The organism is Thalassobacter sp. HA4-2, from assembly GCF_055693705.1.
Window position 1 is genome coordinate 1 of the sequence record NZ_JBVFUK010000001.1, and the last position, 57671, is coordinate 57671.

44 protein-coding genes, 2 tRNA genes, 3 rRNA genes and 10 pseudogenes (1 of these 59 running past the window's edge) are annotated in these 57671 nt (G+C 62.4%); 26 read left to right on the forward strand and 33 right to left on the reverse strand.

Annotated features, from left to right (window positions below; translation table 11 throughout):
- Positions 1-26: 26 nt before the first annotated feature.
- From rrf to ACZ1G0_RS00060, 12 genes and pseudogenes are all read right to left on the reverse strand, one after another.
- Positions 27-141: ribosomal RNA gene (gene rrf / locus ACZ1G0_RS00005) — 5S ribosomal RNA — on the reverse strand.
- 79 nt (positions 142-220) lie between these two features.
- Positions 221-3160: ribosomal RNA gene (locus ACZ1G0_RS00010) — 23S ribosomal RNA — on the reverse strand.
- A 336-nt stretch (positions 3161-3496) separates the two neighbouring features.
- Positions 3497-3573: transfer RNA gene (locus tag ACZ1G0_RS00015), tRNA-Ile, on the reverse strand.
- 230 nt (positions 3574-3803) lie between these two features.
- Positions 3804-3879 (reverse strand) — tRNA-Ala (locus ACZ1G0_RS00020).
- Positions 3880-4013: 134 nt separating this feature from the next.
- Positions 4014-5481, reverse strand: a 16S ribosomal RNA gene (locus ACZ1G0_RS00025).
- The 16S, 23S and 5S rRNA genes sit together here with 2 tRNA genes alongside, the layout of an rRNA operon.
- A gap of 649 nt (positions 5482-6130) precedes the next feature.
- Positions 6131-6745 carry a protein-methionine-sulfoxide reductase heme-binding subunit MsrQ gene (msrQ, locus tag ACZ1G0_RS00030; protein WP_472735067.1) on the reverse strand — a complete coding sequence of 205 codons (615 nt, stop codon included), beginning with the start codon at positions 6743-6745 and terminating at the stop codon, positions 6131-6133.
- Entirely contained in the window at positions 6742-7638 is an 897-nt protein-coding gene (gene msrP / locus ACZ1G0_RS00035; RefSeq protein ID WP_472735068.1) for a protein-methionine-sulfoxide reductase catalytic subunit MsrP, read from the reverse strand. Before msrP ends, msrQ begins: the two co-directional genes overlap by 4 nt.
- Before the next feature lie 99 nt (positions 7639-7737).
- Positions 7738-8333, reverse strand: a pseudogene (locus tag ACZ1G0_RS00040) (LolA family protein).
- A 90-nt stretch (positions 8334-8423) separates the two neighbouring features.
- The gene (locus tag ACZ1G0_RS00045) at positions 8424-9803 is read right to left on the reverse strand and encodes a cytochrome P450 (RefSeq protein WP_472735069.1); all 1380 of its coding nucleotides are present in this window, start codon (positions 9801-9803) and stop codon (positions 8424-8426) included.
- 68 nt (positions 9804-9871) lie between these two features.
- Positions 9872-12847, reverse strand: a pseudogene (locus tag ACZ1G0_RS00050) (DNA translocase FtsK).
- Positions 12848-12855: 8 nt separating this feature from the next.
- On the reverse strand, positions 12856-14037 hold the full coding sequence (locus ACZ1G0_RS00055; RefSeq protein WP_472735070.1) for an aminotransferase class I/II-fold pyridoxal phosphate-dependent enzyme: 1182 nt from the start codon (positions 14035-14037) through the stop codon (positions 12856-12858).
- A gap of 81 nt (positions 14038-14118) precedes the next feature.
- A pseudogene (locus ACZ1G0_RS00060) lies at positions 14119-15442 on the reverse strand (amidase).
- Between the two features lie 83 nt (positions 15443-15525).
- Between ACZ1G0_RS00060 and ACZ1G0_RS00065 the strand changes: the two are divergent.
- A complete protein-coding gene (locus tag ACZ1G0_RS00065) occupies positions 15526-16731 on the forward strand; it encodes an FAD-dependent monooxygenase (RefSeq protein ID WP_472735071.1) in 1206 nt (401 codons plus the stop codon).
- 65 nt (positions 16732-16796) lie between these two features.
- On the opposite strand, the pseudogene ACZ1G0_RS00070 reads toward ACZ1G0_RS00065, so the two are convergent.
- The 8 genes and pseudogenes from ACZ1G0_RS00070 to ACZ1G0_RS00105 form a co-directional block, all read right to left on the reverse strand.
- Positions 16797-16971, reverse strand: a pseudogene (locus tag ACZ1G0_RS00070) (Trm112 family protein).
- Positions 16968-17603 (reverse strand): LON peptidase substrate-binding domain-containing protein, encoded by a 636-nt coding sequence (locus tag ACZ1G0_RS00075; protein ID WP_472735072.1) that lies wholly within the window; start codon positions 17601-17603, stop codon positions 16968-16970. Before ACZ1G0_RS00075 ends, ACZ1G0_RS00070 begins: the two are co-directional and overlap by 4 nt.
- A 26-nt stretch (positions 17604-17629) precedes the next feature.
- A complete protein-coding gene (locus tag ACZ1G0_RS00080; RefSeq protein ID WP_472735073.1) occupies positions 17630-18547 on the reverse strand; it encodes a tetratricopeptide repeat protein in 918 nt (305 codons plus the stop codon).
- Positions 18548-18608: 61 nt separating this feature from the next.
- The gene (locus ACZ1G0_RS00085; RefSeq protein WP_472735074.1) at positions 18609-19397 is read right to left on the reverse strand and encodes an exodeoxyribonuclease III; all 789 of its coding nucleotides are present in this window, start codon (positions 19395-19397) and stop codon (positions 18609-18611) included.
- 95 nt (positions 19398-19492) lie between these two features.
- Complete coding sequence (locus tag ACZ1G0_RS00090) at positions 19493-19909, reverse strand: hypothetical protein (RefSeq protein WP_472735075.1); 417 nt, start codon at positions 19907-19909, stop codon at positions 19493-19495.
- A 377-nt stretch (positions 19910-20286) separates the two neighbouring features.
- A complete protein-coding gene (locus tag ACZ1G0_RS00095; protein WP_472735076.1) occupies positions 20287-20937 on the reverse strand; it encodes a DUF2461 domain-containing protein in 651 nt (216 codons plus the stop codon).
- Between the two features lie 51 nt (positions 20938-20988).
- Entirely contained in the window at positions 20989-21510 is a 522-nt protein-coding gene (locus ACZ1G0_RS00100) for a hypothetical protein (RefSeq protein WP_472735077.1), read from the reverse strand.
- A 288-nt stretch (positions 21511-21798) separates the two neighbouring features.
- On the reverse strand, positions 21799-22485 hold the full coding sequence (locus ACZ1G0_RS00105; protein ID WP_472735078.1) for a response regulator transcription factor: 687 nt from the start codon (positions 22483-22485) through the stop codon (positions 21799-21801).
- 146 nt (positions 22486-22631) lie between these two features.
- Here ACZ1G0_RS00105 and ribA point away from each other — a divergent pair, with 146 nt between their 5' ends.
- Together ribA and ACZ1G0_RS00115 are read left to right on the forward strand one after the other, a co-directional pair.
- Entirely contained in the window at positions 22632-23699 is a 1068-nt protein-coding gene (gene ribA, locus ACZ1G0_RS00110; RefSeq protein ID WP_472735079.1) for a GTP cyclohydrolase II, read from the forward strand.
- Between the two features lie 41 nt (positions 23700-23740).
- Complete coding sequence (locus ACZ1G0_RS00115; RefSeq protein ID WP_472735080.1) at positions 23741-24202, forward strand: L,D-transpeptidase family protein; 462 nt, start codon at positions 23741-23743, stop codon at positions 24200-24202.
- 112 nt (positions 24203-24314) lie between these two features.
- Here ACZ1G0_RS00115 and ACZ1G0_RS00120 read toward each other — a convergent pair whose 3' ends face one another.
- Positions 24315-24962, reverse strand: coding sequence for a YggS family pyridoxal phosphate-dependent enzyme (locus ACZ1G0_RS00120; protein ID WP_472735081.1), 648 nt, complete (start codon positions 24960-24962; stop codon positions 24315-24317).
- 83 nt (positions 24963-25045) lie between these two features.
- Positions 25046-25939 carry a porin gene (locus ACZ1G0_RS00125; RefSeq protein WP_472735082.1) on the reverse strand — a complete coding sequence of 298 codons (894 nt, stop codon included), beginning with the start codon at positions 25937-25939 and terminating at the stop codon, positions 25046-25048.
- A 265-nt stretch (positions 25940-26204) separates the two neighbouring features.
- On the opposite strand from ACZ1G0_RS00125, the pseudogene ACZ1G0_RS00130 reads away from it, so the two are divergent.
- The 5 genes and pseudogenes from ACZ1G0_RS00130 (at position 26205) to ACZ1G0_RS00150 (ending at position 31360) form a co-directional block, all read left to right on the forward strand.
- A pseudogene (locus ACZ1G0_RS00130) lies at positions 26205-26697 on the forward strand (DUF3576 domain-containing protein).
- A gap of 69 nt (positions 26698-26766) precedes the next feature.
- A pseudogene (leuS, locus tag ACZ1G0_RS00135) lies at positions 26767-29297 on the forward strand (leucine--tRNA ligase).
- Complete coding sequence (gene lptE / locus ACZ1G0_RS00140) at positions 29284-29751, forward strand: LPS assembly lipoprotein LptE (protein ID WP_472735083.1); 468 nt, start codon at positions 29284-29286, stop codon at positions 29749-29751. The pseudogene leuS and the gene lptE overlap by 14 nt, the downstream one beginning before the upstream one ends.
- Positions 29748-30760, forward strand: a pseudogene (holA, locus tag ACZ1G0_RS00145) (DNA polymerase III subunit delta). The gene lptE and the pseudogene holA overlap by 4 nt, the downstream one beginning before the upstream one ends.
- Before the next feature lie 9 nt (positions 30761-30769).
- Positions 30770-31360 carry a glutathione S-transferase family protein gene (locus ACZ1G0_RS00150; RefSeq protein ID WP_472735084.1) on the forward strand — a complete coding sequence of 197 codons (591 nt, stop codon included), beginning with the start codon at positions 30770-30772 and terminating at the stop codon, positions 31358-31360.
- 90 nt (positions 31361-31450) lie between these two features.
- Here ACZ1G0_RS00150 and ACZ1G0_RS00155 read toward each other — a convergent pair whose 3' ends face one another.
- Positions 31451-33091 (reverse strand): Y-family DNA polymerase, encoded by a 1641-nt coding sequence (locus ACZ1G0_RS00155; RefSeq protein WP_472735085.1) that lies wholly within the window; start codon positions 33089-33091, stop codon positions 31451-31453.
- Positions 33092-33190: 99 nt separating this feature from the next.
- Between ACZ1G0_RS00155 and ACZ1G0_RS00160 the strand changes: the two genes are divergently transcribed.
- From ACZ1G0_RS00160 to ACZ1G0_RS00170, 3 genes are all read left to right on the forward strand, one after another.
- Positions 33191-33655 (forward strand): MOSC domain-containing protein, encoded by a 465-nt coding sequence (locus ACZ1G0_RS00160; protein ID WP_472735086.1) that lies wholly within the window; start codon positions 33191-33193, stop codon positions 33653-33655.
- The gene (locus ACZ1G0_RS00165; protein ID WP_472735087.1) at positions 33652-34113 is read left to right on the forward strand and encodes a GNAT family N-acetyltransferase; all 462 of its coding nucleotides are present in this window, start codon (positions 33652-33654) and stop codon (positions 34111-34113) included. Before ACZ1G0_RS00160 ends, ACZ1G0_RS00165 begins: the two co-directional genes overlap by 4 nt.
- 64 nt (positions 34114-34177) lie before the next feature.
- Entirely contained in the window at positions 34178-34618 is a 441-nt protein-coding gene (locus ACZ1G0_RS00170) for a universal stress protein (RefSeq protein ID WP_472735088.1), read from the forward strand.
- 63 nt (positions 34619-34681) lie between these two features.
- Here ACZ1G0_RS00170 and ACZ1G0_RS00175 read toward each other — a convergent pair whose 3' ends face one another.
- The 3 genes and pseudogenes from ACZ1G0_RS00175 to ACZ1G0_RS00185 all read right to left on the reverse strand — a co-directional run bounded on the left by ACZ1G0_RS00175 (position 34682) and on the right by ACZ1G0_RS00185 (position 38894).
- Positions 34682-35998, reverse strand: coding sequence for a lytic murein transglycosylase (locus ACZ1G0_RS00175; RefSeq protein ID WP_472735089.1), 1317 nt, complete (start codon positions 35996-35998; stop codon positions 34682-34684).
- Between the two features lie 117 nt (positions 35999-36115).
- Positions 36116-38349 (reverse strand): annotated as a pseudogene (gene rnr / locus ACZ1G0_RS00180) (ribonuclease R).
- Positions 38350-38435: 86 nt separating this feature from the next.
- On the reverse strand, positions 38436-38894 hold the full coding sequence (locus ACZ1G0_RS00185; RefSeq protein ID WP_472735090.1) for a GAF domain-containing protein: 459 nt from the start codon (positions 38892-38894) through the stop codon (positions 38436-38438).
- A 187-nt stretch (positions 38895-39081) separates the two neighbouring features.
- Here ACZ1G0_RS00185 and ACZ1G0_RS00190 point away from each other — a divergent pair, with 187 nt between their 5' ends.
- The 3 genes and pseudogenes from ACZ1G0_RS00190 (at position 39082) to ACZ1G0_RS00200 (ending at position 41710) form a co-directional block, all read left to right on the forward strand.
- Complete coding sequence (locus tag ACZ1G0_RS00190; RefSeq protein WP_472735091.1) at positions 39082-39423, forward strand: STAS domain-containing protein; 342 nt, start codon at positions 39082-39084, stop codon at positions 39421-39423.
- Between the two features lie 12 nt (positions 39424-39435).
- Positions 39436-39873: an ATP-binding protein gene (locus ACZ1G0_RS00195; protein WP_472735092.1), complete on the forward strand. Its 438-nt coding sequence runs from the start codon at positions 39436-39438 to the stop codon at positions 39871-39873.
- A gap of 260 nt (positions 39874-40133) precedes the next feature.
- Positions 40134-41710, forward strand: a pseudogene (locus tag ACZ1G0_RS00200) (gamma-glutamyltransferase family protein).
- 106 nt (positions 41711-41816) lie between these two features.
- Here the strand turns inward: ACZ1G0_RS00200 and ACZ1G0_RS00205 are convergent.
- The 3 genes from ACZ1G0_RS00205 to ACZ1G0_RS00215 all read right to left on the reverse strand — a co-directional run bounded on the left by ACZ1G0_RS00205 (position 41817) and on the right by ACZ1G0_RS00215 (position 45930).
- Positions 41817-42992: an acetyl-CoA C-acyltransferase family protein gene (locus tag ACZ1G0_RS00205; RefSeq protein ID WP_472735093.1), complete on the reverse strand. Its 1176-nt coding sequence runs from the start codon at positions 42990-42992 to the stop codon at positions 41817-41819.
- A 123-nt stretch (positions 42993-43115) separates the two neighbouring features.
- Entirely contained in the window at positions 43116-44708 is a 1593-nt protein-coding gene (serA, locus tag ACZ1G0_RS00210) for a phosphoglycerate dehydrogenase (protein ID WP_472735094.1), read from the reverse strand.
- A 79-nt stretch (positions 44709-44787) separates the two neighbouring features.
- Positions 44788-45930 (reverse strand): phosphoserine transaminase, encoded by a 1143-nt coding sequence (locus ACZ1G0_RS00215; RefSeq protein ID WP_472735095.1) that lies wholly within the window; start codon positions 45928-45930, stop codon positions 44788-44790.
- Between the two features lie 156 nt (positions 45931-46086).
- Here ACZ1G0_RS00215 and serB point away from each other — a divergent pair.
- From serB to lpxK, 8 genes and pseudogenes are all read left to right on the forward strand, one after another.
- Positions 46087-46952 (forward strand): annotated as a pseudogene (serB, locus tag ACZ1G0_RS00220) (phosphoserine phosphatase SerB).
- A 61-nt stretch (positions 46953-47013) separates the two neighbouring features.
- Positions 47014-47634 (forward strand): class I SAM-dependent DNA methyltransferase, encoded by a 621-nt coding sequence (locus ACZ1G0_RS00225; protein ID WP_472735096.1) that lies wholly within the window; start codon positions 47014-47016, stop codon positions 47632-47634.
- Between the two features lie 61 nt (positions 47635-47695).
- Positions 47696-49042 carry a TldD/PmbA family protein gene (locus ACZ1G0_RS00230; RefSeq protein WP_472735097.1) on the forward strand — a complete coding sequence of 449 codons (1347 nt, stop codon included), beginning with the start codon at positions 47696-47698 and terminating at the stop codon, positions 49040-49042.
- The gene (locus ACZ1G0_RS00235) at positions 49029-49820 is read left to right on the forward strand and encodes a 3'(2'),5'-bisphosphate nucleotidase CysQ (protein ID WP_472735098.1); all 792 of its coding nucleotides are present in this window, start codon (positions 49029-49031) and stop codon (positions 49818-49820) included. Before ACZ1G0_RS00230 ends, ACZ1G0_RS00235 begins: the two co-directional genes overlap by 14 nt.
- Positions 49821-49838: 18 nt before the next feature.
- Positions 49839-50084, forward strand: coding sequence for a DUF4170 domain-containing protein (locus ACZ1G0_RS00240; protein ID WP_472735099.1), 246 nt, complete (start codon positions 49839-49841; stop codon positions 50082-50084).
- Between the two features lie 3 nt (positions 50085-50087).
- Entirely contained in the window at positions 50088-50891 is an 804-nt protein-coding gene (locus ACZ1G0_RS00245; RefSeq protein WP_472735100.1) for a 3-deoxy-D-manno-octulosonic acid transferase, read from the forward strand.
- Positions 50837-51373: a 3-deoxy-D-manno-octulosonic acid transferase gene (locus tag ACZ1G0_RS00250; protein WP_472735101.1), complete on the forward strand. Its 537-nt coding sequence runs from the start codon at positions 50837-50839 to the stop codon at positions 51371-51373. Before ACZ1G0_RS00245 ends, ACZ1G0_RS00250 begins: the two co-directional genes overlap by 55 nt.
- Positions 51360-52349, forward strand: coding sequence for a tetraacyldisaccharide 4'-kinase (lpxK, locus tag ACZ1G0_RS00255; protein ID WP_472735102.1), 990 nt, complete (start codon positions 51360-51362; stop codon positions 52347-52349). The genes ACZ1G0_RS00250 and lpxK overlap by 14 nt, the downstream gene beginning before the upstream one ends.
- Positions 52350-52426: 77 nt before the next feature.
- On the opposite strand, the gene ACZ1G0_RS00260 is transcribed toward lpxK, so the two are convergent.
- Both ACZ1G0_RS00260 and ACZ1G0_RS00265 read right to left on the reverse strand, forming a co-directional pair.
- Complete coding sequence (locus tag ACZ1G0_RS00260) at positions 52427-53089, reverse strand: DsbA family protein (RefSeq protein ID WP_472735103.1); 663 nt, start codon at positions 53087-53089, stop codon at positions 52427-52429.
- Between the two features lie 25 nt (positions 53090-53114).
- On the reverse strand, positions 53115-53609 hold the full coding sequence (locus ACZ1G0_RS00265) for a DUF721 domain-containing protein (RefSeq protein ID WP_472735104.1): 495 nt from the start codon (positions 53607-53609) through the stop codon (positions 53115-53117).
- Between the two features lie 71 nt (positions 53610-53680).
- Between ACZ1G0_RS00265 and mutY the strand changes: the two genes are divergently transcribed.
- Both mutY and ACZ1G0_RS00275 read left to right on the forward strand, forming a co-directional pair.
- Positions 53681-54697, forward strand: coding sequence for an A/G-specific adenine glycosylase (gene mutY, locus ACZ1G0_RS00270; RefSeq protein WP_472735105.1), 1017 nt, complete (start codon positions 53681-53683; stop codon positions 54695-54697).
- 63 nt (positions 54698-54760) lie between these two features.
- The gene (locus ACZ1G0_RS00275) at positions 54761-55876 is read left to right on the forward strand and encodes an alkane 1-monooxygenase (RefSeq protein ID WP_472735106.1); all 1116 of its coding nucleotides are present in this window, start codon (positions 54761-54763) and stop codon (positions 55874-55876) included.
- Here the strand turns inward: ACZ1G0_RS00275 and ACZ1G0_RS00280 are convergent.
- Positions 55873-56028, reverse strand: a complete 156-nt coding sequence (locus ACZ1G0_RS00280; RefSeq protein ID WP_472735107.1) for a hypothetical protein — start codon at positions 56026-56028, stop codon at positions 55873-55875. The genes ACZ1G0_RS00275 and ACZ1G0_RS00280 overlap by 4 nt on opposite strands.
- Between ACZ1G0_RS00280 and ACZ1G0_RS00285 the strand changes: the two genes are divergently transcribed.
- The gene (locus ACZ1G0_RS00285) at positions 56020-56526 is read left to right on the forward strand and encodes an exopolysaccharide biosynthesis protein (protein ID WP_472735108.1); all 507 of its coding nucleotides are present in this window, start codon (positions 56020-56022) and stop codon (positions 56524-56526) included. The two genes, ACZ1G0_RS00280 and ACZ1G0_RS00285, sit on opposite strands and share 9 nt — an antisense overlap.
- A 78-nt stretch (positions 56527-56604) precedes the next feature.
- Here ACZ1G0_RS00285 and ACZ1G0_RS00290 read toward each other — a convergent pair whose 3' ends face one another.
- Entirely contained in the window at positions 56605-56826 is a 222-nt protein-coding gene (locus ACZ1G0_RS00290) for a hypothetical protein (protein WP_472735109.1), read from the reverse strand.
- Positions 56827-56961: 135 nt separating this feature from the next.
- Between ACZ1G0_RS00290 and ACZ1G0_RS00295 the strand changes: the two genes are divergently transcribed.
- A protein-coding gene (locus ACZ1G0_RS00295; protein ID WP_472735110.1) for an ATP-grasp domain-containing protein crosses the window boundary here: on the forward strand, positions 56962-57671 show its 5' portion. 445 nt of this gene lie beyond the right edge of the window; only the first 710 of its 1155 coding nucleotides appear in the window; its start codon is at positions 56962-56964; the stop codon falls past the right edge of the window.

Consider the following 57671-nt stretch of genomic DNA (forward strand, 5'->3'; position numbering starts at 1 on the left):
GATACTGATTGTGTGTGGCTTACTAGGATTGGCGGTGACCTACTCTCCCACGTCTTAAGACGCAGTACCATTGGCGCAACGGTGCTTAACGGCCAGGTTCGGAATGGGACTGGGTGTTTCACTCGCGCTATGACCACCAATCCGAGAAAGCCACACGATTATTCCAAGTATTTTGGTGTATGCGTTTGATTTGTTTTTTGAAGTCTATCTTCTACTGGATCAAATCAAGCCTATTGAACAATTAGTACCAGTCAACTGAACGTGTTACCACGCTTACATCTCTGGCCTATCGACGAAGTGGTCTTCTTCGGTTCTCAGGGATACCTTGTTTTGAGGGGGCTTCCCGCTTAGATGCCTTCAGCGGTTATCCTTTCCGATCATAGCTACCCAGCACTGCCATTGGCATGACAACTGGTCCACCAGTGGATCGTTCACCCCGGTCCTCTCGTACTAGGGGCAACTCCTCTCAAGTATCCTACACCCACGGCAGATAGGGACCGAACTGTCTCACGACGTTCTAAACCCAGCTCACGTACCTCTTTAAACGGCGAACAGCCGTACCCTTGGGACCTGCTCCAGCCCCAGGATGAGATGAGCCGACATCGAGGTGCCAAACAATGCCGTCGATATGGACTCTTGGGCATTATCAGCCTGTTATCCCCGGCGTACCTTTTATCCGTTGAGCGATGGCCCTTCCACTCGGGACCACCGGATCACTATGGCCGTCTTTCGACTCTGCTCGACTTGTCAGTCTCGCAGTCAGGCTGGCTTCTGCCATTGCACTCAACGAGCGATGTCCGACCGCTCTGAGCCAACCTTCGCGCGCCTCCGTTACGCTTTAGGAGGCGACCGCCCCAGTCAAACTACCCGCCACACAGGGTCCCGGATCCGGATAACGGACCGCGGTTAGACATCAAGCAGAACAAGGGTGGTATCTCAAGGATGACTCCACAGGAACTGGCGTCCCTGCTTCGAAGTCTACCACCTATCCTGCACATGTTGTGCCTGATGCCAGTGTGAAGCTGTAGTAAAGGTGCACGGGGTCTTTCCGTCTAACCGCGGGAAGCCTGCATCTTGACAGGCAATTCAATTTCGCTGAGTCGATGTTGGAGACAGCGGGGAAGTCGTTACGCCATTCGTGCAGGTCGGAACTTACCCGACAAGGAATTTCGCTACCTTAGGACCGTTATAGTTACGGCCGCCGTTTACCTGGGCTTCAATTCGGAGCTTGCACTCCTCCTTTTAACCTTCAGGCACCGGGCAGGCGTCAGACCCTATACGTCGTCTTACGACTTCGCAGAGCCCTGTGTTTTTAGTAAACAGTCGCCACCCCCTGGTTTGTGCCCCCAGTCAATACTTGCGTAGAAACTGGGCCTCCTTCTCGCGAACTTACGGAGGTATTTTGCCGAGTTCCTTCAACATCGTTCTCTCAAGCGCCTTGGTATTCTCTACCAGTCCACCTGTGTCGGTTTAGGGTACGATCTTATGTTAGAGCTATTTCCAGGAACCGATGAGCGGCCCACCCAATCCAATAAGGGTGAACAACCTTCACGATCCGTCACTTCTAACTGGCCCAGGAATATTAACCTGGTTCCCATCGACTACGCCTTTCGGCCTCGCCTTAGGGGTCGGCTTACCCTGCTCAGATTAACTTTAAGCAGGAACCCTTGGACTTTCGGCGACAGGGTCTCTCACCCTGTTTGTCGCTACTCATGTCATCATTCTCGCTAGTGATCTCTCCACCGGATGGCTCACGCCCCGGCTTCATCGAAAGCTCCGAGCCTACGACTTTCTACGCGCTACCGCTTACGCTGCTTGAGCGCAAAGGTCCGCATCTTAGAAAGAATAGGCGTGGAGCTATTTCACACTACGCTCTGCTACCATGCACTATGTGCATCCTCAGCTTCGGCTCATGGCTTGAGCCCCGTTACATCTTCGCCGCAGGACAACTTGTTTAGACCAGTGAGCTGTTACGCTATCTTTAAAGGATGGCTGCTTCTAAGCCAACCTCCTGGTTGTTTTGGTCGTCCCACCTGCTTTCCCACTTAGCCATGAATTAGGGGCCTTAGCTGGAGGTCAGGGTTGTTTCCCTCTTCACTACGGACGTTAGCATCCGCAGTGTGTCTGCCGTGATTGTACTCCCGGGTATTCGGAGTTTGGTTAGGATCAGTAAGCCTGTGGGGCCCCATTACCCATCCAGTGCTCTACCCCCCGGGGTAAGACACGACGCTCTACCTAAATAGATTTCGCAGAGAACCAGCTATCTCCGAGTTTGATTGGCCTTTCACCCCTAGGCACAACTCATCCCGACCTTTTTCAACAGGTGTGGGTTCGGACCTCCAGTTAGTGTTACCTAACCTTCATCCTGGTCATGCCTAGATCACTCGGTTTCGGGTCTGATCCCACGAACTCATGCGCCCTATTAAGACTCGCTTTCGCTGCGCCTACACCTATCGGCTTAAGCTTGCTCGTGAGACCAAGTCGATGACCCATTATACAAAAGGTACGCCGTCACCCCTCAAGGAGGCTCCGACTGTTTGTAGGCGTTCGGTTTCAGGTACTGTTTCACTCCCCTCGTCGGGGTGCTTTTCACCTTTCCCTCACGGTACTGGTTCGCTATCGGTCAGTAAGGAGTACTTAGCCTTCGAAGGTGGTCCTCCGATGTTCAGACAGAATTTCACGTGTTCCGCCCTACTTAATACGTCCAATCATGCTTCTTATACGGGGCTATCACCCGCTATGGCTGCGCTTCCCAACGCATTCTAATCACACTCATGGCTCGGCTGGTCCCCGTTCGCTCGCCGCTACTAGGGGAGTATCTGTTGATTTCCTTTCCTCCGGGTACTTAGATGTTTCAGTTCCCCGGGTTTGCCTTTTTAACCCTATGTATTCAGGTTAAAAATCCCTGGTTCATCTCACTATTGAGTACACCGCACCGACCACCCAGTGTTTTGATCAAAGATCAAAATGTACCGACCAAAGGTCGACACGGAGTGTCCGTTACGAAGTAACAATAGTAAGATGTCAGGTGGGTTGCCCCATTCGGAGATCGTTGGATCAAAGCCTATTCTCGGCTAACCAACGCTTATCGCAGAGTATCACGTCCTTCATCGCCTCTTACTGCCAAGGCATCCACCAAACGCCCTTCTCGCGCTTGATTTGATCCAGAAGAAGTTAGACCTCTTCCGCGCCAAGTCCGTCTTTTGTAACCGGACCGGCATTAATCAAATGCATACTTTTCCCGCACCACGCGCTGGTTCGCAACGTGGATACGTTGACAAGGGTCCGTGCGAACCCTCATCGGTTAGTGTATTTACTTGGAATAATATCATGATTTTCCGGGCAACCGAAGCCGCCGTTCCGAACATCCCTCACGCGGGCGTTCTCATGATACTGATGTGTATCTCTATATACGATATCAATTCATCCAAACTGGATGGCAAAGCCAAAGGCTCAACGATCTAGTCTGTCTGTAAAAGGGCCACTTCAAATGAAGTGGTGGGTCGAGGAGGACTTGAACCTCCGACCTCACGCTTATCAGGCGTGCGCTCTAACCACCTGAGCTACCGACCCAGCAGCTTCCGCTTGCGGAAGCGCGTCGCCCTGGCAGGGTATTCGCAAAGCGAATGTCCCGAGAAGGGCCAATCGGCAAAGCGCTGCGATCCAGGCTGGTTCACGCGATGACCGCAACGGGATCAAATCCCCGATCATACGCAATCGGCAAATGCTCTCGGGACATCAGCTGCGCTGATACCCTGCCGCATTCACCTTACCTTGACACCTTTGCATCGCAAAAGTGCAAGTGGTGGAGCGTATCGGGATCGAACCGATGACCCCCTGCTTGCAAAGCAGGTGCTCTCCCAGCTGAGCTAACGCCCCGGTAAGTAAGGGCTGCTTTCGCAACCACGATCTGAAGAGATATGAGGACGGCTCGGTCCGATGTTTGTCACTTAAAGTGACTGCTAAGTGTTCCACGAGTAAGAACAAGTTCTTGCTGCTAGGAACATCCTTAGAAAGGAGGTGATCCAGCCGCAGGTTCCCCTACGGCTACCTTGTTACGACTTCACCCCAGTCGCTGAGCTCACCGTGGTCCGCTGCCTCCATTGCTGGTTGGCGCACGGCCTTCGGGTGGACCCAACTCCCATGGTGTGACGGGCGGTGTGTACAAGGCCCGGGAACGTATTCACCGCGTCATGCTGTTACGCGATTACTAGCGATTCCGACTTCATGGGGTCGAGTTGCAGACCCCAATCCGAACTGAGATGCCTTTTGGAGATTAACTCACTGTAGGCACCATTGTAGCACGTGTGTAGCCCAACCCGTAAGGGCCATGAGGACTTGACGTCATCCACACCTTCCTCCGGCTTATCACCGGCAGTTTCCCTAGAGTGCCCAGCCGAACTGCTGGCAACTAAGGACGTGGGTTGCGCTCGTTGCCGGACTTAACCGAACATCTCACGACACGAGCTGACGACAGCCATGCAGCACCTGTCACCTATCCAGCCGAGCTGAAGGAAACCATCTCTGGTAACCGCGATAGGGATGTCAAGGGTTGGTAAGGTTCTGCGCGTTGCTTCGAATTAAACCACATGCTCCACCGCTTGTGCGGGCCCCCGTCAATTCCTTTGAGTTTTAATCTTGCGACCGTACTCCCCAGGCGGAATGCTTAATCCGTTAGGTGTGTCACCGACAAGCATGCTTGCCGACGACTGGCATTCATCGTTTACGGTGTGGACTACCAGGGTATCTAATCCTGTTTGCTCCCCACACTTTCGTACCTCAGCGTCAGTATCGAGCCAGTGAGCCGCCTTCGCCACTGGTGTTCCTCCGAATATCTACGAATTTCACCTCTACACTCGGAATTCCACTCACCTCTCTCGAACTCAAGACTAGCAGTATCAAAGGCAGTTCCAGGGTTGAGCCCTGGGATTTCACCTCTGACTGACTAATCCGCCTACGTACGCTTTACGCCCAGTAATTCCGAACAACGCTAACCCCCTCCGTATTACCGCGGCTGCTGGCACGGAGTTAGCCGGGGTTTCTTTACCAGATACTGTCATTATCATCTCTGGCGAAAGTGCTTTACGATCCTAAGACCTTCATCACACACGCGGCATGGCTAGATCAGGCTTGCGCCCATTGTCTAAGATTCCCTACTGCTGCCTCCCGTAGGAGTCTGGGCCGTGTCTCAGTCCCAGTGTGGCTGATCATCCTCTCAAACCAGCTATAGATCGTAGACTTGGTAGGCCATTACCCCACCAACTATCTAATCTAACGCGGGCCAATCCTTCTCCGATAAATCTTTCCCCCGAAGGGCGTATGCGGTATTACTCACCGTTTCCAGTGGCTATTCCGCAGAAAAGGGTATGTTCCCACGCGTTACTCACCCGTCCGCCGCTCCCTCCGAAGAGAGCGCTCGACTTGCATGTATAAGGCCTGCCGCCAGCGTTCGTTCTGAGCCAGGATCAAACTCTCAAGTTGAAAAGCTGTTTCCAGCTTATCCTTGACGTTCGAACCTCTGCACATCAACTCCACGGCCATTACTGTAAACCGTGAAGCCTTTCTCTGTTTAGTGCTTCAGCTACCAAAGTAACCGAAAACCCTCAAACAGTGAAGCTGACCTCTATCATCGGACCCCAGCCAAAAAGCCAAAACCCTAAGAGACGATATGTACAGACGTTGATCCATCGAATGAACCAAACCGCCCACATATCTCTTCAGATACTATCAATTTCAAAGAGCAAAGGACAAAAATCAACAAGAAGCACCAAATTCCCTTGGCGCAACCCGCGTCATCCATCCCAGTAGTGTCTGCCAAACTTCCCTCAGGACCGTGTCCCTCGCTCCGTCCAGCGCCCCGACCCGCGCCGCAGCGCCGCCGGTGAAAGGGGGTTTAAGCCGAGGGGCTGAGACCCGCAACCCCTTTTTGCAAACTTCCTATCTTTTTCGCACTTTCTTGGAATATCTTTTTATTACAATAATTTAGCGCGCAGTCTTGTTTTTACTTTGGCCTGAACAACGCGGCGCCAACTATACCTTAGAGTGTATCAGGGCGCTGTCCCCACGGGGACAGACACAACATGCCCGGTTATCCACAGACTTAACCCCAGACTGGAGCCAAACGCCCGAGTCACCCGTGAATCAGCCGCCGTCCCCGCAGGGCCAAAAGGCCGATCACGATGCCAAGGTACAGGACTGCATCCGGGGTCCACACCTTTTCCTGCATCGCAAAGTGTACGGCCCCCAACAGCGCCACGGGATAGGCCAGCTTGTGCAACTGCCGCCATGCCGTCCCCCCCATGCGCCGCACCGCGCCGTTCCACGATGTCAGGGCCAAGGGGATGGCCAGGGCAAAGGCCGCCATGCCGATGGTGATGTACCAGCGTTTGTAAATATCGGCCCAGATCTCGCCCCAGCGGAATTGCAGGTCCAGCGCCAGCCAGACCGTCAGGTGCAACGCCATATAGAAGAAGGCCAGCAAGCCCAGGGCACGGCGGAACTTCATCAGGTTGATGCGGCCGTATTTCATCAGGGGCGATATGCACAGGGATGCGATCAGCGCCTGCAGCGCCCACAGGCCCAGCTGATGTTCCATCGCCTTGACCGGGTCCACGCCCAGCGCCCCGGTGACCGCCTGATAAAACAGCCAGACCGGCAGGGCCGCGCCTGCACTATATACAACCCACGTCGGCACCCGACGCGCGGCCCCCGAGACGCGGGGGCCCATCTGCAAGGCAAGGGTCATATGAACTTGGCCAGATCCATGCCTTCGTACATGTCGGCGACCTGATCCTCGTATCCGTTGAACATCAGCGTATCGATGCGCGGGGCAAAGATGCCGCCGCCGATGCGCCGCTCGCTGGCTTGGGACCACCGGGGGTGATCCACGTTGGGGTTCACGTTGGAATAGAACCCATACTCCCGCGGGTTGGCCATGTTCCAGCTGGTGGCGGGTTCCTTGTCCGTCAGGGTGATCCGCACGATGGATTTGATGGATTTGAAGCCATACTTCCACGGCACCACCAGACGGATAGGCGCACCGTTCTGGTTCGGCATGGGTTTGCCATAGATCCCCGTGGCCATGATCGTCAGGGGGTGCATCGCCTCGTCCAGACGCAACCCCTCGCGGTAGGGCCAATCCAGCGACGCGCGCTGCTGGCCGGGCATTTCTTCGGGACGGACGAGGGTTTCAAAGCCCACGTATTTCGCCCCATCCTGCACGCCGGCCTTGGCCAGCACCTTGTTCAACTCGAACCCGTTCCATGGGATCACCATGGACCACGCCTCGACACAGCGGAACCGGTAGATGCGTTCCTCGGTGGGGATGTCGCCAATCAGATCGGTCAGGTCATAGGTGCCGGGGTTGTCCACCATGCCGTCGATCTTGATCGACCACGGCTGGGTCGTCAGCATATGGGCGTATTTGGCCGGATCGCCCTTGCCCGTGCCGAATTCGTAAAAGTTGTTGTAGGTCGTGATCTCTTCAAACGTGTTGGGTTTCAGATCATCGGTGTTGGCATGGGCGCTGCCTGCCATCAGGGCCGCCGCACTGCCCCCGGCCAAAATCTGGCGGCGGTTCAGAAAGACCGCCTCGGGGGTGACATCGGCGCGGGTCAGATCGGGCACAAAGCGTTTCATTGGGGGCGTCTCCGGTTCATTGGGCTTTCCTACTTGTCGCCCAAGATAGGGATTTGCCCAAACCGTTTCCGCCCTCCTCACGGGGTTGTCAGGGGTGTGTCAGTTCAGGCCCCGGGCCTCGACCTCTTGCGGGATCGAGAAAAAGCGCGCCGGAATCCGCACTCCGGTGCGGAAATCCCCAAGGATCACGGTGGTTTCGTCGCCGGATTCGTTGGTGATGATCCACTGGCGCAGGGTCACGGGGGCGTCCGTGAACACCAGCCGAATGTTACCGTATTCGGGATGTTCGGGGTCTTGCAGCACGACAGAGGTGGCCTGACCGTCGTAATCATGGGCCATCAACATGCCCGATCGTGCCAGATCCACGTTGCGCGCCAGCACATGGGTCAGGGGGTGCGGCGCAGGGGGTATTGTTCGGGGGGCGTGTTGGACACCGGATCAAAGATCGCCACCTGCCCGCCGCCCGCGATCACCAGCCCGGCGTCCCCGGCATAATCGAACCGCGCACGCCCGGGGCGGCGCATGGACAACTCTCCGGTCGAGATGGAGCCGTCGCCGTTGACCTGCGTAAAGGCGGCCTGGGCGGTGGCAAAGCTGTTGAGGTAGCCGCTGATCGCAGCGACAGACAGTTTCTCGGCCCAAGCGGGGGCGGCAAAGGTCAGGGCGGTCAGGGCCGTGGCAATCAGTGTTTTCATGGAACACAGATAGTCACGCCCACCCCGCCGCGCCAAGGGGGAACCGCGCCCGGTCCAAACCCTGCGCGAACCCTTGCCCAGCCAAGGGGCCTAGCGCGCCATGGTCCGCAGGGGCATGCCGCCCAAGGGGCGCAGTGTGATCCGCGCGTGGGGCGTGGGTATATGGCCGGGCACGGGCGCAAAGGTCACGGCGCGGGTCATATGGGCCAACAGGGCCACAGCCTCCAACATGGCAAAGCGCAGGCCGATGCACACACGGGGGCCGCCGGAAAAGGGGATGTACTGGAACCGGTGCTGCGCCGCCGCGCGGTCCGGGGCGAACCGCCCCGGGTCAAACAGCGCGGGCGCGTCCCACAGGCGGGTGTGCCGGTGCATCGGATAAATGGCCACGGATACATAGTCCCCCTTGCGAAACCCCACCCCCGCCACGGTGATGTCCTGCGCCGCCACCCGGTCCAAGGCGGGTCCGGGCGGATACAGGCGCATCGCCTCTTTCAACACCCACTCATGTTCCACCAGCTGGGCGATATGCTCGGGCGCCATGGGGCCGTCACCGCACACCCGTGTCACTTCTGCGTGCAGGCGGTCCTGCCACTCCGGATGATGGGCCAGCAGGTACAGCGACCACGTCAGCGCCAGCGAGGTCGTCTCGAACCCCGCCCCCAGAAACGTCACGAAGTTATCGCGCAAGGTGACATCATTCATCCCCTGCCCCGACGCAGGATCCACCGCCTGCATCAACAGCGACAGCAGATCCGCGCCGAACCGATCCGTGGCCCGGCGGTGGGTGATGGCATCGACGGCAGCGGCCCGCAGACGGCCCATGGCCCGGTTCCGCGTCACCTGCCACGGCTTGGGCAGGCCGCGCGTGGGCCGGAACAGATCGAACAGATCAATCTTGCCCACGGTTTCCAACAACACATCCGCATCCGCCGCAATCTGCGCCCGGTCCAGCACGCCCGCGTCATCGGACAGGATGGTGTCGATCATCACCCGCAGGGTCGCATCGGCAATGTCGGGCATGATATCCGCACAGCGCCTGTCGGCCCCGGCCCGCCCGCGCAGCCGCGCCGCCAACCCCTGCCCCGAGGCGATCATCAGCGGCGCTAGCGCCATCAGCTTTTCATGGCGAAACACCGGAGCCGCCGCGCGCCGCTGCACGCGCCAGTCGTGTCCCGAGACCGTCAGCATCCCGCGTCCCGTGGCCCGTTCCAACAAGACCTGTTCCAGATCGGACTTGGGGAACTGGTCAACATGGGTTTGCAGCACCCCCTGCACCACGTCCGGGTCCGACACCAAAACGACGTTCTGCCCGGCAAACCGGTCCCGGGTGATAAAGTCGTCATAGGTGGACTGTGGAAACAACTCGACCGTGTTGCGCGCCGCCACCCGCACGCGCCGCACGAAAGACGCCCCGGGATCAATGGGCGTGACAGAGGCGGGAACAAAGGGCGGGCGGGCAGTGTCCATGACACAGCCTAGACCGCCCGTAATGGCAAAACCACTGCCGACTTCGTCCGTTCGCCGTCAGACGCGCCCTATTCCTCGGGCAACAGGATATCCCGTTTGCCCACGTGGTTCGCCGGGGACACCACGTGATTGTCTTCCATCTGTTCCACCAGACGGGCGGCCTTGTTGTAGCCGATCCCCAGCTTGCGCTGGATGTAGGAGGTGGAGCATTTGCGGTCCTTGGCCACGATCGCAACCGCCTGATCGTACAGCGCATCTTCGCCGCCGGTGTTTCCGCCAAGGCCCAGCACCGCGTCGATGTCGCTGGATTTCTCGTCGTCGGGACCATCCAGCACGCTGCTGGCGTATTCCGGCGGGCCGAAGGATTTCAGGTGGTTGACGATTTCCTCGACCTCTTCGTCCGAACAGAAGGGACCGTGGACCCGGGTGATCTTGGACCCGCCCGCCATATACAGCATGTCGCCCATGCCCAGCAGTTGCTCGGCCCCCATTTCGCCAAGGATCGTGCGGCTGTCGATTTTCGACGTCACGTGGAACGATATCCGCGTGGGGAAGTTGGCCTTGATCGTGCCGGTGATCACATCGACCGAAGGGCGCTGCGTGGCCATGATCAGGTGGATGCCGGACGCCCGCGCCATCTGCGCCAGACGCTGGATGCAGGCCTCGATTTCCTTGCCGGCGACCATCATCAGGTCGGCCATCTCGTCCACGATCACGACGATATAGGGGATCTTCTCTGGCTTGTTTTCCTCGGTCTCGAACACGGGTTCCCCGGTCTCGTCATCGAACCCGGTCTGGACCGTGCGGGTGAACATCTCGCCCTTGGACAGGGCATCCTCGACCCGGCCGTTGTAGCCGTCGATGTTCCGCACACCCATCTTGGACATCTTGCGATAGCGTTCCTCCATCTCGCCCACGACCCATTTCAGGGCGACGACCGCCTTTTTCGGGTCGGTGACAACGGGGGACAACAGGTGCGGGATGCCGTCATAGACGCTGAGTTCCAGCATCTTGGGGTCGATCATGATCATCCGACACTCTTCGGGGGATAGCCGGTACAGCAGCGACAGGATCATCGTGTTGATCGCCACGGATTTACCGGAACCGGTGGTCCCCGCGATCAAAAGGTGGGGCATCTTGGCCAGGTTGGCCACCACAGGCGCGCCGCCGATATCCTTGCCCAAGGCCAGCGGTAGCTTCATGGTGTTGTCGCCAAAGTCCTTGCCCGCGAGGATTTCGCGCAAAGCCACCGTTTCGCGTTGGTCGTTGGGCAGTTCGATCCCGATCACACTGCGCCCGGGCACGGTGCTGACCCGCGCGGACAGGGCGGACATGGACCGGGCGATGTCGTCGGCCAGACCGATCACGCGGCTGGCCTTGAGGCCCGGGGCGGGTTCGAGTTCGTACATCGTGACCACGGGGCCGGGGCGGACGCTGACGATCTCGCCCTTGATGCCGTAATCCTCCAGCACGGTTTCCAACATGGATGCGTTTTGTTCCAGCGCCTCGTCGGACAGCTGCACCCGCTCGATCTTGGCGGGGTTGGCCAACAGCGACAGGGGGGCGGCTCATAGGCGGCGGGCGGCTCGTCTTCCAGCGACAGGCTGGGCTGCGCCTCGGCCATGGCCCGGCGCGAGGGCTGCGCGGTTTTCTTGGGCGGATGCTGTACGACCTTGCGGTTCAGGGCGACCCCGGGTCCGCGCGCGGGCTGCGGCACGGGCACGACCGTGGGGGTCGGGATCACCGGGGCCGGTGCGTCATCATAGGGATCCTCGATCATCTCTTCGAAGGGAGCGTCCCCTTCCAGGGCGAAGGGGGCTGTTTCGCGGGCTGACGGGGCGACCTGCTCCGGGGTGTGCACGGGTTGGTGGGGGACTCGTGCGGATTCGTGCACGGGTGCGGTCGGCGTCGGGGCGGCCGTCAAAACCGGTTCGTGGCGGGTTTGGGGCGCGGCCCGGCGCGCGCTGGCGAAGGCGCCCAGCAGGGGTTCTGCCCGGGTTGGCGCAGGTTCGGGTGGCCGCATCGCCGCCGCCTCGGCCCCCGTGGGCGGGGGGCCACAGGTTGGCCGCGCTTGACGCGGGACGAAATTGCGCTGGCGATCCGGGCCTTGACCCGGTCGTCCGTGGGGGCGGTCGCATCCTCGGGCAGGTGGGACGGGGGCACGTAGTATTCGGGTTCCAGCTCCGGCTCCGGCTTGCGGGTCAGCAGGGGAACGCGAGCCAGTAGACTGGGTTTTTTGGTGCAGGTTCAGGGGCATAGTCGAATGCGGGCGGAGCCGCGTAGGCCGCCGCTTCGTCCAGGGGTTGGTCATAATCGTCGTAGCCCGTGGCCTGCGGATGCACCACCCGGGCCGCGCGCCGATCCTTGTAGACAGCCGCCGCACGGGCCGCGCCCTTGCCCGCACCTTGGCCCACAGCGGTCAACCCGGCAAAGCTGGTGCCCAGCCCCCCGATCAGGAAGGCGCGCATCCAGTCCAATTCCTCTCGGTCCGCACCAAGGACGAACAGGCCCAAGGCGATGGCCGCGCCGAACCAGAGTGCAGACAATAGTTTCAGCCCGAACGCCGCCCCGATGGGCAGAACGCTCAGCAGAAATCCAAGCACCGTATCGCCAAACAATCCCCCCAAACCAAAGCTATGGACCCAGTTTTCGCCGGGCACATGGGTGGACATGTAGATCGCGCAGACCACCACCCAGATGGGCACAAAGATCGCGCGGCTCAGGCCCCGCTCTGCCCCTTTGTGTAAGGTCAAACGCAGGCCCCAGACCAGACAAGCGATTGAAATCGCCCAAGAAGCCCAGCCCAGACCCATGATGAACAGGGCAGCCAGCAAGGCGCCGACACCGCCCATCAGGTTGCGCGGCTCGACCTCGGTGGCGGCGAACAGGTTGGGGTCGTCGGGGGAGTAGGACGCCAGCATCAGTGCCAAACACACCGAAGCGAGGATCAAGGCCGCGCCCAACCCTTCCTTGCCCCGCCTGCGCAAGATGGCTTGCAGGCCGTGGTCCAGAAGGGGGTCTTTCGTGCGGGTTTGATATGCCATGTCTCTGCTCACTCGTACAAACACGCGCGCAGGCGGGTCAGGCCGTCGCGGGTTTCATCAATGGGGGCCACAAGGGCCACGCGGATAAATTGTTTTCCGGGATTGCCGGTTTCGGTGTCGCGGGCGAGGTAGCTGCCGGGCAAGACCTTGACCCCCGCCTGTGTCCACAGCTTCACCGTCGCCGCCTCGTCGTCATCCACGGGCAACCACAGGAAAAAGCCGCCCTCAGGGATGTGCACGCCGGGGATGTTGCCAAGGATTTCCTCTGCTAAATCAAACTTTTGCTGGTACAGGGACCGGCTATCGGCCACATGGGCCTCGTCGTTCCATGCCGCTGCCGCCGCCATTTGCAGCGGGGTTGGCAAAGGCGCACCGGAGTACGCCCGCAACTGCCGCAGCCGCGCGATGCTGTGCGCCCCGCCCGCGGCAAAGCCAGACCGCAACCCCGCAAGGTTTGACCGTTTTGACAGGGAATGAAACGCCACAACCCGTTCCGGGTCTGCCCCCACCTCTGCCACCGCTTGCAATATGCCGGGGGGCGGGGTGTCGCGGTAGACCTCGGAGTAACACTCATCTGCAAGGATGCGGAAATCGTGCTTTTCCGCCAAGGCCAACAGGTCTTTCCAGTAGCCCATGCTGGCCACCGCCCCTTGCGGGTTAGCGGGCGAACAGATGTAAGCGATGGCCGTCTGGTCGAGGATGTCGCCGGGCAGGCCCGCGTAGTCCGGCAGGTGCCCCGTATCCGCCGTGGCATTCACGTAGACAGGCTTGGCGTCTACGCTAAGCGCCGCCACCGCATAGACCTGATAGAAGGGGTTAGGCGTCAGAACCACCGGCTGCGCCCCGTTCTTGGTTTCCGGGCACAGGGCCATGCAGGCGTTGTACAACCCCTCGCGCGTGCCGTTCAGGGCGATGATCTGGTTGGTATCGACGCCCACGGCGTAGCGCCGTTTAATCCAGCCCGTGATGGCCTGCAACAACTCTGGCACCCCTTCGTTCGTGGGATAATTGGCAAAGCGCGCCGCATGTTCTGCGACGACGTCAGACACAAAGGCAGGGGGCGCATGGCGCGGATCGCCAATGGTCATCTGGATCGGTGCACTATGGCCCGGTTCCAAATGGTCCAGTAACGCGCGCAGCCGCGGCCACGCGTATTCCGGCAGTTGTGAAAACCGCTTGGGAAAATCCATACTCTTGCCTCTGCTCGCGGGTGCTCTGACGGCCCCGTTTGGGACAGAGTAGCCGCCAAAGACGCTCGGGTCCAGAAAAAGTCAGTTAACGATGGGTTCTATCGCGGACCCGAGGCGCAAAAGACGCGCCTCTGCCATGGGCGCGGCCAGAACCATCATCCCGCAACACGCTGTGCGTGTTGGCAGGGACAACCCGCACAGACCCATCAGATTGCCCACCCGCGTGTTGCGCAGGGACAGCAGGTTTTCCGTGACGTAGTAATCCGGGTCGGTCATTAGCCGCTCGCGGTCTGGGGGTAGGATCGGGGCCGTGGGCAGGATCACCGCGTCATAGCCCGCCGTGGCCTGCGCATACTCGGCCCTTGCGGTGTGCAGGGTGCGCCACGCCGCCATAACCTGCGGCGCGGTGAAATCCGCGCCGGAGCGGAAGCGGTCCAGGATACGGTCAAACATCTTGTCCGGCGCGGCCTCGATCGTGTCGGCCCATGTCCCGTAAGCCTCCGGTGTGAACAGCACGGCGGACAGGTCCATCGCGCGCTCTACCATCGGCAGGGCGCCGCGGGTGATGATCGCGCCTGCGTCCGCCAACCGGTCCACCGCATCGTTGAAGGCCGCGCGTGGGGCGTCGCGGCTGTCTTCGGTGTAGGTTTCCAGCACGAACAGACGCGTGCCGCGCACACTGGCCCCGCGCAGATCCGGGGCGGTCGTCCCCTCCAACGCGGCCAGCATCAGGGCGCAATCCCCGACCGTCCGGGCCAAGGGGCCAACGGTGTCAAAACTGGCCACCAGCGGGACGGTACCCTTGGCAGACACGCGCCCTTCGGTGGTCTTTAGCCCCACCAGATCGTTCCATGCAGAAGGGATACGGACGGAGCCGCCGGTGTCCGACCCGACCGCACTGGCCGCCAACCCATGGGCCACCGATGCCGCAGCGCCAGAGCTTGACCCCCGGGCACCGCCCCCGGATCATGGCGCCCGGGGGCGTGGCCGTGACGGGGTTCAGGCCAAGGCCCGAGAACGCCAGTTCCGACATATGCGTCTTGCCCAAACAGACGAGGCCCGCGTGGGTGGCGTTGCGCAGGACCTCGGCATCCGTGTCGGGCGTTCGGGCCGCAAGCAAGGCCGACCCAGCCTCGGTCGCCACGCCCGCCGTGTCGAACAGGTCTTTCCAACTGACCGGTACACCGTCCAATGGCCCCGCGCGCAGGCCCAGCTTGGCCCGCCGCGCGGCTGCTGCAGCCTCGGCCCGGGCGCGGGCCTCTGTGGTGCGGGCGTAGATGCGCGCGGTGTCCGGGTGGGCGGCAATCGCGGCTAGATAGGTGTCGCACAGCGCCTCCGCGTCGATGTCCCCGCGCCCGATCCCACGGCCCAAATCCGCCGCACTCATCCATAGCCAGTCTTGCATCGGACCCTCCAAATCGTCGCAGTCCACGCTAACCGCCGCACCTGCCTTGGACAATCGCTTTCACGCAGCCCATATTCCACAGTATGAACAGTGATATCCTTATCGTCGGGGGCGGCCTGAACGGCCCCACCCTTGCCCTCGCCCTTGCCCAATCCGGGTTCACCGTCACCGTGGTCGATGCACAACCGCGTGCGACCTTTGACGACGGGTTTGACGGGCGGTCCTACGCGCTGGCGCTGGCCTCGACCCGGCTATTGTCGGCCCTTGGCCTGTGGGATGACATCAAGGACCGCTGTCAACCGATGCTGGACATCAAGGCCACCGATGGCCGCCCGGGCGAAGGGCCCGCGCCCTACTTCCTGCATTTCGACCATACGGAGATCGAGGAAGGCCCCATGGGCTACATGGCCGAAGATCGCATTCTGCGCGCCGCCCTTTTGCGTGCGATCGAAGACCATCCGCAGATAGAGACCCGCTACGCCACGTGCGTCACCGCCCAATCCCCCGGTCAGGTGACCTTTGCCGACGGAATCACCCATTCTCACCGCCTGCTGATCGGCTGTGACGGGCGGCGCTCGGGTACGGCGGAGCGGGCGGGGATCAAGCGCACAGGCTGGGATTACGGCCAAACCGCGCTGGTCTGCGCCATCGAACACGAACACCCGCACAACGGCGTGGCGCACCAGTTCTTCATGCCCGCAGGCCCACTGGCGATCCTGCCCCTGCGCGGCAACCGGTCCTCCATCGTGTGGTCAGAGGAAACCGCCCGTGCCGCCCAGATCAATGCCCTGCCCGAGGCGGAGTACCTCGACATCCTGCGCCCCCGGTTCGGCAGCTTTCTGGGCGAGATCAAACTGGCCGGGGATCGCTTTACCTACCCCCTGAACCTTACACTCGCCAATGCCTTCACCGCCGATCGCATGGCGCTGGTGGGGGATGCCGCCCATGGGGTGCACCCCATCGCAGGGCAGGGCCTGAACCTTGGCTATCGCGATATCGGCGCACTGACCCAAGTCCTGACCGAGGCCGCACGCCGGGGCGAGGATATAGGCGCCCCCGGCCCCCTGTCCCGCTACGCCGAATGGCGACGGTTCGACACGATGACCCTGGCCGTGGGCACGGACCTGATCAACAAGCTGTTCTCAAACGACAATCCGGTCCTTCGCGCCGTCCGCGATATTGGCATGGGGGCGGTTCAATCGGTGCCGGCCCTGCGACGCGGCTTCATGCGCAACGCGGCTGGCCTGTCTGGCGAATTGCCGCGCTTGATGACAGGGCGGCCGCTTTAACCACTCATTGTTCCTGAAATACCCTCGGGGGAGGTGCGCAGCACCGGGGGCAGCGCCCCTAACCATCAGTCGATCTTGCGCGCCTCGTCCACCAACATGACCGGGATCCCCCCGGATCGGGAAGGCCAGATGGGCCGCGCGCGAGATCAACTCTTGCGCGTTGGCATCATAGTGCAAAGGCGCGCGGGTTTCGGGGCACACCAACGCCTCTAACATGCGACGGTCGATCTCGTCCGTCATTGCAGCAAATCGTCCTGACCGCCATGCAGGGCGAACTCAATCAGAGTTACCAAGGTCTCGCGCCGGGTTTCCAGAGACGGAGCTTCCAGCAAGGCCTGCCGCTCTTCCGGCTCGAACGGGCACAGCATCGACAGTGAGTTGATCAGCAACTCGTCCTCTGCCTCCGTCAAGGACTCCCAATCCGTAGAAAGTCCCTGCGCCTCGAAGTACTTGCCAAGGGATTTTAGGAACGCCGGACGGTTGAAACCCGGGTCCGTCTCGGGCTTGCCAAGGTCCCGCTCGAACCCGTCCCAACTGACGTCAGCCTTCAAATACGGCGTAAAACCAGAGACTTCGCGCTGCACCCGGAAACGTGACACACCGGCCAACGTCACCATGTACCGTCCGTCTTCCGTTTCGGAAAACTGGGTCAGACGACCGGCACAGCCGATGGTGTGCAGGGTCCGATCCCCCTTGCCGTCATTGGGCTGGACCATCCCGATCAACCGGGTCGAAGTCTTCATGCAATCGTCGAGCATCTGCAGGTAGCGCGGCTCGAAGATGTGCAGGGGCAGGCGCGCGCGGGGCAGCATCAGCGCCCCGGGCAGCGGGAAGACGGGGATGGTCGTTGGAAGGTCGCTTTGTCTGATCATACCAAGTCACTTAGGGCGCAGGCGCCTTAGGCAAAGATCAAGGATGACAGTTTCCGCCGCCCGTTCAAGACAATCGGATCCTGAGGTTTCAGGGCGTCGAAAATGGTAAACAACTGCGCCTTTGCGGCCCCGTCATTCCATTCGCGGTCCCGGCGGAACAGGTCCAGCAAGTGATCCACGGCGGCCTCAGTCTCGCCGTTGGCGTGCAGGGCGGTGGCAAGGTCCAAGCGGGCCTGATGGTCGTCTGGGTTCGCCTCGACCACCGCCGTCAGCTCCGCCACGGGGCCTGCGTTCTGGGCCTGTTTGGCGAGGGCGACCTGTGCGGCAGCCTCGGCCACTTCGGGCGTCGCGGCCAGATTTTCGGGCGCGCTTTCAATCAGTTGCTGGGCGCGGTCCAGATCGTCCAGCGCCAGATGGGCCCGGACCATACCACCATAGGCCGGGCCGCTTTCGGGATCTTCGGCAAGGACCGCAGCAAAGGTTTGGGCTGCGTCCACGGCGGCTCCTTCGGCCAGCATTTCCTCGGCGGCGGCGATAGCCTCCGCCAGCCCATCGCCCTCGGCCTCGACCCCTGCAGCGGCGATAACCTTTTGAACAAAGGCCTTGATCTCCGATCCCGGCAACGCGCCCTGAAAGGCGTCAATCGGTTGGCCCTGCCAAAAGGCATAGACCGTAGGAATGGATTGCACCCGCAGTTGCGCCGCGATCTGCTGGTTTTGATCCACGTCCACCTTGGCCATCTTCACAGCACCACCAGCGGCGGTTACCTCTGCCTCAAGGGCGGGGCCAAGCGTCTTGCATGGGCCGCACCATGGGGCCCAGAAATCGACGATCACAGGCACGGTCATCGACGCCTCGACCACGTCCTGCATGAACGTCATCTCACTGACATCTTTGATTAAATCACCAGCGGGGGCGGGGGTGCCTTGGCCAAATTCCAGCATCGAAAACTCCGTATTCTGTTGGGTCTTTATGTGCGCCTAAACCCTTGTTTTACAAGGGGGCCTACAGATCAAATGTGGCAAACACGGGCGCGTGGTCAGAGGGCTGGTCGTAGCCGCGCACGTGGCGCAGCACGCGGGACCCATGGGCGGCGCTGGCAATATCCGGGGTAGCCCAGACGTGATCCAGACGCCGTCCCTTGTCGGCGGCGTCCCAATCGGGGCTGCGATAGGACCACCACGAATACAGCCGCCCATCGGGGATATCGGCGCGGGTGACATCGACCCAAGCGGCCGCATCCTGAACCTGCGCCAGCGCCTCGACCTCGACCGGAGTATGGCTGACGACCTTTAACAGTTTCTTATGATCCCACACGTCGTCTTCGCGGGGGGCGATGTTCAGATCCCCTACAAGGATCGACTTTTCGGCCCCGTTTGCATGGAAGAAATCCCGCATTTCTGTCAGGTAATCAAGCTTCTGGCTAAATTTCTCGTTCACCTCGCGGTCGGGTTTGTCGCCCCCCGCAGGCACGTAGAAATTATGCACCGTCACCCCGTTTTCCAACCGTCCGGCGATGTGGCGGGCGTGGCCGAGGGTGGCGAAGTCCTCGGCGCCCGCCTCCTCGATCGGCAGTTTTGACAGGATGGCCACACCATTGTACCCCTTCTGCCCACGGGCAACGAAGTATTTATATCCAAGGGCTTGGAACTGCTCCATCGGGATCTTGTCGACAGGGGATTTACATTCCTGAAGGCACAGCACGTCCGGCGCCTCTTCCGTCATCAAACGAGCGACCAGACCTTCACGCAGGCGGACCGAATTGATATTCCAAGTGGCAAGTGTAAAGGCCATTTTCCCCTCCGAATTGGCTGTGCACCCCGCGTACACCCCCTGTACACCCCGCGTACAGACAAATTCGGCCCGGGAAAAGGGTGATGCGCGGCGCGCTAGGACAGGTCGTCAGCGTCCAGCACCGTCAGGGCGACATTGTCGATGGCAATCGCCTCTTCAAAGGTGGCGCCATCGGCGGTGGACCCAAAGCCCAGAGTGACCCGCGCGCCGGGGTTTGTGACACGAATGGTCACTTTGGTACGGGTGTCCGGGTGGCGGGCAGACCGTTGGCCCGCGTGACCTAGATCGCCTGTGTCAGTGACAGTGGCAAAGACCTGAACCCCATCCAGCCCGGACCGATCCCACACCATGCGTCCGGGACGTGTGGTGCGTCCTTGGGCGACCTGTTGACCGTCGATGTAGATCACCGGCCCCTCGGCCCGGTCCGCATCCAGCCCGTCGATGCCGTACAGGTCGAGGGTTACTTCGATCCCAGCCACGCCGTTGCCAAGCTCAAAGGTCTTGCTGACCACCTCGAACCCCCCGAGGGGCCGATGGGCCCCAGCACATCGCCAAAGCCCGACATTGTCGTGGCCGCCGCACCGGACCAGCCGGAAGCGCCGAACTCAAACGTCTCGACCGGGGGGCGACGAAGGGGGCGGTATCGGTGGGCGCCGAGGTAAAGGCGACATCCGCTACCTGCGGTAGGTCGTAGTCCGGGGCAGAGGCGATCACAAAAACGCCCATTCCGAACCCTGCAAGGCATCCCAGCAATTGGGCTGAGTCCCTTCCCACATGGAAAGAAGGGGAGCGTAGGGCGCGCGTCAGGCGGTTCAGTTCAAAACGGTTCAGCATCATGGTTAACAGGATAGATGCGAATCGTGGTGACCTTAGGGCAAGTTTGGGTCGATTATAGGTGTTCGCCCAGCATGGCCCGGAACGGGGCAAGGCGTTTGACCTCATCCACCGTGGCCTTGACCAACCCGTCCGGGTGATCGGCGCGCACGTCGCGTTGTACGATCAATCCCTTGCGGCGCAGTAGGTCGGCGTGCGGGTGGTCAGCGTCATAGGGTTTGGGCACGCGTTTCAATGGCTCCGGCCCGTGATCAACGATCTGGCCGCCGGTAGCTGCGATCACATCCATGATGTCATCCCCGTGGCGGTCGATGAAGTGGCGGTAGCGGGTCAGCGCCTCTTTTTGCAGACCCAGCACGCCAGCGGCCAGATAGACCGCGTCATGGTCAATGCCAAAGAAATACCAAGGCCGCGCCTCGTCGGCGGCGGCGTCAGACCAGATCATGTGCAGCCATGGGTTATAGGGCGACTTGTCCTTGGCAAAACGCACATCGCGGTACAGGCGATAGACTTTGGGCGTCACGCCCACCCCGGTGATGCGGCTGATCTCTTCGGCCATGATCTCGGAAAACAGGATGCCCGGAGCACGGATCTCGTCATTGTAGAACGCCTTGCGTTCAGTGAACCACTCGCGGTTGTTGTTCGCCTTCAAGTCCGTAAAGAACCCCTGCGCCCGCCCCACCAATGCGTTGAAACCGTCTGACATGCTGCCCCCAATCTTGGGCGACGATAGCGCATCTTAAGGTAGACGTCAGCGTCAGATTTTGCACTGCTCGGGTTTGTTTTTGCAGTGGGCATTCATGTCCAAAACAGCCTGTTCATAGACTTTGTTGTACCAGTCGATCTTTGCAGACACGTCCAGCCCACGATCCTGTGCGACCTCCAACATGCGTCCGGCCTGATCAATCTCGCCTGCGGTCGTCCAGATATCATTATTGGCCCAAGCCGTTTCACCCCGTGACAGCTTGCCTTCCAGAATCTTAAGAAGTTCGGCGTTAGGGTACTCTTTCGCGTTGCCGTACTTGGCCATCATCTCGTTAAGGCGTGCGTCCCAATCCTTCTCGGCCCGCCACAGATAGCCCGAGAATTTGAATGCCGTCGGAAACCCGTTCTGGATGGTTTGACCCGAAAGCTCTGCGCTGATGTCTTTGGCCATGTTTTCAAGGCCTGTTGAAACGGTGCCCACCGCCGCCAGGCCCATGCCCGTCGTGGCCGCCGTCAGAACGACCCAATCCACGGTCACGGCCCCGTCTTGTGCATCTACAAACTGCTTGAACATCTAACCATCTCCGCTTTGTGAGGAGGGTATGCCCCTAACTTTGGGCAAATCGTGACCATAAAAAAGATGTATTGTTCCTACCCAACGGACAGTGGCCGAGACATGAGGGGATTGCAGCGGCGCGGACAAAAAAACCCGGGCACAATCGCTTGATTGGGGCCCGGGCAAGTCCAACAGGGAGGTGCGTTTCAGAGCCAGGAAACGCCACTGGTCGATCGTTTATACCCAGAAAATACGGACAAAAATTTGACCTAAATCAATTTTAACCATGACAAGGGTGCGACAAACTTAGCTCATCAGGCGGTATCCACCGGATTCGGTGACCAAAAGACGCGCTTGGCCTGGCTCTGCCTCGATCTTCTGGCGCAGGCGGTAGATGTGGGTTTCCAGCGTGTGTGTGGTGACACCGGCGTTGTAGCCCCAGACCTCGTGTAGAAGGACATCGCGCGCAACAGTGCTGTCGCCCGCGCGGTACAGGAATTTCAGGATATTGGTTTCCTTTTCCGTCAGGCGGATTTTCTTGTCGTCCTCGGTGATCAGCATCTTCATCGCGGGCTTGAAGGTGTAAGGCCCAAGTTGGAAAATCGCGTCCTCGGATTGTTCATGGGTGCGCAGCTGGGCGCGAATACGAGCCAAAAGAACCGGAAACTTGAACGGCTTGGTGATATAATCATTGGCACCCGCATCCAGCCCTAGGATTGTGTCCGCGTCCGTGTCGTGGCCGGTCAGCATCAGGATCGGGCATTTTACGCCCTGTTTGCGCATCAAACGGCAAAGTTCGCGCCCATCAGTGTCGGGCAGGCCAACGTCCAGAACGACCAGATCGTAGATCTGTTCCTTGGCCCGGGCCATGCCGGTCACGCCGTTTTCGGCCTCGTAGACGTCGAACTCTTCGGTCAGCATCAGCTGCTCGGCCAGCGCGTCACGCAGGTCTTCGTCATCGTCCACAAGCAGGATTTTCTTCAGGTTGGCCATGGTGTCTCTCCATTTGTTACAACCAACATCGCGGCTCGAGGCACGTGCTGCAACCCACCTCACGGGGGCGTGCACATCCGGGCTCAATTGTTTCAATTCCGTCGTGCGGTTGTTGCAAGGGCGGGGCATTTGTTACAGGAACAGCCATGGATTTGTCCCTGACCCTGTCTGACCGTATCGCACGCGCCCGCACGGATCTGGCCCTTGGCCTGCCCGTGGCCCTGCGCGCAGACGATGGGGACGTACTCGTGGCCAGCGCCGAGGCGATCAGCGCCGACCGCCTGTCCGCCTTGCGCGCCCTTGGTCCCGTGTGGGTGGGCCTGACGGACTGGCGCGCGCGGACCCTGAAAACCGCCGCCTACCATGGGGATATTGCGCAGGTGGCCCTGCCCGAGGATGCAGACCTGCGCTGGCTGCGCGCCGTGGCCGACCCGCGCGACGATCTGGCGGTGCCCATGAAGGGGCCCCTGCGGTCCACCCGCGATGGGGATCCGGGGCCTGCACGGGCGGGCGTGGCACTGGCCAAGGCGGCACACCTTCTGCCGGCTGTGGTGGGTGTCACCGCCCCCACTCCTGTCCCCGCCGACATCAACGTGCTGAACCTAGATGCTGTTACCGCCGCCCTCAGCCAGCAGGCGGTCATGTCCCGCATCGTCGCCGCCCGCGTGCCCGTGGTTCAGGCCCCGGGTCGCCTGCACATCTTTCGCCCAAGCGACGGGGCAGAGGAGCATTATGCCTTCGAACTCGCCACCCCCGACCGCAGCCAGCCCGTGCTGGTGCGCCTGCACTCGGCCTGCTTTACCGGCGATGTGCTGGGTAGCCTGAAATGCGACTGCGGCCCTCAATTGCACGCGGCCTTGGACAGGATGGCGGGCGGCGGGGTCCTGCTGTATCTGAATCAAGAGGGGCGCGGCATTGGCCTTGCCAACAAGATGCGCGCCTATGCCCTGCAAGACCAAGGGTTCGATACCGTTGATGCCAACCACAGACTGGGTTTTGAGGATGACGAACGCGATTTTCGCATCGGAGCCGCCCTGCTGCGCGATTTGGGGATTGCCCGGGTGCGCCTGCTGACCAACAACCCCGCCAAGGTCGCCATGTTGCAGGCCCAAGGGATAAAGGTCACGGAGCGCGTGTCTTTACAGGTGGGCCAATCACCCGAGAACTCCGCTTACCTGGCCACCAAGGCCGCCAAATCGGGGCACCTGTTGTGAAATCCATTGACCTTGTGCTTACCCCCAAGGGCCTCCGCTTCATGGGCCACACCTTCCCCTGCACCATCGGGCGCGGCGGCATCTCAACCACCAAGCGCGAGGGCGACGGCGCCACACCTGCGGGCCGCCACGGGCTGGTAGGTATGCTTTACCGACCCGACCGTATGGCCAAACCCGCCGCCTGGGCGGTGCCCATCCGCCCAGGCGACCTGTGGTCCGACGACCCGGGGGACGAGGATTACAACTTGATGGTCCGCGCCCCCTACCCCCACAGCGCTGAACGCCTGATGCGCGCCGACCCCCTGTATGATCTGGTGATCCTGACGAACTGGAACTGGCCCTTTGCGGAACGCGAGGCCGGATCGGCCATCTTCATCCACCGCTGGCGCAAGCCGGGCCACCCGACCGAAGGCTGCATCGGTCTGGACCCCCGCGCCCTGCGCTGGATCGCCAAGCGCATTCGTCACCAGACAAGACTGATCGTCCCGGCTTCTTTGGGCTAAAAATACCCTCGGGGGGTCTGGGTGGCTGGCCCCCCTAAGGTCCTGTTTTCCCAAACAGGCGGTGGGACAAGTCCCACCCTACCGTAGGGCGGGATTTATCCCGCCGCCCTGATCAGGTGGCGCGATCCCCGAAAATGGCGGACCCCACGCGGATGTGTGTCGCGCCAAGGGCAATCGCATGTTCGAAATCCGAACTCATCCCCATGGACAGCCCAGCCAACCCATTACGCGCGGCCAGTTTGGCCAGCAGGGCAAAGTGCAGGGACGGGTGTTCATCTACAGGCGGGATGCACATCAGGCCCAGCACGTTCAAGCCAAAGCCCCGCACCTGCGCGACAAAATCATCGACCTCTGCGGGCAGGACACCGGCCTTTTGATCCTCGGCCCCGGTGTTCACTTGCAGGAACACTGCCGGGGTACGGCCAACCCCGGCCCCTATCTCGGCGATGCGCTTGGCGATTTTGACCCGGTCCACGGAATGAATCACGTCGAACAGCTCTACCGCCGGGCGGACCTTGTTGGATTGCAGCGGTCCCAGCAAGTGCAGCTCGATGCCCGAATAGGCCTGTTGCCACGCGGGCCACTTGCCCTGCGCCTCTTGCACCGTGTTTTCACCAAAGACCCGGTGGCCTTGGTCCAACACGGCGGCGACCCGGTCGTTGGGCTGGCGTTTGGATACGGCAATCAGGGTGGTTTGGCCTGCGCGATCTGCTGTGGCCTCGGCCTGCGCGATGCGGGTCTGGATATCAGATAGGGACATGTCAGCTCCTGTTTCGCACAGGTGTCCCAAAAGAAAAGAGCGGGCACAAGGCCCGCTCTCTCCGTCATACCAATCCGTTAGGATTAGAAGGACATTGCAACACCGAGCGACCAGTTGTCGTCGTTTGCGCCCAGCTTGACGGAAGCGCCGCCGCCCAGGTCGTATGCTGCTGCAACACCGAAGCCATCGGTGCCGTTGTTGTCACCCCAGTTTGCGTGCAGGGACAGGCCGTTTGCAGAGTAGCCAACGCCGATCTGTGTCAGGTCGGTATCTGCACCGAGGGCGTCTTCACCTTCAGCGTACATAACGCCTGCGGAGAATGCACCTGCGGAGTAACCCAGGGACAGACCGGTCATGCTTGCGTCAGAGCCAGCTGCTTCTTGGTGGCCGATGCCGAAAGCAAAACCAGCCACGGAGCCTTTGAAACCAATCGCCATGCCGGTGTCGCCGTTGCCAGCGTTAACCAGGCCACGTGCGTCGTTTGGCGCGTCGTCTTGCTCGACGGAGATCGCAACAGCGTAGTCGCCGAAGGAGTAGTCATAACGCAGGACTTGGTTGTCGCCTGCACCGTCCAGGTACCCACCGAGGTAACCAGCGTGGGACGTCTCTTCGTCAGCGATCGAACCTGGGTTGCCGACGTTGCCGCCTTCGGTCAGGGCCCAGTCCATAGCGCCATCTGTGTCACCCATGGTCAGTGTGCCGAAGCCGCCGGAGATGAAGATCGCAACGCCAGACAGGTTGGAGTCTTCGACGCCCAGGCCGCCAGCTTCGTCCAGATCAACGGCTGCGCCGAATGTCAGGCCACCGTCGGTTTCGCCGGACATGGTGAATGTCACGTCAACGTCTTGGAAGAATTCGACGTCTACGTTGGAACCACCAGTGATACCCATTTCGGCGGAGCCGGTGATTGCGACGTCAGCAGCTGCTGCGCCTGCGAATGCGACCAGAGCGGTCGAAGTCAGAAGAACTTTTTTCATAGTTTTCCCTCGGAAGTTTGAATTACGCCCCAACACAGGGAATTCCGCATTGAGTATGGGAAGCGTATTCGCCCTTTCCCCCCAAATACGCAAGCATGCCCCATCGCTGTTCCAACAACTCGGGGGTTTGTGGTGCAGACATGTCACAGTCTGGGCAAGTGCCGGGCGAAACTGGCAAACTTCTGCCAATACACCTTAGGCATTGCCCGGGATTGGTGCGTCCGGTAGGACAGTGAAAACGCGACTTTCCGTGGGGATATGGCCGATGCCTTATACACGCATGCTGAAAACTGTAACGACATTGGCGCTTATCCCGGCCCTTGCAGCCTGCGGTGGTGGCGAACGCGCAGCGGAAGAGCGGCTTGAACGGGCGCAAAACCAACAAGTGGACGAACGCTTCCGCCCCCGGGACCGTGGCAACACGATCTGGAGCTTGTTTGACGACGCCGATAACCCCAACACCACCGTCGAGGTGAACAAGTACCTTTGGCAGGCCTCTCTCGAAGTGTTGGATTTCATGCCCATCGAGGCGGCAGATCCATTCTCCGGCGTGATCCAGTTCGGCTATGGCCGCCCCCGGCGGGCGCACCGCCTATCAGGCCACGGTCTATGTCCAAGACCCCGCCTTGGATGCGCGCAGCCTGAACCTTGCCCTGCGCACCCGGTCCGGCCCGGTGTCCCGCGACACCCAGCGTCAGATCGAGGATGCGATCATGACCCGGGCACGCCAGCTGCGCATCCGCGACAGCAACCTATAGAAACCTGACACCTCACGCGGTATGCGTGCATCCGGGTGCCTGCGCGCCCGGCTCGATTAGGATATGCAGATGACACAATACGACACCTCCGCCGTTGAACCCAAATGGCAGCGCGCCTGGGATCAGGCCGACACGTTCAAAGCCGTGCGCGATGACCGGCCCAAGTATTACGTGCTGGAGATGTTCCCCTATCCGTCGGGCCGCATCCACATCGGCCACGTGCGCAACTACACCATGGGCGACGTGATCGCGCGGTATAAGATGTCGTGCGGGTTTTCGGTGTTGCACCCTATGGGGTGGGACGCCTTTGGGATGCCTGCCGAGAATGCCGCGATGGCGTCCGGCGGCCACCCCAAGGAATGGACCTATACCAACATCGACGTGATGCGCGGCCAGATGAAGCCGCTGGGCCTGTCCATCGACTGGTCCCGGGAATTCGCCACCTGCGACCCCGAATACTACGGCCAGCAGCAATCGCTGTTTCTGGATTTCCTAGAGGCCGGGCTGGTCTACCGCAAGAACGCGGTGGTGAATTGGGACCCGGTGGACATGACGGTGCTTGCCAACGAGCAGGTCGAGGACGGTAAGGGCTGGCGGTCCGGGGCCGAGGTCGAACGGCGCGAGCTGACGCAGTGGTTCTTCAACATCTCGTCGATGGCGGATGATCTGCTGGGGGCTTTGGGCGACTTGAACCAGTGGCCCGACAAAGTGCGGTTGATGCAGGAAAACTGGATCGGCAAATCGCGCGGGCTGCAGTTTGCGTTTGAGCGTGTGGACGGGGGCGAGCCCATCGAGGTTTATACCACGCGGCCCGATACCCTGATGGGCGCGTCGTTCGTGGGCATTTCACCGGGTCACCCGATTGCGAAACAAATGGCCGAGGACAACCCAGAGGTCGCAGCCTTCATCACAGAAGCGTCCAAGGGTGGCACCACGGCAGAGGCGATCGAAAAAGCCCCCAAGCTGGGTTTCGACACCGGGCTGCGGGTCAAACATCCCCTGAACCCCGATTGGGAATTACCCGTCTGGATCGCGAATTTTATCCTGATGGATTATGGCACCGGGGCGATTTTCGCCTGTCCGGCCCATGACCAGCGGGACTTGGACTTCTGCCGGAAGTATGACCTGCCGGTGATCGACACCTTCTTTGCGCTGGACGATCCCACGCCGGTCGACACCGAGGCCTTCGTGCCGCCGAAGACGGAACGCGTGAAATGGGTCAATCATTTCGCCGGGCTGGACGAAGCAACCGGGGCCGAGGCCATCGAGGTCACGATTGATTTCGCCGAAAAGGCGGGCTGGGGCAAAGGCGTGGAACAATTCCGCCTGCGCGATTGGGGCCTCAGCCGCCAGCGCTATTGGGGCTGTCCGATCCCGGTGGTGCATTGCGCCGATTGCGGCGTGGTGCCCGAGAAAAAGGAAAACCTGCCCATCGAATTGCCCGACGATGTGTCCTTCGACATCCCCGGCAACCCGCTGGACCGCCACCCCACGTGGCGCGATACGCCTTGCCCGGCCTGCGGCAAGCCTGCGCGACGTGAAACGGACACGATGGACACCTTTGTGGACAGTTCGTGGTATTTCGCCCGGTTCACCGCCCCGCGCGCGGAGACGCCCACGACCGATGACGCCAACTATTGGATGAACGTGGACCAATACATCGGCGGGGTGGAACACGCGATTTTGCACCTGCTCTATTCGCGGTTTTTTGCCCGCGCCATGAATGTCACGGGCCACCTGCCCGACACCGCGCGCGAGCCGTTCAACGCCCTGTTCACCCAGGGCATGGTTACCCACGCGATCTATCAGACCCGCGATGCCAATGGCCGCCCCGTCTATCACATGCCCGAAGAGGTCGAAGACGGCAAAGTGATCGCCACGGGCGAAGTGGTCGAGGTCATCCCCTCGGCCAAGATGTCGAAATCCAAACGCAACGTGGTCGATCCCATGGCGATCATCGACCAATATGGTGCCGACACCGCCCGGTGGTTCGTGCTGTCCGACAGCCCCCCGAACGGGACGTGGAATGGACCGCAGCGGGGGCAGAGGCCGCGTTCAAACACTTGGGCCGGGTCTGGCGTCTGGCCAATGACGTGGCCCGTGCGGATCGCCCGGCCAATGACGCGGACAAAGACCTGCTGCGCGCCATGCACCGCGCCATCGACGATGTCACCAAGGGGATCGAAGGGTTCGCGTTCAATGCCGCTGTGGCCAAGCTTTATGCCTTTACCAACGCCCTGAACAAATCCGATGCGGGCGCCGACACCCGGCGCGCGGCGATGAAGACGCTGGCGCAGTTGATGTCGCCCATGACCCCGCATTTGGCCGAGGAAATCTGGCACCTGCTGGGCGGCGAGGGTTTTGTTGTGAACGCGGATTGGCCCAAAGCAGACCCCGCGATGCTGGTCGACGACACCGTCACCCTGCCCATCCAAATCAACGGCAAGCGCCGGTCCGAGTTGAAGGTCGCCAAAGACCTGCCCAAGGCAGAGGTTGAAAAATTGGTGCTGGCAGACGAAGCTGTCGTACGGGCGCTGGATGGCGGCACCCCGAAAAAACTGATCGTTGTACCGGGGCGGATTGTGAATGTGGTCATCTAGAAGAGCGTTCCTGCTGGCCCCTTTGGCACTGGCGGCCTGCGGCTTTACCCCGGTTTACGGACCGGGGGGCAGTACCCTACGGGGCAACCTCCAAGTGGCAGAGCCAAACGACCGCGATGCCTTTGCCTTTGTGGCGCAGATGGAACGGCGGCTGGGCCGCGCGCCTAACCCGCGCTACACGCTGGATTACACCATTACCACCGCCGAGGACGGCCTTGCGATCACCGGATCCAACGACATCACGCGATTCAACGTCACGGGCGAGATTGCCTATACCGTGTCCAAGGGCGGCACCCCCGTGGTGTCAGACACCGTGAACGGCTTTACATCCTACTCTGCCAGCGGGTCCACCATCTCGACCCTGACCTCCGAACGGGACGCCCGCGCCCGGCTGATGGTCATTCTTGCGGACCAGATCGTGACCCGCCTGTCCGTGAACCCCGCCCTGCAATGAAACTGGCGGGGGTGCAGGCCGCACGATTCTTTGCCAACCCGGAGCCGGGGGCGGCAGGCATCCTGATCTATGGCGGCGACGCCATGCGCGTGGCCCTGCGTCGCCAGCAGGTGATCAAGGCGCTGGTGGGCCCGGAGGGAGAGGCCGAGATGCGCCTGTCCCGCCTGCCCGCCGCCGATGTGCGTCGCGACCCGACCCAAGTGCTGGACGGGCTCAAGGCCCAAGGCTTCTTCCCCGGGCCGCGCGTTGTGTTCGTCGAGGACGCGACCGAGGCGACGGCCCCCGCGATTCTGCCCGCGCTGGCCGACTGGGCCAAGGGGGACGCCACGCTGGTCGTCACCGCCGGATCCCTGCGCGCCACATCGAAACTGCGCAAGGCGTTCGAGGGTCACAAACAAGCTTTTGCCATTGGCCTCTACGACGACCCCCCAGCCGTGAAGAGATCGAGGCCGCCCTGCGGGACGCGGGGGTGGGCCGCGTGGACGGCGAGGCGCAGCGCGATCTGGAAAACCTGTCCCGCGCGCTGGATCCGGGCGACTTTCGCCAAACGGTGGAAAAGCTGGGCCTCTACAAACTGGGCGACGACAGCCCCGTGACCCCTGCCGACATCGCCGCCTGCGCCCCCGCCACCATCGAAGCGGAGATTGACGAGGTCCTGCACGCCGCTGCCGAGGGGCGCGTGGGCGACATCGGCCCCCTGATGGCCCGCATGACCGCCACGCCCGTATCCCTGTGCATCAACGCGACCCGGCACTTCCGCACGCTTTATGCCGCCGCTTGCGACCCTCAAGGGCCTGGTAACGCCATGTCGCGCATGCGCCCACCGGTGTTCGGCCCCCGCCGCGATCGCATGGCCCGGCAGGCCAGCCGCATTGGCCGAGACCGGCTGGAAACAGCAGTAGGCGTGCTGATGGACACCGACCTGACCCTGCGCAGCAGTTCCATGGCCCCGCAAATGGCGGTGATGGAACGCGCGCTGATCCGCCTCGCCATGCTCGCCAGCAGATAGGAAACCGTCATGATCACTGTCATCGGCAGCCGCAAAAGCCGCGCCTTCCGCGTCCTCTGGATGCTCGAAGAACTGGGGCTAGACTATACCCATACCGCCGCGGCACCGCACTCGGACGCCGCAAAAGCGATCAACCCGACGGGCAAAATACCAGCGATCCAGATCGATGGGGCGGTCCTGACAGACTCAACGGCAATCTGCCAATATCTGGCCGATCGCGAAGGGCGCCTGACCTACCCCACAGGTACGATGGACCGCGCCCACCAGGATGCCCTGACCCAACGGCTCCTCGACGAATTCGACAGCACGCTATGGACCGCCGCAAGGCACAGCTTCCTGCTGCCCGAAGACCACCGTGTGCCTGCAATCAAAGACAGCCTGAAATGGGAATTTGACCGGGCGCAAACGGGCCTTGCCAAAGACCTCGGCGACAAACCTTTCCTGATGGGCGATAACATCACCGTCCCCGACCTGATCCTTGCCCACTGCATGGGCTGGGCCACAAACGCGCGGTTCCCGGTCCAAGAGGGCCCCCTCAAACGGCACCTGAACGCCATGCGCGCCCGCCCGGCATACCAACAGGCGGCCACCAAGGCTTAACCCTGCTTCATTGGGTTAGAAATACTCCTGGGGGGTCCGGGGGGCAAAGCCCCCCGGCGTCGCGGTGGACCGCAGGTCCAGCGCAAAACCTCACCCAAAATCCCCGTGACAGAACCAGCCCGGCGTCATGGTCGCCCCATGGGCATAATACAGCCACAGCCGCGCGCCCTCTTGCGTGTCCACGCGCCAATAGTCACGGGGGCCCGTGCGCCACTCAGGCTCGTCCAACCACCATTCCGGCGCGATCCGCTCTGGTCCCGTGCCCGCCACCGTGTGCCAAACCCGGCCCCGCCACCGAAAGGTGGCAGGCAACTGCGGCACCTCGGGGCATGTCACGGGTTCGGGGCGAAACAGAGTCAGGGGGCGGGGGCCATGGGGCGCGGGCCAAGCCTCCGGGTGCGCTGGCACCCAGGCAGCCCCTACCACCCGCACGGTCTTTTCGGGAATATGGCTGGACACGGGTTGCAGCCGCGTGATCGCCTCCAGCCCGATGCGCGTGCCCAACCGTTCGATCAGGGCGGCCTCGGCGTCCAGCCCCACATCCTCGCCCACACAGGGGCCGCCACTGTGTTGCCGGGCAGACAAGGCCTCGGTCACATGGGCGTGCAGGCGGATCATGTCAAAGCCATAGCCCGCATCCACCTCGCCCAGCTTCATGGCCAGCAGACGGTGCAAAGTCTCTGCGTCCCGCGCGGGGCGGGCCAGCCCGACCTCAACGACCGCCACGCCGCCCCCCGGACGATACAGCTCCAACCGCAACCGCCGCGCGCCGCGTCCCTTGTCAGCCAGCTTGGCACACAGGGGCGGCAGGATCCGGTCAAGCCCTGCGAGGATATCCGCCTCCAACCCGATGGGATCGGGGAACGACAGGCGGATGGCAAAGTGTAATGGCGCACGGGCGGGGGTGATCGGCTCCGGCTCCACGCCAAGGGCTTGATCCAGCCGCCGTACCAGCAACCGCCCGAACCGACGCGCCAACGCCGCGCGCGGCTGCCCCATCAAATCACCCACCCGGCGCAGGCCGACCTTGGCCAGACCCTCGATCGTCGGTCCATCCAACCGCAAACAGGCCACCGGAAGGTCCGCCAGCACCCGGTGCACTTGGCCGGGCGGCGCGATCCGTGCGGCCTGTCCCGTCACCCCCACGCCGGGTGCGGCCCCGCCCCTTTCCCAGTTGCGCCGCTTGACAGCCCGGGACCGAGTGGCGCGCGCCTCTTGGTCAATGTCATCACCGGACCGCACAGCACCCGCCTGCGCGCTCGCATACCGCGCCAGTGCCCAAGCGGCCCCGGGCGTATCCGCCAGCCCCAACCGCACGGTCAGCCCCTGGTCGGCGCAATCCTGTTCGGCCATGGCCACCAGCCCCGCCTCGCCGCCAAACAGGTGGGCGCAGCCGGTCAGATCCACGATCAGCCCCTCGGGCGGCTCCTCCGCCACCCAAGGAGAGAACTTGCCCGCCCAACGGCGCAGGATGGTCAGGAACATCGCCATGTCCTGGGGCGCCTCGGCCCGGGTCAGCAGGTCTGGACACAGCGCGCGCGCGTCCTGCACCCCCTGCCCCCGCCGCAATCCGGCGGCCGAGGCTGCGGCCGACAAGGACACAAGCACTTGTGCATTGCCGCGCGTGCCCACGACCCCAAGGGGCCGTTCCGTCAGCCCCCGTTCCAGACGCAAGGCCCGGTCCGCCGCCAGACGCGGGAACCACAGGGATAGATATCTTCGGTTGGGCATGTGGCAGCACCCCCTGTCCGACTCACCGTATGTTCTATATATGTTCTCATTTAGCCGTCCCTGCTTGCCCCGTCCAGCATCCCGCGCCATGGTGCACAAATGGACAGCCTACACGACCTGATGGCCCGCCATGCCCAGCCCGGGCATGTGACATGGATCGGCACGCGACCCGCGCGCCGGGCGGACATGATCGCCATGGATCGCGCAGACATCACAGACGCTGGCCTTGCGGGGGACCGCGCCAAGGCGGGCAAGCGCGCCGTGACCCTGATCCAGGCCGAACATCTGCCCGTTATTGCCGCCCTCACAGGTCAGCCCGTCACACCAGACATGCTGCGCCGGAACCTCACCGTGGCTGGCATTAACCTTAACGGCCTTAAGGGGCGGGACATTGCCATCGGCCCCGTACACCTGCGCATCACGGGTCCCTGTATGCCCTGTTCCAGAATGGAAGAGATCTTTGGCCCCGGCGGCTACACCGCCGTGCGCGGCCACGGTGGGTGGTGCGCACAGGTCCTGACACCCGGCCCCATCGCCCTGAACGACGAAGTACGCGCCCTATGATTCGCCTTGCCACCGACGCCGACCGCAGCGCCATCGCCACCCTGCACACCACCAGTTGGCAGGTCAGCTATCAGGGCACCCTGCCCGATGACTATCTAGCGAACGGCCTACCCCAAGACATGGCCACCCAATGGGCCAACCGCCCCCTGAACGACGCCACGCGCCTGACGCTGGTGGCGGAGGACGGCGGCGCGCGGGGGTTCATCCATACTTTTACCGATCGGCCCGTTCCCTATATCGACAACCTGCACGTTGACCCGACGGCCCGGTCCAAGGGCTACGGCGCGGCCCTGCTGCGTGCCACACGCGACCGGCTTGGTCCTTGCGCGCTGACGGTTCTGGCCAGCAACCACCGCGCCATTGAGTTCTACGTCCGCGAAGGTGGCCTCTTGGGCAAGATCCTTGAGGATGAGCTTTTTGGCCACCCCGTCACAGCACAAGAAGTCGCCTTTCCTTGAGCCACGTCAAAGCGCGCGAGCGCCCAACGGGCCAAAATGGTGTCGCACAAACGGGAGATCAAACATGTTCAAAACAATCCTTGTGGCCGTGGACGGATCGGAAGGCGCGGACAAAGCCCTGCTGGCGGCCTGCGACGTGGCCCAGAAGTACGAGGCTGCCCTCTACATCACCCACGCACCGCAACTGGAAACGGCTGTTGTTGTCGGCCCCTTCGGCGGCACGACCACCGTCAACCCGAATCCCCAAGCGATCCAAGAGGCGGGAGAGGCCGTCCTCGCCATGGCCGTCACCAAAGCCAAAGAGGCAGGCGTCACACCCGCCGACACCCATTTGGCACAGGGTGCCCCCGCCGATGCCATCCTGACCTATGCAGAGTTGCAAGACGCAGATCTGATCGTCATGGGCCGCCGGGGCCTGAGTGGTCTGGCCAGTTTGTTCCTGGGGTCCGTAAGCCAATCCGTCACCCACGGGGCCAAGTGCACCATGATGACCATTCACGCCTGACACCCCACGTCTTTAGGCCACAAATACCCTCGTGGGCGCTGAACGCGCGGGGGGCAGCGCCCCCTAACGCCGCAGACGTCGCAGCAAGTCCAGCGAAGCGTAGCCGTCAGGCACCACCCCGATGCTGGCCTGATACTCGCGCACGGCCTGCAGGGTATTCGGCCCAATCTTGCCATCCACCTTTCCGGCGGAATGGCCAGCCTGCCCCAGTCGCTGCTGCAACTCCTTGCGCTCCGCCAAGGTCAGGGCCCGATCTCCGCGCGGCCAACTGGCCTGTATCGCGGGGCCACCTTGGATGCGATCTGACAGATGGCCGACCCCAATCACATAGGCATCGGCGGGATTATACCGCTCGATCACCGCAAAATTTCCGTAAATCGCAAATGCAGCCCCCTTGGACCCGGCAGGCACAAGGATCGAGATTTGGCCATTTGCAGGCAGCTGTTGGCCGTCCACTGTCCGTACCCCCGCCCGGTTCCAATAGCCTGCGTTACGCTTCACACGCTCCCCGGTCTGGGCGTAGTCGAAGCCATTGGGCAGGCGCACCTCTAGGCCCCACGGCTGGCCCTTTGTCCACCCAAAGTGCTTGAGGTATGCGGCGGTCGAGGCCAGTGCATCCGTGGGATCATCACTCCAGATATCGCGGCGGCCATCGCCGTTGAAATCCTGTGCGTGGGCCAGATAGCTGGACGGCATGAACTGCGTGTGGCCCATGGCCCCGGCCCAGCTGCCCTCCATGTTCGCCGGGGTCGTGTCTCCCGATTGCAGAATGCGCAAAGCCTTGATCAACTCGGATTCAAAAAACGACGCGCGGCGACCGTCATAGGCCAGCGTCGCAAGCGCACTGATGGCGGGGGTGCCGCCCTTGAATGTGCCATAGGCGGACTCAAGCCCCCAGATGGCCACGACCACCTCTTTTTCCACGCCATAGCGCGCCTCGATTGCGTTCAGGGCGCTGGCGTGGCGGCGCAGGGCGGCCTTTCCATTGGCAATGCGGGTGTCAGACACGGCGCTGTCCAGATACTCCCACAGTGTTTTGGTAAATTCGGATTGGTTGCGGTCCAGCTTGACCACCTGTGGCAGGTAGCGCGCCGACCCAAGGGCCATGTCCAAAGTCCGCTGGTTGATCCCTTGCGCCCGGGCCCGGGGCTTGAAGGCGGCGATCCATGCATCAAACCGGGCATTGCCCGCCACGGGCGTCACGTTGGACGTGGATTTCACCGTGCGCGGTTGCGGTCGCACAGATGTCGCCAAGGCCACACCGGCCACCTGCACCGACAGCACAGGCCGCTGTTCTGGTCGCGCGGAAATGTCGACCGCCCGCCCGAACGCCGGGGCTGTCACAAGGACACAGCACAAAAGACCAAAGATCACACGCATGGGGCACCTGATTGTTTCCACAATCCCAATCCTAGCGCGATTGTTTCCATTCGGGAAGCAATGCCTGCAAAGCATGAATGCCCGGTTAAGGCCACCGGCCAAAAAGCGCCGCTGGCCTTAGGTCTTTTTCTTACGCAGCTTACCCTTTTTCGGGCGGCCCTTACCGCGTGGCTTGCCGCCCGGGCGACCCCTGCGGCGGGGACGGGCGAGGGGTTCGCCGTCCAGCTCCAACAGCTCCAACGTGATGCCGCCTGTGACAGGGGCCGCCTCGGCCAGTTTGACGATGGCCTTTTGGCCGACCCCCAGAATGGTGCCGGTTTCCGTCCCTTCAAGGGTCTGCGCCTCGCGGTCGTAGCGGAAGTACTCCGCCCCGATGGACCGCACGGGAATGATGCCGTCTGCGCCTGTCTCGTCCAGTTTTACAAAGATGCCAAAGGACTGCACCCCGCTGATCTGACCCGTGAAGGTCGCGCCCACTTTGTCCGACAGAAAGGCCGCAAGGTAGCGGTCAGACGTGTCGCGTTCCGCCACCATGGACCGGCGTTCGGTCACGGAAATCGCCTCGCCGGTTTGGACCAGCTTTTCAACCTCGGCAGGTGTCTGCCCGTCATCCCCCCAGCCGTGGGCCGCGATCAGGGCGCGGTGCACCACAAGGTCCGCATAGCGGCGGATGGGACTGGTGAAGTGGGCATAGCTGCGCAAAGCCAGACCAAAGTGTCCAAGGTTCTTCGGCGTGTAATAGGCCTGCATCATGGACCGCAGGGTGGACAGGTTGATCAGCTCTTGGAATTCGGTCCCCGCCGCCTGCCCCAACAGACGGTTCAGGTTCGCCGTGCGTAACACTTGACCCTTGGGCAGGGCCAAACCGCTGGCCGTCGCCGTTTCGCGTAGGGCATCCAGCTTGTCCCCCTCGGGTTCCTCGTGCACGCGGTACAGCAACGGCTTGCCCTTAGCCTCCAGGGTTTTGGCGGCGGCGACGTTGGCCAGCACCATGAATTCCTCGATCAGGCGGTGGGCATCCAGACGGTCCTTGAAGGCGACCTCGGCCACCTGCCCCTCGGGCGTCAGGACGATGCGGCGTTCGGGCAGGTCCAACTCCAGCGGCGCGCGTTTCGCCCGGGCCCGTTTCAGGGCATCATAGGCCGCATAGAGGGGCCGGATCACGGTGTCGAGGTAGGGTGCGGTGCGGTCCGTGACCGTCCCGTCCATGGCCGCCTGCACCTCGTCATAGACAAGGCTCGCGCGGGATTTCATCAGCCCCCGGTGAAAGGTGGAGGATGTAAGTTCCCCGCCCGCGTCGATCACCATGCGCGCAGCGATACAGGGGCGCGGCACACCTTCGTGCAGGGAACACAGGTCGCCCGACAAATGGTCGGGCAGCATGGGCACGACCCGGTCCGGGAAATAGGTGGAATTGCCGCGTTTCAGCGCCTCGCGGTCCAGCGCGGTGCCGGGGCGGACGTAGTGGGCGACGTCGGCGATGGCGACCCACAGGATATGCCCCCCTCAACGTCCGGATCCGGTTCGGCATAGGTGGCATCGTCATGGTCGCGCGCATCGGCGGGGTCGATGGTGACCAGCGGGATATGGGTCAGATCCTCGCGTCCCTCGGGGGTTTCCACGGGGGCCGCAGCCTCGGCCTGGGCGATCACATAATCGGGAAAGTGGTCGGGAATGCCATGCTGGTGGATCGCAATCAGGCTGACCGCGCGGGGGCCAGAGGGATCGCCCAGCCGGTCCACAATGCGCGCGCTTGGCAGGCCCATGCGGCCCTTGGGACCGGATTGCTCGGCCTCCACTAATTCTCCGTCTTTGGCGCCACCCGTGGCCCCCGGGGGCACGCGCCATTCGCGGTCGGCTTTCTTGTCGATGGGCTGGATCCGCCCGCCCTCTGCTCCGGTGCGGAACACGCCCAAAACGCGCTGTGGGCCAGTGCCAATGCGGCGGATCAAGCGACCCTCGTGGGTGTGATCCTCGCCTTTGACTTCCGTCAGGCGGGCCAGGATCTTGTCGCCAGCGCCCAAGGCCGGATCGCCTACCTTGGCAATGTACAGGATGCGGGGGGTGTCACCCGCGCCGCCCCATTCCAGGGGTTCGGCGAACAAGTCGCCATCCGCATCGGTCCCCGTAACCTTAAGGACCGAGACGGGCGGCAGGGTGCTGCTGTCCCGTGTGGTTTTCTTGCGCTTGATCAGATGGCCCTCGGCCTCCAGCTCTCGCAGGATACGCTTGAGGTCGATACGCGCGGCCCCCTTGATCCCAAAGGCCTTTGCGATGTCGCGTTTCGAAGTCAGGGTGGGGTTGTCGCTGATCCATTGCAGGATGTCATCGCGAGAGGGGATCTTTGCCATAGGGCGCACCTAACACGGACGGGCGGGGGACGGTAGGGTGGGACTTGTCCCACCCCTGCGGCGGGGGCGGCGGGACAAGTCCCGCCCTACGGGGTGCACTGCGCGAAGGTCTTATTCAAAATCTCTTGCAGGCTTTTTGCGTCCTCTTGGGTGAAGGCATTGGGCTGGTCGCTGTCGATATCAAACACGGCGATCAGATCACCCCGCCCGTTGCGCACAGGCAACACCAGTTCGGACCGCGTGCTGGAGGCGCAGGCGATGTGACCTGGGAAGGCCTCGACATCGGGGACCAATTGCATCCGCCCCGTACGCGCGCAGGCCCCACAGACACCGCGCGAAAACGGGATAACAAGACAACCGTGACCACCTTGGTAGGGTCCGATCTTCAACATGTCCGGCCCGGTCACGCGATAGAACCCGGTCCAGTCAAAGCGGGCGTCGGAATGGTGCACTTCGCAGGTCACTGTGGCCATCAGGGCGACCGTGTCGGTTTCGCCCTCGGTCAGGGCGGCGATGGTTTTGGCAAGGTCAGTATAAGTTGGCATGTCACTCGACGGGGATATCCCCGCACCCAGAGGTGTTTCCGGCCCAAAGGCGTTGGAACATCCTAGCAAGGCCCATGCGCCCGCACCAGCGTTGATCCAATCATCCGCGCTGACCCTTCTAGCGGAAAGGAAATCGTAACGATTGCCCCCTACCGTCACGATATCTTGGGCGAGAAGGAGCGGTGAGATGGAGTTGGAACAGACCCTGCACAGAGACATTCTGTGCCTACGCGTGGTAGATGATCGAATTGATGCAGCCGTGTCAGTCGCCTTCAAGGACGCTTTCCGCGCGGCAACGGCAGACCACTTGGGCAGGGTGATCATTGATCTGCAAAACGTCCAGTTTCTGGACAGTTCTGGCCTCGGTGCTCTGGTCGCCGTGATGAAGTTACGACCCAAGGAACATGGTCTGGAACTGGCTCACCTGACCCCCATTGTGCGCAAGGTGATTACCTTGACCAAGATGGATCTGGTGTTTGACATCCACGATGATCTGCCCGCGACCATCGCAGACCCTTCGGCAGCGTGAAAAGGAAGCCTCATGTGCAACGGTATCGGCTATGAAATTCTGACCAAGGAAATCCCGGGAACGGCGCACGCGGTCAGCGCAACCTTGCGCAATCTACAACAACAGTTGGACCAAGCGGATATAAGCGATGCGTGCCGCGAGAACCTTATGATCGTTCTGGGCGAGGTACTGAACAATATTGTTGAGCATGCCTATGCAGACGCAAAGGGCGGTGTGATCCGACTTTGCGCGGCGGCGACAGATCATGGCATTCATGTCTGTGCCGCGGACAACGGTCGGCCTATGCGCGGAGGGACCACGCCAACCGCCAGCCTGCCGGACCGCGGCCGGGAAACCGACTGCTTGCCGGAAGGTGGATTTGGCTGGTTTATCATTCACACCCTGGCCGAGGACATGACCTACGAGCGCATCGCCGGCGAGAACCGTTTGGCCTTTTCCATCCCCCATTGATGCGCAGCCGGTGACAATCATGATCCGCAGCCTTCACTGACACCCAATGCGCAGCCAATAAGCCGAAAATTAAACACAAAGCCTTCGTATGGTTGACGCAATCCAGCCGCATTATCGCCTTGTAGCTGCATATAGCTTCACCTCGGCGGCATGTGGACAGCCCCCAAACCGTCCCTTGCCGTCGGGGTTCAGCTGCTTCCGGTCTTGGCAATCCGCCCCTTGCGGCCTAGCGTCTGCCACACCACAGACACGGAGGCACCATGCGCGATTTTCAGACACCCGGTAGATCTCCGGTTTTGGCGACCAATGGCATGTGCGCCACTTCGCACCCCTGGCTGCTAAGGTCGCCGTTGATACCTTGCAGGCTGGTGGCAACGCAGTAGATGCAGCCATCGCCGGCGCCGTGATTTTGGGCCTGTTGGAACCACAAATGACTGGCATTGGTGGCGACTGCTTTGCCCTGATCAGCCCCGCAGGCAGCGACGACGTGCTGGCGTTGAACGGATCCGGCACTGCACCTGCCGGAATGACCGCCCAACGCCTGCGCGCCAAAGGCCTGACAACCATCCCCCTGAATACGCCCGAGGCGATGACCCTGCCCGGTGCCGTGGATGCCTTTTGCACCCTATCCGAAAGTCACGGCAAACTGGGGATCGAGGACACGCTGGGTCGAGTGATCCCTTATTTCCAGGAAGGCGCGCCTGTTGCCCCCCGCGTGGCCTTCGATTGGGCCGAGGCCGCGGACGACCTGCAAGGTGCGGGCCGCACCCACTACCTGCCTTGGGGCCACGCACCGAAGGTCGGCGCCAATTTCGCCCTGCCCGCCCAAGCAGAGGCTCTGAAGCTGATTGCCAAACATGGGCGCGCGGGTTTTTATGAAGGCGCGGTCGCCGAAGATATGGTCAACACGCTGAAAGCAGCGGGCGGTGTCCACACGTTGGACGATTTTGCAGGCGTGGCCTGTGACTGGACCGACCCGATCAGCGGCATGCACAACGGGGTCGAGCTGGTGGAACATCCGCCTAACGGCCAAGGCGCGACAGCGATCTTGATGAACAACATCCTCGCGCATTTTGATATTGCCAGCCTCGACCCGTTCGGCGCGAAACGCGCGCACCTAGAGGCTGAGGCGGCCAAACTCGCCTACGACGCCCGGAACCGTCTGTTGGCAGACCCGGACCACACGAAACGGCTGGACCACATGCTGTCGAAAGACACCGCTGCCAAACTCGCGGCCCTAATTCATCCCAAACGTGCCATGGACGCCGCCGCCCCACTAACCGAGGCAGTACACAAGGATACGATCTACATCACCGTGGTCGACAAAGACCGCATGTCAGTATCGCTGATCTATTCCGTGTTCCACAGCTTTGGCTCGGGCCTCGCGTCAGAAAAATACGGCATTCTGTTCCAGAACCGGGGCGCGGGATTCAATCTGACGCGCTGGCACCCCAATGAATATGGCCCGGGCAAACGCCCGATGCACACGATTATCCCCGGCATGTTGCGCCAAGACGGCAAGGTCACCATGCCGTTCGGCGTCATGGGAGGGCAGTACCAACCCAACGGCCACACGCGGTTCCTGTCGAACCTGACGGACTTTGGCATGGATGCCCAATCCGCCATCGACGCCCCGCGCAGCTTTGCCGACAATGGCGTCCTGAAGGTCGAACGGGGCTATAGCGACAGTGTCCGGGCGGAGCTTTATGCCATGGGCCACACGGTCGAAATCCCAGACGGCCCTATCGGCGGCGCGCAGGCCATTCGTATCGACGACAGCGGCTACCTAGAGGGGGCGTCGGACCCGCGCAAAGACGGTTGCGCCTTGGGGTACTAGGTAGGGTGGGACTTGTCCCACCTCTCTGCCCCCGATCCGCCCAGCGTTACGCATGCGCAAAATTCGGTCAGCCTATCTGACTGGTAAGTAAAGCTTTATCAAGAAATCAAAGCCGCTCGATCGCCAAGGCAATGCCCTGTCCGCCACCGATGCACATCGTGATCAGGGCCTTTGAGCCGCCGATCCGTTCCAGCTCATACAGGGCTTTCACCGCGATGATCGAACCAGTGGCCCCGACCGGGTGTCCCAAAGCAATCGCGCCGCCGTTCGGGTTCACGCGGGCGGGGTCCAGACCCAACTCCTGCGTCACGGCGAGCGCTTGACTGGCAAAGGCCTCGTTCGACTCGATGATGTCAAAATCCCCGACCGACAGACCCGTTCGTGCGCACAGGGCCTGCACTGCTGGCACGGGACCGATGCCCATCACCTCGGGCCGGACACCTGCATGGGCATAACCGATCACGCGGGCACGGGGGACCAGCCCCGCCGCCTGCGCCGCATCCGCCGTTGCCAACACCAGCGCTGCTGCCCCGTCGTTGATGCCACTTGCATTGCCAGCGGTCACGGTTCCGTCTTTTTCGAACACGGGGCGTAACCCGCCCAGCTTGTCCAAGGTCGTGGCCTTTGGGTGCTCATCGATGGCGAAGGGGACCAAGTCACGCTTCACACGAACCTCGATGGGGACGATTTGATCGTCGAAATGCCCCGCCGCAATGGCCGCCGCGGCGCGGTCCTGGCTCTGCATCGCAAAAGCGTCTTGCATGTCGCGGGTGATTCCGTGTTCGCGGGCTACGTTTTCCGCCGTCACGCCCATGTGTCCGGTGCCAAAGGGGCAGTTCAGCGCACCCAGCATCATGTCGACTGCGCCCGCGTCCCCCATCTTTTGCCCAAAGCGCGCGGCAGGCAGGGTGTATGGCGCGCGGGACATGGACTCCGCGCCGCCGACCAGCGCGAACTCCGCATCCCCCAGTTGCAGCGCCTGCACGCCAGTCACGATGGCTTGCACCCCCGACCCGCACAGACGGTTGACGTTCATCGCAGGCGTGGTTTCCGGCACGCCCGCCTGCATCGCGGCGACGCGGGACAGATACATGTCGCGAGGTTCCGTGTTGATGACGTGGCCAAAGACAGTGGTGCCGATCTGCGCGCCTTCGACGCCTGCACGGTCCAATGCGGCCTTTGCCGCGGTTGCACCTAGGTCAATTGCGGATGTGCCTGCGAGGCTGCCGCCAAAGGTGCCGATAGCGGTGCGCGCACCGGAGAGTATTACGATATCGGTCATGTGGGCCTCCGTCTGGGTTAAGGGGAGGCTAAGGCTTGGGGCGCGGCGTGCAAGGGGGACGTGGCGTTCGCAAACCGGACGACCCGTAATGTGGGGCGGACCTGTCGCCCGCCCCGCGCAGATTTAAGCCACGTTGAACCGCAATGGCGCCACATTCTGGAAATTTCCCGTCGCGCGCAGTTTGTCCAGAACATCCGCAGCTGGTTGGCTGTCGAGGTACAGCAGGGCAATCGCGTCCTCGCCCGCGCCAGAACGGCCTAGGGTAAAGTTTGCGATGTTCACGCCGTTTTCGCCCAAAGTCTGCCCCAAGGCACCGATGATGCCGGGCATGTCCTTGTTGGTTGTGTACAGCATATGGCCCCCGACCTCGGCATCGATGTTGATGCCCTTGATCTGGATGAAGCGGGGCTTGCCGTCGCTGAACACTGTGCCCGCGATCGACCGTTCGCGCGTTTCGGTCTTGATCACCAGTTTGACATAGCCGTCAAAGACGCCGGATTTGTCCTGGCTGGTGGTGGAGATCTTAATCCCGCGTTCCTTGGCAATGACGGGGGCGGACACCATGTTGACGTCCGGGTTTACCGTTTTCATCAGCCCCGCGATGGCCGAGCAATTCAGCGCCTCCAGGTTCATGGCGGCGACGGTGCCGTTATACAGGATGTCGATGCTGTTGATCGGCTCGTCCGTCATCTGGCCCACAAACGCGCCCAGGTGTTCGGCCAGTTTGACCCAGGGGCCCATGACCTTGGCTTCCTCGGCGGTGACGCTTGGCATGTTCAGGGCGTTTTCCACGGCACCGGTCAGCAGGTAGTTCGACATCTGCTCGGCCACTTGCAGGGCGACGTTTTCTTGTGCCTCAGTCGTCGAGGCGCCAAGGTGCGGGGTGCAGACCACGTTCGGAAGGTTGAACAGGGGCGAGTCGGTGGCAGGCTCTACCGCGAAGACGTCGAAGGCCGCGCCCGCGACATGGCCGGATTTCAGCAAATCGGCCAGAGCCGCCTCGTCCACCAGACCGCCGCGCGCGCAGTTGATGATCCGCACGCCTTTCTTGGTTTTGGCCAGGTTTTCGGCAGACAGGATGTTCGCGGTCTGATCGGTGAAGGGGACGTGCAGGGTGATGAAGTCTGCGCGGGCCAGAAGCTGGTCCAGTTCCACCTTCTCCACACCCATCTTGTCGGCGCGTTCCTCGCTCAGGAAGGGGTCATAGGCGATGACCTTCATCTTCAACCCGCGCGCCCGGTCGCATACGATACCCCCGATATTGCCCGCGCCAATGACGCCGAGGGTTTTGGCGGTCAGCTCGACGCCCATGAACTTGGACTTCTCCCATTTGCCCGCATGGGTCGACGCGCTGGCCTCGGGGATTTGGCGGGCGACGGCGAACATCATGGCGATGGCGTGTTCGGCGGTGGTGATCATGTTGCCAAAGGGCGTGTTCATGACGATCACGCCTTTCTTGCTGGCGGCAACCTTGTCCACGTTGTCGGTGCCGATGCCGGCGCGACCCACCACTTTCAGGTTCGTGGCATGTTCCAGCAGCTTTTCCGTGACCTTGGTGGCGGACCGGATGGCAAGGCCATCATAGTCGCCGATGCGCGCGGCAAGGGCGTCCTTGTCCTTGCCAAGGGCGGGTTCGAAGTCGACCTCTATCCCGCGATCACGGAAGATCTGGACGGCGGTTTCGGACAGTTTGTCGGATACGAGTACTTTGGGCATTTTGGTATCTTTCTCGGGGCGGCGGGATAAATCCCGCCCTACGGTAGGGTGGGACTTGTCCCACCGCGTGTTTGGAAAATCAGGCGGTGATTTCTGCGTCGAAGGCGTAGGCGATCCAGGGCATCAGCGCCTCTAGGTCCGATGTTTCCACCGTGCCGCCACACCAGATGCGTAGGCCAGCAGGGGCATCGCGGTAGGCCCCGATGTCCAGCGCCACGCCTTCAGCCTCCAGCCGTTTGGCGACGGCCTTGGCAAAGGCGGCCCCGTCGGTGATCCGGGCATCGGTGAATTTCAAACACACGCTGGTGTTGGACCGGGTCGCGGGATCCTCGGCCAGGTTTTCGATCCAGTCGTGGGCCGCGACAAAGTCATGCACCACTTGGGCGTTGGCATCGGCGCGGTCGATCAGGCCTTGCAGACCACCCACGGATTTCGCCCAATCCAGCGCCACAAGGTAATCCTCGACACATAGCATCGAGGGCGTGTTGATCGTGGCACCCGTAAAGATGCCGTCGATCAGCTTACCGCCCTTGGTCAGGCGGAAAATCTTGGGCAGGGGCCAAGCAGGCGTATAGCTTTCCAGCCGTTCTACAGCGCGCGGGGACAGGATGATCATGCCGTGGGCGGCCTCGCCCCCGAGCACTTTCTGCCAGCTGAACGTGGTCACATCCAGTTTGTCCCAGGGCAGGTCCATGGCGAAGGCGGCGCTGGTCGCGTCGCACAGGGTCAGGCCCGCGCGGCCTGCGGGGATTGCGTCACCGCCCGGCAGGCGCACGCCAGAGGTCGTCCCGTTCCAGGTGAAACAGACATCCGTGTCGAAATCGACGGTGTCGAAATCAACGATCTGGCCGTAGTCGGCGGTCAAAACCTCGGCGTCCAGTTTCAGCTGTTTGACCGCATCCGTGACCCAACCGGCACCAAAGCTTTCCCATGCGATCATGGTCGTCTTGCGCGCGCCCAGCAGGTTCCACATGGCCATCTCGTAGGCGCCGGTGTCCGAGGCAGGCACGATGCCGATCTTGTAGTCGGCGGGGATGCCCAGAACCTCGCGGGTGGTCTCAATCGCGTCTTTCAGTTTGGCCTTGCCCACAGCGGCGCGGTGCGATCGACCCAAGGGGGCATCGTCCAGCATCGCAAGCGACCAATCGGGGAGTTTGGCACAGGGGCCAGAAGAAAAACGCGGGTTCGCGGGCTTAAGGCCCGGTACGATCATATCCGTCATTTGGATATCCTCTCAGATATATGCCCTTCGTTGGGGAAGGGTGTCCCGCCGCCCGGATACGGCGCTTTGCCCCCTCGCACAACAGGGCATCCTGCGTTAAAGCGCCGCTTGAGATACAAATCGCGACACCGCGCGCGCCTATAGGAAACTTGCCCCATGTTCACAGCCACCCTGATCGCCGCCCCCGGACAGTTGGACAGCGCCCTGCCCGGTATCTTACGCAACGCTTGGGGCGGGGGGATGTGGTCTGGCTATCCCCGGACGAGGCGGCGGAGTTTTCGATGCCGCGCGTCCCCGGTAACGCCGACGACATATGGCGCGACCTGCAGGGCCAAGGCGTGGATTTGGTGGTGCAGCCCACGGACGGGCGGCGCAAAAAGATGCTGCTGGCCGATATGGACAGCACCATGATCCAGCAGGAATGCATCGACGAGTTGGCCGCCGAGGCGGGCGTCGGCGACCATGTCGCGGGCATCACCGCACGCGCCATGAACGGAGAGTTGGATTTCAACGACGCCCTGCGCGAACGGGTCGGCCTGCTGCGCGGGCTGCCCGTGTCTACCATCGACACGGTTCTGGCCAACCGCATCACCTATATGCCCGGGGGCCGCACCCTGCTTGCCACCATGAAGGCCAACGGGGCCTACGCGGCGCTGGTGTCCGGGGGCTTTACCGCCTTTACGGGGCGCGTGGCGGCGGAACTGGGTTTTGACGAGAACCGCGCGAACACCCTTCTGACCGATGGGGATACCCTGTCGGGCGAAGTGGGCCTGCCGATCCTTGGCAAGCAGGCCAAGGTCGAGGCGCTGGAACAGATCACCGAACGCCTTGGGATCACCGACGCAGACGTGCTGGCCGTAGGCGACGGGGCCAACGATCTGGGTATGTTGACCCGGGCGGGCACAGGTGTTGCCCTGCATGCCAAACCAGCGGTGCAGGCACAGGCGAAGGTCCGAATAAACCATGGTGACCTTACGGCACTCTTGTTCCTGCAAGGCTACAGCCGCGCCGATTTCATCTAAATGCGCGTTAACCATCTGTTAACACTTGCCAGATCGCGAAAAATCGGGCCGCATAGAGGTAATGCACAAAGACCCCAATCTCGCGCGTGCCTATGCGCTGCAATCGCCTGACGACAATCGCAAACTCTATGCCCAATGGGCCAAAGGGTACGACAGCGAATTTGCCGGCAAGATGGACTATCAGCTGCCGTTCCACGTGGCTCAGGCCTATGCGGTCGTCGGCGGAACCGGCCCAGTTGTGGACATCGGTGCGGGCACGGGGCTGTGCGCCGTGGGCCTTGCCGCCCAAGGGATCGCCCCCGTAGAGGGGGTGGATATCTCTCCCGAAATGCTGAAGGTCGCGCAGACCAAGGGCCTTTACGCGACAACGCATGTGGCCGACCTGACCAAAGGCTTACCCATGGCTAAGGGCACCTATGCGGGCGCGGTCTCTGCGGGGACATTCACCTTGGGCCACTTAGGACCGGACTGCTTGCCCGAGGTGCTGCGCGTGTTGCGCCCGGGCGGGGTGGCCGTGATTTCCGTAAGTCGAGTGCACTACCACGCCGCAGGTTTTGGCCCGATCCTAGAGGCGTTCGAGGCGCGTATGTCCGTCAGCCAGATGGAGGTGCCAATCTACGGACCCGACCACAAGGGCGACAACGCGGGCGATATGGCGATGCTGGTCACGATTCGGGTCTGAACCTTGCGGCGACCGCGCCCTCGGACTAGGTCGTAAGCCAAGCAACCGCAGGACACCTGACATGACGCAAACGCTCTCTGATCTGACAACGGCCCTGTTGCAGGCGGCCAAATCCGCTGGGGCCGATCACGCCGATGCGCTGGCGGTGGACGGGACCTCCGTCTCGATTGACGTCAAACGTGGGGTGCTCGAACAGGCGGAGCGTTCCGAAGGGGTCGATATCGGTCTGCGGGTGATCATCGGTCAGCAGCAGGCTTGCGTCTCTGCCAGCGACATCAGCGCCGCCACCCTCGCGGAAATGGCCGAACGCGCCGTGGCCATGGCGCGCGAGGCGCCCGAGGATCCCACGGTCGGTCTGGCTGACGCGGATCAACTGGCGCACGCATGGGATCTGGATGCGCTGGAACTGGCCGACAACGCCGAGGCCCCCAGCCCCGCCGCCCTACAAGACATGGCTGCCCGGGCCGAGGCAGCAGCGGCAGATGTAGACGGCATCACCCAAGTGTCCGACGCCGGGGCCAGCTATGGTAGCCGCCGGATCCACATGGCCGCCTCCAATGGGTTCGAGGGCGGATATACCCGCACCTCCACCGGCCTGTCCGTCGTTGCCATCACCGGGACCGGTACAGGGATGGAGCGGGATTACTACGGCGACATGCGCACCTTTGCCACCGATCTGGACAGCCCGGAACACATCGGACGCATGGCCGCCGAACGCACCCTGGAACGTGCGGGGGCGCGCAAGCCTGCCACAGGCACCTACCCGGTGATCTACGACGAACGCATCAGCAGCAGCCTGATTGGCCACCTGTTGGGCGCGATCAACGGCATGGCCGTGGTGCGGGGGGCGACCTTTCTGCGCGATGCCATGGGGCAGCAGGTCCTACCACAGGGGTTTGACCTGATCGAGGACCCCACCGCCCCGCGCAAAACCGGGACCAAGCCCTTTGACGGCGAGGGCCTGCCCGTCGCCCGCCGCGCACTGGTCCAGGATGGCATCCTGCAAGGATGGGTGCTGGACCTGTCCACGGGTCGCAAGCTGGGCCTGCCCTCCAGCGGCAATGCCTCGCGCGGGACATCGGCCCCGCCCAGCCCGACTGTGTCGAACGTCACTCTGACCCCGGGCGACCACTCCCGCGCGGACCTGATCCGCGACATGGGCACGGGGCTTCTTATCACCTCGATGATCGGATCCACGATCAACCCGAACACAGGGGATTATTCGCGCGGGGCCTCGGGCTTTTGGATTGAAAGCGGCGAGATTGCCTACGCAGTGAACGAGTGCACCGTCGCCGGCAACCTACGCGATATGCTGACCCGCATGGTGCCCGGCAATGATGCCCGCACGCACCTGTCCCGTGTGGTGCCTTCGATCCTGATCGACGGGATGACCATTGCAGGATCCTGATCTGACCCTGCTGATCGACGCGGCGCGGGCGGCGGGCGATATCGCGCGCCGACATTGGGGCAATGGGCCAGAGGCATGGGACAAGGACGGCGGCCAAGGCCCCGTGTCCGAGGCGGATCTCGAGATTGATCAGATGCTGGGCGCAACCCTGCGCCCTGCACGGCCCGATTATGGCTGGCTGTCAGAGGAAACCGCAGACAGCCCGGACCGCCTGTCCCGCACCCGCAGCTTCATCATTGACCCCATAGACGGGACGCGGGCCTTTCTGGCGGGCGAAAAGACCTTTAGCCACGCGCTGGCCATCGTCGAGGACGGTTTGCCCATCGCAGGGGTCGTCTATCTGCCGCTGAAAGACCGGATGTACGCCGCAAGGCTGGGCCAAGGGGCGACCCTGAACGGCATGCCCCTGTCTCAAAGTGGCCGCGCCGCGTTGGACGGTGCCACGCTGGTCGGCACCAAGGCGAACTTCAAACCCGAACACTGGGGCGGTGATTTGCCCGTGACGCGCACCTTCCGGTCCTCGCTGGCGTATCGTCTTGCCATGGTGGCTGATGCCCAGGTGGACGGGATGATCACCCTGCGCGCCGCGTGGGAATGGGACATCGCCGCCGGGGCCCTGATCGCAGCCGAGGCAGGCGCGACCATCACGGACCAGACCGGCGGCCCGTTGCGGTTCAACAACCCACATCCGCAGGTGAACGGAGTGATCACCGCCGCCCCTGACGTTCACACCGCATTGCTGGCCCGGCGCGCGCCCCCTATGGTCGCGCCAGACTAAGACCGGAAAGGATATCCCATGCCCCAACGCCTGCACCTCGTCTTTGGCGGCGAACTGGTGGACCCCACCAAAAACGTGTTCAAGGACGTCGACGCCATCGACATCGTCGGCATGTTCCCCGACTACGCCACTGCCTATGACGCGTGGAAGTCGGCGGCGCAACGCACCGTGGATAACGCCCACATGCGCTACTACATCGCCCATATCCACCGGCTGCGGGACGAAGAAACCGGTGGGTCGGCCACCGAGGAATTGGGCGACTAGGGCATGGGACGCTCCCTCGTTCTGGCGGGCTATCTGGCGTGGTCCGCCCGCGCGACGGCCTTTGCCGAACGCAAGCTGGCCAAACGCGTAGAGGCGGGCAAGGAAGACCCCGCAAGACTGTCCGAGCGGCGCGGCCAAGCCACCACCCCGCGCCCGGACGGTCCCCTGATCTGGTTCCACTGCGCATCCGTGGGCGAAAGCCTGTCCGTGCTGGACCTGATCCGCCGCCTGCTGGACGAACGGGCGGACCTGCACGTCATGGTGACCACGGGCACCGTCACCTCTGCCGATCTGATGGACAAACGCCTGCCCGCCCGGGCCTTTCACCAGTATGTGCCGCTTGACGCTGGCCCCTTCGTGGACAGGTTTCTGGACCACTGGCACCCGGACCTTGCCGTCTGGACCGAGTCAGAGCTTTGGCCCACCCTGATGCACACCACCCACGCCCGGGGCACGCCGATGATCCTGCTGAACGCGCGCATGTCCGACGACAGCTATCACAGCTGGCGTTGGGTGCGCGGGGCCGCTGGATCACTGCTGAACCGGTTTGACAAGATCCACGCCCAAGACGAACACACTGCCCGCCACCTGCGCCGCCTTGGGGCAAAGCCATGGAAAGTACGCGTCACAGGCACGCTGAAAGAGGGCGCGACCCCGCCCCCTGCGACGAGGCTGTGCGCGCCGATATGGCCGCCAAGCTGCAGGGGCGCCCCTGCTGGCTGGCCGCCTCGACCCACCCGGACGAAGAACAGATGGCCGCCGCCGCCCACCGCATCGCGGGCCGGTCGTCTCATCGGCTTCTGCTGATCCTGGCCCCGCGCCATCCCGAACGGGGGGACGAGATCGCCGCCTGCCTGCGAGGCGAGGGCTGGCACGTGGCCCAACGCTCCAAGGGCGAGGCACTGGCAGAGGATACGCAAGTCTATCTGGCCGACACACTGGGCGAAATGGGCCTGTGGTACAGGCTGGCACCCGTCACGTTTCTTGGCGGATCCCTGACCGAAATCGGCGGGCACAATCCCTTTGAACCGGCGGGCCTTGGGTCTGCGATCCTGTCGGGACCCCACACCAAGAATTTCGCCGATATTTTCGACCGCCTGCGCACCGCAGACGCCCTGCGCACCGTTACGGACGCCGAAGACTTGGGCAGGCAACTCGATGCCGCCCTCGCCCCGGACGAAGCCGCACGCATGGCTCACGCCGCCTGGACGATCATCAGCGACGGGGCAGAGGTCACGGACCAAGCGGTACGGACCCTGCTGGACATGCTCGACGATGCGCGCGCCTAGGTTCTGGCACCGCCCCCCAGGCCTGTGGTCCACACTGCTGGCCCCCTTGGGCTGGATCTACGCCTACGGCACCGCGCGCCGCCTGTCACAAGGGCCGCGCGCGCGCGTGGGCGTGCCCGTGATCTGCGTAGGCAACCTGAACGCAGGCGGCACAGGCAAGACACCCACGGTCATTGCCCTGATACAACACCTGACCGACCGGGGCCTTGCCGCGCATGTCGTCTCCCGCGGCTATGGGGGCACGATCCAAGGACCCACCCGGGTGGACCCGCTGACCCACAGCGCAGAGGAGACCGGGGACGAGCCGCTGTTGATGGCCGCCTTCGGCCCCACCTGGGTCGCCAAGGACCGCGCCGCCGGGGCCCGCGCCGCAGCCGCCGCCGGAGCTGACGTCATCGTGCTGGACGATGGGTTCCAGAACCCCGCGCTGGCCTATGACCTGTCGCTGGTGGTGGTGGATGCGCGCCAAGGCTTTGGCAATGGCCGCTGCATTCCCGCTGGCCCCCTGCGAGAGCCTGTTGCCACCGGCCTGAAGCGCGCCGATATGATCGTAACCATCGGCGCGCCAGCCGACCAGGACACCCTCACGTTGCCCGCCGACCTGCCCCGCCTGCGCGGCGAGATCAAACCCCTGCAAACAGGCATGACGTGGACTGGCCTGCCCATCTTTGCTTTCGCAGGCATCGGCTATCCCGAAAAATTCTTTCGCACGCTCAAAGACCTCGGCGTGGACCTGCGCGGCACCGTTGCATTAGCCGATCACCAGCCCTTGACCCAATCCCTGCTGACACGGCTGGGGGATCAGGCAGCCAAACTCTCGGCGCAACCGATCACGACGGAAAAGGACGCCGTGCGCCTGCCGCCCGCGTTGCGCGGCCGCGTCATGACCTTGCCTGTGCGCCTGCAGATCGAGGATTGGTCGCCATTGGACAGACACCTCGACACAGTCAAAGGCACCCCTCCTTCATTGGGTTAAAAATACCCCCGGAGTTTGAGGCAGCGCCTCATGGCGGGTCGGCCCCCCTCGATGGGGGGGCGGACCGCGCCGCCGGACTAGATCGCTGCGTCTACCAGTGCACCCAACTCCGCCACGGACATATTGCCGGTGTGCATCTCGCCGTTGATCAGGAACGACGGGGTGGAGCGAACGTTGTCGCGCTCCGCGTTGACTTGATAGGCCCCGTAAAGGGATTGCGCCAGTTCGCCGTCCTGCATGCAGGCATCTACCACCTCTGCCTCCATCCCAGCGGCGGCCCCGATCTTCTTGAGGTTTTCGGCAATCGTCGCCGGATCGCCACCGCGCGCCCATGTGGACTGCTGAGCGTAGATCATGTCGACCATTGCGAAATACCGATCATCCCCGCCGCAGCGCGCCAGCATGCCAGCCCATAGGCCGAAGCGGTCGAAATACACTTCGCGGTAGATGAAGCGCACCTTGCCGGTGTCGATATACTGTTCCTTGAACGCTTTGAACGTGTCGGTGTGGAACGACGCACAATGCGGGCAGGTGAAGGACGCATATTCCACGACCGTTACGGGCGCGTCTTCGGCCCCCAGCACCATGTCGGTGTTGGCCACCTCGCCCTCTTGGGCATTGGCAGAAAGATCCAGCAGATCAAAGCCTACATCCTGACTCTGACCTCGGGACCAAAAGGCATAGCCCGCGCCCGCGGCACCAGCGGTCAGGACGATAAGGGCATTACGACGGTTCAACATTGGAAGCTCCTATATGTTTATTTTTTTATCTAGATAGGACGTGTGCACCCAACCGTTCAAGGGCGGCGCGCAAGGTGGGATCGGAGACGTCCCGCGCTGTCTCGGCGGCGCGGGCGATTTGTTCGGGTTGTGGCCGGGGCGCGGCGGGGGCCGGGGCGGCGGCAAAGGCCACCTGCCCCTCGGCAAAGCCTGTGGCGGCGGTCTGGGTGATCCGAATACGCGAAATCGCGTTGTAGCCGTAGACCGCATTCACACGTTCGCGGATCTTCACCTCTTGCATCTTCAAAACCGGGGCGTGGGCACCTGTGGTCAGCAACACAAGGGTCGCGCCGAAACCGCCCCTTGCATATTTCACCTCTACGGGGCGACTGATGGCGGCGGTGTCCGGTCCCGCAATCTCGGCCCATTGAGTCAACAGACGGGACTCCGCAAAGCCGCGCTGCTCGGACGCTTTGCGCACATAGGTGTCCACAAGGTCCGACGTGCGGCGAAAGCCCTTGGATTTGCGCTTATAGGCCATGGATCGTTTCACTCCGTTGCCGCGCAGTCTACATCACAAGGGCCACGTGGAAACAGGGGGGCAGATCACGGATGCGTGAAAATCTGAGCGATAGGTTAACTGCCTGGTACGACGTGCACGCCCGGGTCATGCCGTGGCGGGTGCCGCCGGGGGCAAACAGCCGCGCCGACCCCTATGGAATCTGGATGTCCGAGGTGATGTTACAGCAAACCACCGTGGCCGCCGTACGCGACTATTGGCGCAAGTTCATGGGGATCTGGCCCACGGTGAACGATCTGGCCGCCGCCGATGATGCCGACGTCATGGCGGCTTGGGCGGGGCTGGGGTACTATGCCCGCGCCCGCAACCTGCTCAAATGCGCGCGGGTGGTGGCAACGGACCATGGAGGCGTGTTCCCCAACACGCGCGCAGGGTTACTGGCCCTGCCCGGCATCGGCCCCTACACCGCCAGCGCCGTCGCCTCCATTGCCTTTGACCAACCCGAAACGGTGGTCGACGGCAACGTGGAACGGGTGATCAGCCGACTGTACAACGTGCAGACCCCCCTGCCCGCGTCCAAACCCGAGATCACCAAACTGGCCGAGGGGCTGACGCCCTCCCATCGCCCTGGCGATTATGCCCAAGCGATCATGGATCTGGGGGCCACCATCTGCACACCCAAATCCCCCGCCTGCGGCATCTGCCCCTGGATGGACGCTTGTGCCGCCCGCCGCGAGGGTGTGCAGGCCGAACTGCCCCGCAAGACCCCAAAAAAACCAAAACCCACCCGGCTGGGTCACATCTATCTGGCGCACCGGGATGGGGAATGGCTGGTGGAACAGCGCCCCGACAAGGGCCTGCTGGGGGGAATGCTGGGCTTTCCCGGGTCCGACTGGTCCGAGGCCCCTACGCCTGCGCCGCCCGTGGATGCCAATTGGCAGCAGATTGGCGAGGTCCGCCACACCTTCACCCATTTTCACCTGATCCTGACCGTGCATGTGGCCAACACCACTGCGGCTGGCGATTTTCGCCGAGTGACCCCAAGCGCCCTGCCCACGGTGTTCCGCAAGGCCTATGACCTGACGCAAGGTTTTATTCAGAACCGTTGAGTTACCCTGCGCCCGTGATAAGTTATCCACAATGACCGATGCACCCATGATCCCCCCGCCCGCGTGGCGCGCTTGACCTCGGCCCTGCCATTCTGGCTGTCGCTGACGATCGTGCCCGTTGTGATCTTTGCCGCCACCCAAGGCGGGCTGTGGGTGTTGGCGGTGCCCCTGTGGACCTGGGGCCTGTTTGCCACGCTGGATATGCTGACCGGGTTGAACACCGACAACGCGGACCCGGACATGGATCGGGGTCAGTTGACCTGGTACCGCTTGATCACGCTGATCTGGTTCCCGGTGCAATTTGCGCTGATCTTCGGCCTGATCTGGTACGCCACCCGGGCCGACCACCTTGGCGCGCTGGAACTCTATGGCCTGTTCTTTGGTGTAGGCGTGGCCTCAGGGACGGTGGGCATCGTCTATGCGCATGAGTTGATGCACCAACGGCCCAAGCTCGACCGTTGGCTGGCAGATCTGCTGATGGCCAGCGTGTTGTACAGCCACTTTCGGTCCGAACACATGCTGGTCCACCACCGCTATGTCGCCACCCCCAAGGACGCGGTGACCGCGCGCTATGGCGAGGGGTTCCACCGCTACTACCCTCGCGTGCTGCGCGAATGTCTGCACTCCGCATGGCAGGCCGAGGGCGCGATGCTGGCCCGCAAGGGCCTGTCCAAATGGCACCGGTCCAACCCGTTCTGGCGCTACGCCGCCCTGCAAATCGCGTTCCTTGCCCTCGCCTTTGCCCTTGGCGGCTGGGTCGGAATTCTGCTGTTTCTGGCCCAGGCAGGCGTGGCCATCTGGCAGTTGGAGCTGGTGAACTACGTTGAACACTACGGCCTGACCCGCCGCCACAAGGGCGACGGCAAATACGAACACGTCCAACCCCACCACAGCTGGAACGCCAACCAGCGCGCGTCAAACTGGCTGCTGATCAACCTGCAACGCCATTCCGATCACCACTACAAACCGGATCGCCCCTTCCCGCTGCTGCAAAGCTATGACGCGGACGAGGCCCCGCAACTGCCCCACGGCTACCCGGTGATGACGGCGCTGGCGATGATCCCGCCCCTGTGGATGCGAGTGATGAACCCAAAGGTCCGCGCATGGCGCGATCAGTATTACCCCGACATCGAGGATTGGCAGCCCTACGCAAAGGCCGCCAACCCCATGCCGCGCTAGGGGCAGTTGGCCAACACAACATTGTCGGACAGATCATGCAACCAGCCGACCCAAACGCCCCACGCCACATCCAGTGCATCGACGATATTGTCGTTCTGCTGGATCATCTTGCCGCGCGTGACGGAAACGTCAGCATCCGCGATGTGGTCCATTCCCTTGGCGAGGCGGCGTTCCTGCCTCTGATCCTGATCCCCGCGCTGATCATATTCTCCCCGCTGTCGGGTATCTTCTTTTTACCGTCCATCCTGGGCGGCATGATCGCCCTGTTGGCGCTACAGATGATGATCGGCAAACGCCGGCTTTGGCTGCCGCGCTTTTTGTTGAACCGCCATATCTCGGCGGACCGTCTGGCTGCGGCAAACAGGCGACTGCATGGGGTGACCAAATGGCTGGACCGCCATTCCCGCAAACGCTGGCACCTGTTGGTCACCGGCCCCATCGCCTTGTTCTTGCCGGTGGTTATCGCGGCGTGCGGGTTGGTGATGCCCCTGCTGGAGTTGATCCCGTTCTCGTCCTCGCTGCTAGGGTTGGCGGTGACCCTGATCTGCACGGGTCTGATCCTGCGCGACGGCGTCTTTATTGCAGGGGCGCTGGCCTTTATCGGATGTGCCGCGCTGGTGATCCTTTGGGCGCTGACATCCGCCGCCTAACGGCACCAAAAAACCGCCCATGACACGATGGGCGGTCGCAGGGCAGACCAAATTGGCCAACCTTCGGTGAAAGAGGCTTTATTCGCCCTTGAACTTGGCAATCACGTCCTCGACGGAAATGCCAAAGTTTTCCAGCATCGACAGATCGATGCCCTTTTCCTCAAGAAATCCCGTGATCGCCTCGGGGTCCATGCTGGCCAATTCCGCCGGGTCGATCCCGAATTCTTCCAGCTTGCCCATGATGGCATCTTGACCGCCCAGCATCTCTGCCGCTTTGCCGAACATATCGCCCAGTCCCATGTCGTCTCTCCTTGTGTGTGACGGGGCAGAGTGTGGCAGGTGCGGGCTGCCGGGGCTAGGGGAGAATTCTGTGCCATTCACCGAACCTTAAACATCCGTGTGACAGGGTCCGCCCACACAGACGTGAGGGCCAGAATGGAACCGCAAAGCAGATTGGGGCTGGCAGCCCTGACCCAAGTCGCCTTTGGCGGCGGAGATTTGACCGAAATCCGCGCGGAATTGTTGGCGCGGTGCCAGGACGGGTCCGCGTCCGCCAGCACCCTGATGGACCTGTCGGTGGTCGATCAATTGACCGGAAACACGGCGCAGGGGATGGCATGGCAGGCCCGCGCGCTGGATGACTGCAATGTGTACCGCACCTACCGCCCGCACCCGGCGCGCAAGACCTTATTGGTTTTCGCAGCACCCGTGCAGATGGGCGGCAATACCCCGGTGGAATTCTTGTTGCCCGGGGATGATTTCGAGATCATCACGTGTTTTCTGCGCCCCGGCGCGGTGCAGCCCTACGACCTGCCACCTCATGATGTGGCGTTTTGCGCCGTGCCTGCCGATGACCCGAATGCGGCGGACCTGTACCAGCACGTGCGGGCCCTGACACGCGACACCGGGGTCCCTGTGGTAAACCTGCCACGCACCTTGGTGCGCCCGGATCGCGATGCATTACCGGATCTTCTGGGTCATATTCCGGGTCTGCGGGTGCCAAAGACACGGCGTGTGACACGCAAAGGCCTGTCCGCGGCCATAGACTTTCCCCGTGTCTGCCGCCCTGTGGGGTCACATGCCGGGTACGGGCTGGCCAAGATCGACACGGCCGCCCAGCTGACCACCTATCTGGCCAGTTTTCC

What these genes read in the sequence shown, in the direction of transcription:
- ACZ1G0_RS00170 (WP_472735088.1), top strand. Translation starts at nt 34,178, where the DNA reads ATGTTCAAAACAATCCTTGTGGCCGTGGACGGATCGGAAGGCGCGGAC.
- ACZ1G0_RS00290 (WP_472735109.1), bottom strand. Translation starts at nt 56,826, where the DNA reads ATGGGACTGGGCGATATGTTCGGCAAAGCGGCAGAGATGCTGGGCGGT.
- ACZ1G0_RS00215 (WP_472735095.1), bottom strand. Translation starts at nt 45,930, where the DNA reads ATGACGGATATGATCGTACCGGGCCTTAAGCCCGCGAACCCGCGTTTT.
- ACZ1G0_RS00065 (WP_472735071.1), top strand. Translation starts at nt 15,526, where the DNA reads ATGAACAGTGATATCCTTATCGTCGGGGGCGGCCTGAACGGCCCCACC.
- ACZ1G0_RS00245 (WP_472735100.1), top strand. Translation starts at nt 50,088, where the DNA reads ATGGGACGCTCCCTCGTTCTGGCGGGCTATCTGGCGTGGTCCGCCCGC.
- ACZ1G0_RS00280 (WP_472735107.1), bottom strand. Translation starts at nt 56,028, where the DNA reads ATGGACCACATCGCGGATGCTGACGTTTCCGTCACGCGCGGCAAGATG.
- ACZ1G0_RS00150 (WP_472735084.1), top strand. Translation starts at nt 30,770, where the DNA reads ATGATCACTGTCATCGGCAGCCGCAAAAGCCGCGCCTTCCGCGTCCTC.
- ACZ1G0_RS00085 (WP_472735074.1), bottom strand. Translation starts at nt 19,397, where the DNA reads ATGGCCTTTACACTTGCCACTTGGAATATCAATTCGGTCCGCCTGCGT.
- ACZ1G0_RS00195 (WP_472735092.1), top strand. Translation starts at nt 39,436, where the DNA reads ATGTGCAACGGTATCGGCTATGAAATTCTGACCAAGGAAATCCCGGGA.
- ACZ1G0_RS00125 (WP_472735082.1), bottom strand. Translation starts at nt 25,939, where the DNA reads ATGAAAAAAGTTCTTCTGACTTCGACCGCTCTGGTCGCATTCGCAGGC.
- ACZ1G0_RS00265 (WP_472735104.1), bottom strand. Translation starts at nt 53,609, where the DNA reads ATGGCCTATAAGCGCAAATCCAAGGGCTTTCGCCGCACGTCGGACCTT.
- ACZ1G0_RS00105 (WP_472735078.1), bottom strand. Translation starts at nt 22,485, where the DNA reads ATGGCCAACCTGAAGAAAATCCTGCTTGTGGACGATGACGAAGACCTG.
- ACZ1G0_RS00100 (WP_472735077.1), bottom strand. Translation starts at nt 21,510, where the DNA reads ATGTTCAAGCAGTTTGTAGATGCACAAGACGGGGCCGTGACCGTGGAT.
- mutY (WP_472735105.1), top strand. Translation starts at nt 53,681, where the DNA reads ATGCGTGAAAATCTGAGCGATAGGTTAACTGCCTGGTACGACGTGCAC.
- ACZ1G0_RS00185 (WP_472735090.1), bottom strand. Translation starts at nt 38,894, where the DNA reads ATGCCAACTTATACTGACCTTGCCAAAACCATCGCCGCCCTGACCGAG.
- ACZ1G0_RS00250 (WP_472735101.1), top strand. Translation starts at nt 50,837, where the DNA reads ATGGCCGCCGCCGCCCACCGCATCGCGGGCCGGTCGTCTCATCGGCTT.
- msrQ (WP_472735067.1), bottom strand. Translation starts at nt 6,745, where the DNA reads ATGACCCTTGCCTTGCAGATGGGCCCCCGCGTCTCGGGGGCCGCGCGT.
- serA (WP_472735094.1), bottom strand. Translation starts at nt 44,708, where the DNA reads ATGCCCAAAGTACTCGTATCCGACAAACTGTCCGAAACCGCCGTCCAG.
- ACZ1G0_RS00260 (WP_472735103.1), bottom strand. Translation starts at nt 53,089, where the DNA reads ATGTTGAACCGTCGTAATGCCCTTATCGTCCTGACCGCTGGTGCCGCG.
- ACZ1G0_RS00120 (WP_472735081.1), bottom strand. Translation starts at nt 24,962, where the DNA reads ATGTCCCTATCTGATATCCAGACCCGCATCGCGCAGGCCGAGGCCACA.
- ACZ1G0_RS00080 (WP_472735073.1), bottom strand. Translation starts at nt 18,547, where the DNA reads ATGCTGGAATTTGGCCAAGGCACCCCCGCCCCCGCTGGTGATTTAATC.
- lpxK (WP_472735102.1), top strand. Translation starts at nt 51,360, where the DNA reads ATGCGCGCGCCTAGGTTCTGGCACCGCCCCCCAGGCCTGTGGTCCACA.
- lptE (WP_472735083.1), top strand. Translation starts at nt 29,284, where the DNA reads ATGTGGTCATCTAGAAGAGCGTTCCTGCTGGCCCCTTTGGCACTGGCG.
- ACZ1G0_RS00075 (WP_472735072.1), bottom strand. Translation starts at nt 17,603, where the DNA reads ATGATCAGACAAAGCGACCTTCCAACGACCATCCCCGTCTTCCCGCTG.
- ACZ1G0_RS00190 (WP_472735091.1), top strand. Translation starts at nt 39,082, where the DNA reads ATGGAGTTGGAACAGACCCTGCACAGAGACATTCTGTGCCTACGCGTG.
- ACZ1G0_RS00160 (WP_472735086.1), top strand. Translation starts at nt 33,191, where the DNA reads ATGGACAGCCTACACGACCTGATGGCCCGCCATGCCCAGCCCGGGCAT.
- ACZ1G0_RS00165 (WP_472735087.1), top strand. Translation starts at nt 33,652, where the DNA reads ATGATTCGCCTTGCCACCGACGCCGACCGCAGCGCCATCGCCACCCTG.
- ACZ1G0_RS00175 (WP_472735089.1), bottom strand. Translation starts at nt 35,998, where the DNA reads ATGCGTGTGATCTTTGGTCTTTTGTGCTGTGTCCTTGTGACAGCCCCG.
- ACZ1G0_RS00240 (WP_472735099.1), top strand. Translation starts at nt 49,839, where the DNA reads ATGCCCCAACGCCTGCACCTCGTCTTTGGCGGCGAACTGGTGGACCCC.
- ACZ1G0_RS00205 (WP_472735093.1), bottom strand. Translation starts at nt 42,992, where the DNA reads ATGACCGATATCGTAATACTCTCCGGTGCGCGCACCGCTATCGGCACC.
- ACZ1G0_RS00225 (WP_472735096.1), top strand. Translation starts at nt 47,014, where the DNA reads ATGCACAAAGACCCCAATCTCGCGCGTGCCTATGCGCTGCAATCGCCT.
- ACZ1G0_RS00115 (WP_472735080.1), top strand. Translation starts at nt 23,741, where the DNA reads ATGGGCCACACCTTCCCCTGCACCATCGGGCGCGGCGGCATCTCAACC.
- ACZ1G0_RS00155 (WP_472735085.1), bottom strand. Translation starts at nt 33,091, where the DNA reads ATGCCCAACCGAAGATATCTATCCCTGTGGTTCCCGCGTCTGGCGGCG.
- ACZ1G0_RS00055 (WP_472735070.1), bottom strand. Translation starts at nt 14,037, where the DNA reads ATGGATTTTCCCAAGCGGTTTTCACAACTGCCGGAATACGCGTGGCCG.
- ribA (WP_472735079.1), top strand. Translation starts at nt 22,632, where the DNA reads ATGGATTTGTCCCTGACCCTGTCTGACCGTATCGCACGCGCCCGCACG.
- msrP (WP_472735068.1), bottom strand. Translation starts at nt 7,638, where the DNA reads ATGAAACGCTTTGTGCCCGATCTGACCCGCGCCGATGTCACCCCCGAG.
- ACZ1G0_RS00045 (WP_472735069.1), bottom strand. Translation starts at nt 9,803, where the DNA reads ATGGACACTGCCCGCCCGCCCTTTGTTCCCGCCTCTGTCACGCCCATT.
- ACZ1G0_RS00230 (WP_472735097.1), top strand. Translation starts at nt 47,696, where the DNA reads ATGACGCAAACGCTCTCTGATCTGACAACGGCCCTGTTGCAGGCGGCC.
- ACZ1G0_RS00095 (WP_472735076.1), bottom strand. Translation starts at nt 20,937, where the DNA reads ATGTCAGACGGTTTCAACGCATTGGTGGGGCGGGCGCAGGGGTTCTTT.